This window comes from Janthinobacterium goodfellowi (genome assembly GCF_051380695.1).
Lineage (GTDB): Bacteria > Pseudomonadota > Gammaproteobacteria > Burkholderiales > Burkholderiaceae_D > Janthinobacterium.
In genome coordinates this window covers 350,173-407,843 of record NZ_JBNYXN010000003.1, presented here as the reverse complement: position 1 = coordinate 407,843, position 57,671 = coordinate 350,173, and the positions used below count along the sequence as shown (strand labels likewise).

The window sequence follows — 57,671 nt, the reverse complement described above, 5'->3', positions numbered from 1 at the left end:
TGCTGGTGTTGCGCGGGCGCCACGAGGCGCACGGCGTCGTCCACCGACAGGGCTTTCGGCAAGGTCTTGGCCCGCTTGGGGGCGCGGATGCCGTCGACGGGATTGGCGTCGAGCGCCGTTTCACCGCTGAGCCAGTTGAAAAAACCGCGCCACGACGACAGCTTGCGGGCGATCGAACGCGGGTCCAGGCCGCCGGCATGCAGCTTGCCCGTGTAGCGGCGTACTTCGTTGTGCGCCAGCGCCGTCCACGGCGTATTGCCGCTCAGTTCCAGCAAGGCGCGCAAGTCGCGCCCGTAGGCGTCCAGGGTATGCGGCGACAGCTTGCGCTGCGTGGCCAGCTGCGCCAGGTAGGCGTCGAGCCACTCGGCCTTGCCGCGCGCCGCATGCATGGCTGATTCAGGCCGGCGCGCCGGCGCGCAGCGCGGCCAGGGCGGCACTGGCCGTGGCGCCGATATGCACGAGGAAATCGGTGCCCATGCTCGAGGTAAAGCGTTCGCTGTCGGGCGAGCCCAACACCAGCAAGCCGAAGGTGCCCGTGGTGTTCGGCGCGCGCAGGGCGATCATGACGGTCGATTCGATCTTGTCCGCCTGCAGCCAGTGCACGGCTTCGAAATCGCGATTGCTGCCGCAGTACGGCGTTTGCAGGCTGTTGGCGAACATGCGCACGTCGGCCGTCACATCTTCGGTGAACCAGCCGTCGGCGTGTTCCGGCAGCACTTGCCACAGGCGCAGGCTGACGTAGGGCACGTCGAAATTGCTTTGCAAGGCATCGACCAGCACGCGCGGCATGTCCGCATCGTTGCGCACTTGCAGCATGGCCTGGTTCCAGCCGTGGAACTTGCTGGCGATATCGCCATTTTCCTCGGCCACGCGGCTCAGCTTGGACATGCGCAACTCGAGCGCCTTGTACTTGTCGCGCATCACTTCCATCTGCCGCTCCTGCAGCGAGATGGTGCGTCCCGTCAGCGGGCTGCTCAGTTTGACCTCGCCGAGCAGCGCGGTATGCTCTTCGAAGAACGTCGGATGCTCGCTCAGGTACTGGGCGACGGTGCTGGAATCGAGTGTGGCGGTCATTGAGAATATCTGTCAGTGAAAGTTGAACGCTTCATTCTAACCGAGAGTGCGGCGGCATAGGCGCAAAGGGCGCGGTGCCCGTGCATTTTCCGCGCGCCCATGAAAAAAGCGGCATGGTTGCCCATGCCGCCTTGTTTTCCTTGCTCAGCAATCACCCGCGGAGGGTGACGTGCGGGGCATTAGAAGTTGTGATGTACGCCTACGCCGATGTAGTTGACCGAGGTGGTGTTGTTGTAGTTGGTGACGCTGGCCGATTTCTTGTTCGAAATATCTGCGTACAGGTAAGTACGCTTCGACAGATTGTAGTCGTAGCCCAGCGATGCTTGCTTGGTCTTGGCGACGCCATCCGGCGTTTTTTGACCGTAGCCAGCGCGGATCTTGCCTGGGCCGACGTCATAGTTGGCGCCCAGCACCCACGATTTGGTGTCGGTGTTGATGATTTTGAAATTGCCGTCATCCTGGTGCTGGTACGTTGCCATCAGTTTCAATTCTGGAAGCGGATTGAACGATGCGCCGACCGACCACAGCTTGGCTTGCACGCCATTGCGCTCGTAGGCTGCCATGGCGGCAAATTGCGCGTAGTTGTAGGTCAGCGAGACCGAGTACGGGCTCGACGCTGGTGCCACGTTGGCTGGCAGCGCGTAGTTGCCGGTGGCATTCGTCGTCAGGTTAGGCACGGTGGCGGCGACGGCGGCGTTGTTGTTCGCTTCCTTGGCGGCCACGGTGGCGTTGAACTGGAAGCCGCTGATGACTGGCGAGTTGTAGAACACGGCATTCGAGAAACGGTTACGCGAGTTGCCTGGCGCGCTCAGCGGATCGCTGGTGTAGCCGGCCACGGTCAGGTCGGTCTGGAAACCGGCTGGCGTAGGCATGCCCGACCATGGTTCGAAACCGGTGCTCGTTTCCTGGAACGCGGTCAGGCCACGGCCCAGGCGCACGGTACCGAAGTCGCCTTGCAGGCCGACGCGGCTTTGGCCCTGGAACAGCGGACGCGAATTGGCGCCCGACGTGTTTTCTACGGTGCCGGTGTCGGATTCATAGCGAATTTCCAGTTGGAAAATAGCTTTCAAGCCATTGCCCAGATCTTCCGTGCCCTTGAAACCCAGTTTGTTGTTGTCGCGCTTGGTGACGGCGGTGGTCGAACCAGTCGCTTTGCCCAGGCCTGCATCGATCGTGCCGTAGATTTGGACGGACGACTGCGCTTGTGCGGTTGCGGCAAAGGCGCCGAAGAGTGCGAGGGCAACGAGTGATTTTTTCATGTCTTATTCCCTATTAAAAGTGAGTTCCGTCCGAGATCCGAGCAGATTGAAATGCGCTAACTGTCGCGTTTCGATGAATGAACCTTAATTCGTCGGCGCGCAAGACGTGCGGGATTGGTCAAATGTGCGTGAAAAGATTGGTGAAAAGCGGCATAAATGCATGCCCCTGTTGTATTTTTGTAACGCGCAGTTTTTGCCAGCCCTGCGCCGATGGCACGCGTTCTCCCATCGCTACCGTAGCGGCGCATTGCGATATTGGCATGTTCTGACCAGGACATTGTTGCGTTGAATCAAGTTCTTGAGGGCGCTTTGGCGGATTTGTGACACAAGGACGTTACACTAAGGGCGGGCTTGCATGGATGGGCCTGGAGACGGCTTACTAATTAGACTCATTGACTCAATATCGAGAATCGATGGCAAATCGCGAAACATTAGGATTGATCAAGGGCGCACGGGCTGGCGATGTCGCTTGCCAGCTGGCGTTGGGACGCTTGTATCTGTTTGGACAGGGTGTGCCGCAGAGTCTGCCGACTGCCTTGCACTGGCTGGCGCGGGCGGCCCAGGAGGATAGTCAGGAAGCGTGCATGCTGATCGGCACGCACGTGCCGTTCGAAGTGGCGCAACCGGCAGCCAAGGCGCTGATCCCGTATTACGCGCAGGCGTTCGATGCGGGCCTGGTGCAGGCGGGCCTGGTGCTGGCGCAACTGGTGCTGGGCAATGCCGCCAGCAGCAGTGAAGCCTTGCGGGCCAAGGCGCGCGTGGCGCTGGACGCCGCCGTGCGCGCCGGCTTGCCCGATGCGCAATGGTTGTTGTCCCTGCAAGAACGATCCTCCGCAGCGCCCGGACCGGACACCGGCCTCGCCGGCGAGCACGCCCCCGATGGCGACGCGCCGCTGCACGCCTGGCTGGAGCAGGCATGGAGCCAGGGCAACCATGCCGGCTTCCTGTCGCAAGGCTTGCCGCTGGCGCGCGAGCTGCTGCAGCGCCAGGCGGTGGCCGGTGCGCGCACGATCGCCCTCGACGCGCAGCAGGTGCTGTTGCTGTCGCGTTGCGCGCAGGCATTGGCGCCTGGCGGCGACGCCGAGGGCTGGCAGTGCTGCGAGCTGGCCGCGCATGGCGGCGACCGCACGGCGCAGCTGGAGCTGGGACTCGGTTATGCGCGCATGGATGCGCATGGCCAGCGGCTGGCAACGCGCACTGGCGCGGCCAATTTCAAGCGCGCTGTGCGCTGGCTGACGCAGGCGGGCGAGCAGGGGCTGGCCGTAGCCTGGTTCGTGCTGTCGCGCATCTATACCAAACCGGAATTTTCCCAGCGTAATGTGATCGAAGCGCATTTCTGCCTGGAGCGTGCCGCCGACCTGGGGCATGGCCCGGCCCAGCTCGAATGCGGCATGCATGCCTGGCGTAATCGCCGCGACGGCGTCAACAACGATGTGCGTGCCGCGTATTGGCTGCTGCAGGCGCAGGCGCAAGGCAGCAGTGAAGCGGAGGCGGCGCTGGCGCGCATCGCGCCGCGTGGCGAGCCCGGCGACTGGGGCCAGTGCGCCGCCCTGCATGCCGATGAGCGGCTGCGCCAGCTGGGCCAGAGCCATCCCCTGCTGACGGCGCGCCTGGAACTGGCGCGCTGCTTTCACCTGTCGCGTGCAGAGGCGCTGCTGCTCGACATCCATGCGGCCGACCAGGGACATTGTCTGTTGATCGATATCAGCGCCACGCACGGCCGCGGCAAGCGGCGCCTGGTGCTGGTCCGCACGGCGCAGGAGCGCCAGCTGCTCGATCAGGTGGTGCGCCTGTTCGAGCGCGTCGATTGCGGCGTGACGGGGCCGGAAGGCAATTACCGGCAACGGCTGTACCGCCTGAAGTGCTACCTGGCCGAGCTCGGTGTCGCGCAGGAACAGCAGTGCCTGGCGGCCTGACTCATTCCTTACAGCTCGATCGTGCCTTCGAAGACGGTCACGGCCGGGCCCGTCATCAGGACGGGGTGGCCGGGGCCTTGCCAGGCGATCGACAGTTCGCCGCCGCGCGCGCTGATGCGCACGGGGGAATCGAGCCGGCCGCGCAGGATGCCGGCCACGGCGGCGGCGCAGGCGCCCGTGCCGCAAGCGAGGGTTTCGCCCGCGCCCCGCTCGAACACGCGCAGTTTCACGTGCTGGCGGTTGACGATCTGCATGTAGCCGGCGTTGACCCGGCGGGGAAAGCGCGGGTGGTGCTCGATGCGCGGGCCCGATTGCTCCAGATCTTGCGCATCGACATCGTCGACCACTTGCACGGCATGCGGGTTGCCCATCGAAACGACGGACACCAGCACGGGCGCCGTCTGGCCCGGCAACGCCAGGTCCAGCGGCCACAGGGTGTCGCTGCCTTCCGCCACGCCGGCGAGGTCGGCGGCGTCGAACGGCACCAGCGCGGGTTCGAGCACGGGCGCGCCCATGTCGACCGTGATGCTGCCATCGGGTTCCAGGCGCGGGGCAATCACGCCGGCCATGGTTTCCACGCGGATGCTGGACTGGTTCGACAAGCCTTTTTCGCTGACGAACTTGACGAAGGCGCGCGCGCCGTTGCCGCACTGTTCCACTTCGCCGCCATCGTTGTTATAGATGCGGTAGCGGAAGTCGCAGCCGGGCAGGCGCGGCTTTTCCACCACGAGAATCTGGTCGGCGCCGATGCCGAAACGGCGGTCGGCCAGGCGCTGCCACTGGGCCGGCGTGAAGTCGATTTGCTGGTTGATGGCGTCGATGACGATGAAGTCGTTGCCCGCGCCATGCATCTTGGTAAAGTGGAGTTTCATGTTCTGCCGTATCACTTGTGCTGGTTATAGAACGAGGCTTCGCCTTCCGGACGCGTCTTGAAGCGTTTATGCGTCCAGAAATACTCGGCCGGCGCTTCGCGCACGCGCTCTTCGATGAATTCGTTCATGCGGCGCGTGGCGGCCGTGATGTCGTCGCCCGGATAATCGTCCCAGGCCGGGTAATAGGTCACTTTCCAGCCCTGGTAATCGGGCAGGAAGGTGGCGATGACGGGAATCACCTGCGCCTTGGCGGCCAGCGCCAGGCGCGCCGTGGCCGTCAGGGTGGCGGCCGGCACGCCGAAGAAGGGCACGAATTCCGCATCCTTCTCGCCGAAATCCATGTCCGGCAGCATAAAGTAGGGCAAGCCGTCGCGCAGCGCGCGCAGAATCGTCTTGATGCCATCCTGGCGCGTAAACAGCTTGGGCGGCTTGAAGCGCGAACGGCCGTTGCGCAAGGCCTGGTCGAAGGCGGCATTCTTTTGCTGCACGTACATCGACGAAGCGGAAATTTCCATGGCCGTGGCGGCGCCCGCCACGTCGAGGCAGACGAAGTGCGGGCACAGCAGGATGGTCGGCTTGGCCGCGATCTGCTGGCCCGGGAAGGCGGGCACTTTCCTGATCAGGCGGTTCAGGCGCTCTTCCGACGACCACCACAGGATGCTGCGTTCCCACACGCTGCGCGAATAGGCCTGGAAATGCTGGCGTGCCAGGGCCACGCGCTGGGCTTCCGACAATTCCGGCATGCACAGGCGCAGATTCGTCAGGGCGATCCTGCGCCGCGTGGGCATGGCGATGAACAGCAGGCTGCCGACGGCCACGCCGAAGCGGCCGAGGATGGGCAAGGGCAGCCAGTGCAGCAGCCACATGAAGGCGATCAGCAGTCTCATGCCTGCTCCCCGGCGGCATCGGGCGTGGCGGGCGTGGGCGGCGGCGCGCCGCGCGGCACCTTGTAGCGGTTATAGCTCCACAGGTATTGTGCCGGACTGCGCGCGATCAATTGTTCCATGGCCGCATTGATGGTGCGCGCCTGCTCGGCCGAGGTGCTGTCGAGCGACTCGGTGAAAGGCACGAAGTGCACGACGTAGCCGCGTCCGCCCGGCAGGCGTTCCGCGTAGGTGATGATGACTTCGGCGCCGCCCATCTGCGCCAGCTTGGCGGGCAGGGTCATGGTGTAGGCGGGACGGCCGAAGAAATCGGCCCACACGCCTTCGCCCTCCTGCGGCACCTGGTCGGGCAGCAGGCCGATCGGTTGTCCCTTTTTCAGGCATTTGGCAAAGATGCGCACGCCCGACATGTTCGCCGGCGCCAGCATCAGGTTTTCGCGTGCGCGCGCGCCTTCGATCAGCGGTTTCAGGGCGGCGCGCTTGGGCGGGCGGTACATCACGGTGAGCGGCGTGCGCAGCGCGATCTGCTGGGCGACGATTTCAAAGCAGCCCAGGTGCGGTGTCAGGAAGACGATGCCGCGGCCGTGCTGCAGCGCTTTTTCCACCAGTTCCCAGTTCTCCACCGTCGCATGGCGCGCCACGCGCGCGGCCGGTGCGCACCAGATGAAGGGCAGTTCCAGCACGCTCTTGCCCGCTTCGGCCACGGCCGTGTGCAAGTGTTGCGAAAACCCCGCACCTTGCATGTTCTCGCGCATGCGGCGACGGTAGGACGGGGAAATGGCGTAAATCACCCAGCCGAGCACAGCGCCAATGCCATGCAGGACGGGCAGGGGAAAGATGGACAGGAAGCGGAAAATTGGGACTAACATGTATAAGCTGTTTCCAGGAATGGCGTGTTGCCGTGCCAAAATTTTTTAAGAAGCGTAAAATACCACGTATGCAGTAACCGCTGAGTTAATAGACAACTTGCGATGCGGAATATAAATCTCGCTAAAGCGTCGCAGGCAAAATCCTCTTTACTGCGACAGAACATTCACATAGTAAACAGGAGCTTGCAATGTCAAACGACTATCTCTTCACTTCCGAATCCGTTTCGGAAGGCCATCCCGACAAGGTTGCCGATCAAATTTCCGACGCCATCCTTGACGCCATCCTGACCCAGGATCCGAGCGCCCGCGTGGCTGCCGAAACCTTGTGCAACACGGGTCTGGTGGTGCTGGCTGGCGAGATTACCACGCACGCCAATGTGGATTATATTCAAGTTGCGCGCGAAACCATCAAACGCATCGGCTACGACAATACGGAATACGGCATCGACTACAAGGGTTGCGCCGTGCTGGTGGCCTACGACAAGCAGTCGCCGGACATCGCGCAAGGCGTCGATGAAGGCGCGGGCATTGACCTGGATCAAGGCGCTGGCGATCAGGGCCTGATGTTCGGCTATGCCTGCGATGAAACGGCCGAGCTGATGCCCGCCGCCATCCACTATGCGCACCGCCTGGTCGAGCGCCAGTCGCAGCTGCGCAAGGATGGCCGTCTGCCATGGCTGCGTCCGGATGCGAAATCGCAAGTGACCCTGCGCTACGTCGATGGCCGTCCCGTCGGCGTGCACACGGTGGTGCTGTCGACCCAGCATGCGCCGGAAATCTCGCACAAGCAGATCGAAGAAGCCGTCATCGAAGAAATCATCAAGCCCATCCTGCCGCGCGAGTGGCTGACGGAAACCAAATTCCTCGTCAACCCGACGGGCCGTTTCGTCATCGGCGGTCCGCAAGGCGATTGCGGCTTGACCGGGCGTAAGATCATCGTCGACACCTACGGTGGCGCGGCCCCGCACGGCGGCGGCGCGTTCTCGGGCAAGGACCCGTCGAAAGTCGACCGTTCGGCAGCCTACGCGGCCCGCTACGTGGCGAAGAACATCGTCGCCGCCGGCCTGGCGCGCCAATGCCAGGTGCAGGTCAGCTACGCCATCGGCGTGGCCAAGCCGATCAACATCACCGTCTACACGGAAGGCACGGGCGTGATTCCCGACACGGAAATCGCCAAGCTGGTGCTGGCGCACTTTGATTTGCGTCCAAAAGGCATCGTGCAAATGCTCGACCTGCTGCGCCCGATCTACCAGAAGAGCGCCGCCTACGGCCATTTCGGCCGCGAAGAGCCGGAATTCACGTGGGAGCGCACGGACAAGGTCGCCCTGCTGCGCGACGCTGCCGGCTTGAAGTAATCTAGTCAGCTTTACAAGAAAAGCGCCCCGGCCTTCTGGCCGCGGGCGCTTTTTTTTATGTGTTGTTGCGTGGCAATGCAGCGCAAACAAGCTGGCGCGGCGGCCTTGACAATGTTAAAATCCCCCGTCCGAGGAGCGTTGCGACGAAGAAATTCGCCAGGCTCGGAATATCCTGCAACCGCGCTCACGTACCTTTTTCAACAACTGAAAGGAGGGCGTGATGAACGCCGTACTCAAATCGCAACACGACTACACCATCGCCGATATCACCTTGGCCGCATGGGGCGACAAAGAAATCAAGATTGCTGAAACGGAAATGCCTGGCCTGATGGCCATCCGCGAAGAATTCGCGGCAGCGCAGCCTTTGAAGGGCGCGCGCATCACCGGTTCCATCCACATGACCATCCAGACCGCCGTGCTGATCCAGACCCTGGAAGCACTGGGCGCGCAAGTGCGTTGGGCATCGTGCAACATTTACTCGACGCAAGACCACGCCGCCGCCGCCATCGCCGCCGCCGGCACGCCCGTGTTCGCCGTCAAGGGCGAGTCGCTGGATGATTACTGGGAATACACGCACCGCATCTTCGAATGGCCGAACGTGGACGGCAAGGCTGTCTACTCGAACATGATCCTCGACGATGGCGGCGATGCGACCCTGCTGCTGCACCTGGGCGTGCGCGCGGAAACCGACCTGTCGGTGCTGGCCAACCCCGGTTCGGACGAAGAAATCTGCCTGTTCAACTCGATCAAGAAGCACTTGCTGGCCGACCCGACCTGGTATTCGAAGCGCCTGCCGGAAATCCTCGGCGTGACGGAAGAAACGACGACCGGCGTGCACCGCCTGTACCAGATGCACAAGGAAGGCAAGCTGGCTTTCCCTGCGATTAACGTCAACGATTCCGTCACGAAATCGAAATTCGACAACCTGTATGGCTGCCGCGAATCGCTGGTCGACGGCATCAAGCGCGCCACCGATGTGATGATCGCCGGCAAAGTGGCCGTCATCGCCGGTTACGGTGACGTCGGCAAGGGTTCGGCGCAAGCCATGCGCGCCCTGTCGGCGCAAGTGTGGGTGACGGAAGTCGACCCGATCTGCGCGCTGCAGGCGGCGATGGAAGGCTACCGCGTGGTCACGATGGATTACGCCTGCGAACACGGCGACATCTTCGTCACTTGCACGGGCAACTATCACATCCTGACGCACGACCACCTGACGCGCATGAAAGACCAGGCCATCGTCTGCAACATTGGTCACTTCGACAATGAAATCGACGTCGCTTCGTTGAAACAATACGAGTGGGAAAACATCAAGCCGCAGGTCGACCACATCATCTTCCCGTCGGGCCGCCGCATCATCTTGCTGGCCGAAGGCCGTCTGGTCAACCTCGGTTGCGGCACGGGCCACCCGTCGTACGTGATGAGCTCGTCGTTCGCCAACCAGACGATCGCCCAGATCGAGCTGTACGCGAACACGGCCAACTACCCGGTCGGCGTGTACACCTTGCCAAAACACCTCGATGAAAAAGTCGCCCGCCTGCAACTCAAAAAGTTGAACGCGCAGCTGACGGAACTGACGCAAGAGCAAGCCGACTACATCGGCGTGCGCACGGAAGGTCCCTACAAGCCAGAGCACTACCGCTATTAATTTGGCTGGTTGCTCCGCGAGCCTACTGCGCGACGCGGGGCGAGGCCGGCGATGCTCGCTGTACATAAAGTACAGCTGCGCTTCTCGGCCACGCCGCACGTCTGCTCGCTACGGCTCCCGAAGCAACGATACTTCGCGGACTACTTGAAAGCCGGCTGCGGCCGGCTTGCCCCTCTTTTTTGACAGGCTAGAGAAATGCGCTTGCTACTGATTTGGTTTATCAATGCGGCGGCCCTGTTTGCCGTCCCTTATTTGATGCACTCGGTGACGATGAGCAGCGGCTGGACCGCGCTGCTGGCCGCCGCCGTGCTGGGACTGGTCAATGCGCTGATCCGTCCTTTGCTGATCCTGCTGACCCTGCCCGTGACGTTCCTGTCGCTGGGCCTGTTCATTTTGATCATCAATGGCTTCCTGTTCTGGCTGGTGGCGCAGGTGATCGATGGTTTCCATGTCGCCAGTTTCTGGTCTGCCGTGGGCGGTGCCATTCTGTACAGCATCATTTCCTGGGCCTTGTCGACCTTACTTTTGAGTAACGACGATGGAAAAGCATAATTTCAGTATTGAGTTTTTCCCGCCGAAAACCCCGGAAGGGGCGGAAAAGCTGCGCGCCACGCGCGCCAAGTTGTCCGAATTGCATCCGAAGTATTTCTCGGTGACGTTCGGCGCCGGCGGCACCACGCAGCAGGGCACCCTGGACACCGTGCGCGAAATCCTGGCGGCCGGCGAACAGGCCGCACCGCACCTGTCTTGCGTCGGCGGTTCGCGCGAATCGATCCGCGCCGTGCTGGCCGACTTCAAGGCGGCGGGCGTGAACCGTATCGTCGCCTTGCGCGGCGACTTGCCCAGCGGCTACGGCGCCTCGGGCGAGTTCCGTTACGCCAACGAGCTGGTGGAATTCATCCGCGCCGAGACGGGCGACCATTTCCATATCGAAGTGGCCGCCTATCCGGAAGTGCATCCGCAAGCCCGTTCGCCGCAGGACGACCTGAACGCGTTCGCGCGCAAGGTGCAGGCCGGCGCCAATGCCGCCATCACCCAGTACTTCTACAATGCCGACGCGTATTTCCAGTTTGTCGAGCAGACGCAGAAGATGGGCATCAACGTGCCGATCGTGGCCGGCATCATGCCGATCACGAACTACACGCAGTTGATGCGCTTTTCGGACATGTGCGGCGCGGAAATTCCACGCTGGGTGCGTCTGAAGCTGGCCAGCTTCGGCGACGACAGCGCGTCCATCAAGGCTTTTGGCCTGGACGTGGTGACGGGCTTGTGCGAACGTTTGCTGGAAGGCGGCGCGCCAGGCTTGCATTTCTATAGCATGAACCAGGCGGCCGCCACGACGGCCTTGTGGCAGCGCCTGGTGAAATAAACCGTTCTGATGCGTTAGAGCAGATCGCCCTCGGTCACGATGTGATCGAGGGCGATGTCGTATTCGCCGTTGGGAAAGCTGGCCGCCAGGCAGGCATAGGCGATACCGAGGGTGCGCGGGCGGGGCGTGGCCGCCAGGGTGCGGTCATAGTAGCCGCCGCCATAGCCGAGGCGAAAGCGTTCCTCGTTAAACCCCAGGCAGGGTACGAGCAGGGTGGCCGGCGCCGGACGCAGGCGCAACCGGGCCGGCACGGCCACGCCCATGCCATCCTTGACCATGGGCTCGCCCGGCGTCCAGTCGGAAAATGCCAGCGGCGCATGTTTTTCCAGCACCACCGGCAAGCTTAATTGCACGCCGCGCGCGGCCAGCTCCGTATATGCCTCGTGCAAGTCCGGCTCGCCGTGCAGGGGCCAGTACACGCCCAGTTCCCTGACGTTTTCTTGCGCGCACCAGTCCAGCAGGCGCTGCGCGATGGCCGCATCCCACCTTACTCGCGTGGCGTCGGGCAGGGCGCGCCGGGCCGCCAGCAGGGCTTTGCGCAAGCCGGCTTTTTCCTGTGGCGCAATGGGTGGCCGTGTAGCCGGATCGCATGTTATTCTAGGGTCGCTATTCATATCACCATCAAGTTAAGATTGAGAGTCGTACATTGATTTCCCCACTGAAATGGATTGCCGGCACGATGCTGTGTGTTGCATCGGCCTTGTCTCCCCTGGCCGCCCTGGCCCAGGTATCCACCGCCGTCTCCCCAGCCGCCCCCGACACGCGCAGCGAGGACGATGCCTTCCTGCTGCTGCGCGACGCCGCGCGCAAGGATGACGTCGAAAAAGCCGACTTTTATGCGGGGCGCCTGACGAATTACCAGATTCCCTCGTATGTTGACTATTATCGGCTGAAACCGCGCATCAAACTGCTGACCGAGGCGCAATTTCGCGATTACCTGAACCGCTACAAGGGCAGCGCCATCGCCGACCGTTTCCGCAACGACTGGCTGCTGGAGCTCGGCCGCAAGCGCGACTGGGTCGTGTTCGATGAACAATATCCGCAATTCGCCCTCGACGACGATACCCAGCTCAAGTGCTATGCGCTGATGTCGCGCGCCGCCAAGGGCCAGAACGTGGCGTCCGAGGCGCGTAACCTGCTCGTCTCGCCACCGGGCTATGGCGAAGCGTGCGGCAGCCTGATCGCGGCATTGGCGCAAAACGGCCAGTTTGACGCGAATGACCTGTGGGCGCAGATCCGCCTGGCGGGCCAGACCAACGCCACAGGCCCGGCGCGCCGCATTGCGCTGCTGCTGGGCGCGTCCGACGCGAAGATGGCGCAAGCGATCGACTTGCCCGCGCTGGTGCTGGCCAAGGGCCCCGGTCCAAGTCGCGCCGACCACGAGATGTATCTGGTGGCCGTGGGCCGCATGGCGAAAAGCACCTTGAAACTGGGTGTGGTGGCCCTGCAAAAGGCCAGTGCGCAGCTGACGCCGCAGGAACAGGCCATCGGCTGGGCCAGCCTGGCCCTGCAGGCGTCGTATTCGCTGGCGCCGGAAGCATTCGAATATTGGCAAAAAACCAATGGCGCACCGTTGACCCAGGAGCAGATGCAATGGAAGGCGCGTATCGCCTTGCGTGAAGGAAACTGGCCCCAGGTGAAGGCAGCGATCCAGGCCATGCCGGCCTCCCTGCGCACGGACCCGACCTGGGTGTACTGGCTGGCGCGCGCGCAGCAGGCGGAAACGCCGGGCCGCCCGAATGCGCAGGCCGATGCCCTGTACCGCACGATCAGCGATCAATCGAATTTCTACGGCTTGCTGGCCAATGAGGAGCTGGGCAACCACCTGGTCTTGCCGCCGCCGGGCCAGCCCGTCACGCCGGCGGAAATCGCCGCCATGGCCGCCAATCCCGGTTTGCAGCGCGCCTTGAAATTTTTCAACATGCGCTTGCGCTTCGAGGGCACGCGCGAGTGGAACTGGGAATTGCGTTCGATGACGGACCGGCAACATCTGGCCGCCGCGGAGTTTGCGCGCCAGAACAATGTGCTCGACCGCATGGTCAACACCTCGGACCGCACGCGCCTGGAAGTGGACTATACGCAACGCTATCCGACGCCGCACGACGACGTCATGCATCCGGCTACGCAAACCCTGGGCCTGGACAAGGCCTGGGTGTATGGCTTGATCCGCCAGGAATCGCGCTTCATCATGGATGCCCAGTCGCACGTGGGCGCCTCCGGTTTGATGCAGGTCATGCCATCGACGGCCCGTTATGTCGCCAAGAAGATCGGCCTGACCGATTTCGTCACGGAAACCTTGAGCGATGTGCGCACCAACGTCTTGCTGGGCACGAATTACCTGAACATGGTGCTTGGCGGCCTGGACGGTTCGCAAGTGCTGGCCAGCGCGGCCTACAACGCGGGGCCGGGACGCTTGCGCATCTGGCGCGCCACCATGACGCGTCCGCTGGAAGGCGCCATCTTCGCCGAAACGATCCCGTACACGGAAACGCGCGGCTACGTGAAAAACGTGATGGCCAACGCCACGTATTATGCGGCCCTGTTCGAGAAGAGTCCGCAGTCGCTGAAGGCGCGCCTGGGCACCGTAGGACCGAAGAATAGCGCCGTTTCCGCCGATTTGCCATCATCCAACTAAAGTTAGCCGAGCATGCAAACGACCATCCTTGACCCCAGCCTGACGCAAACCCTGGCCGCCGCGCGCGAGCCGGGCCTGACCCTCATCATCGGCAACAAGAATTACTCGTCGTGGTCGATGCGCCCGTGGGTGGCCATGACGGCCTTTGGCATCCCGTTCCAGGAAGTGCGCGTGCTGCTCGACCAGAGCGACACGGCGACGAAAATCGCCGAATATTCGGCCTGCGGCCGGGTTCCCGTGCTGCTGGCGGGCGAGATCACGATCTGGGACAGCCTGGCCATCTGCGAATACCTGGCCGAGCAGTTTCCTGACAAACACATGTGGCCGCAGGACGTGGCCGCGCGCGCCATGGCGCGTTGTGTTTGCGCGGAAATGCATTCGGGCTTCACCGGCTTGCGCACGGACATGTCGATGAATATCAAGGCGAAGTTGCCGGGGCGGGGCCGCACGGCCGCCGCGCAGGCGGACATCGGCCGCATCAGCGAAATCTGGGAAGAGTGCCTGTCGCGCTTTGGCCATCACCAGTTCCTGTTTGGCGAGTTTTCCATCGCCGATGCGTACTTTGCCCCCGTCGTCATGCGTTTCCGCACGTATGGCGTGTCGCTGGCGCCGGCCCTGAACGCCTACTGCGAGCGCGTGCAGGCGCACCCGGCCGTGGCCCGCTGGATCGCGGAAGCGCTGGCGGAAACGGAAACGGCGCCCAAGCACGACGCGGAACTCCCCGATTAAGAAAAGAGTGTTATGAAGATATACACGGTCGGTGGCGCGGTGCGCGATCAACTGCTGGGCTTGCCCGTGAAAGACCGCGATTACGTGGTGGTCGGCGCCACGCCGGAAGACATGCTGCGCCAGGGCTTCCGCCCCGTCGGCAAGGATTTCCCCGTCTTCCTGCACCCGAAGACGCAGGAAGAATACGCGCTGGCCCGCACGGAACGCAAGACGGCGCCCGGCTACCGGGGTTTCGTTTTCCACACGGCGCCCGACGTCACGCTGGAAGACGACCTGGTGCGGCGCGATCTGACCATCAACGCCATCGCGCAAGCCGAGGACGGTACATTGACCGATCCGTTCGGCGGCGTCGCCGATATCGAGCGCAGGGTGTTCCGCCACGTCTCCGACGCGTTCGGCGAAGACCCCGTGCGCATCCTGCGCCTGGCCCGCTTTGCCGCCCGTTTCGACGCTTTCACGGTGGCGCCCGCCACCATGGCGCTGATGCGCCAGATGGTGGCGGATGGCGAAGTCGATGCCCTGGTGGCCGAGCGCGTGTGGCAGGAAGTGGCCAAGGGGCTGATGGAAAGCCATCCTTCGCGCATGCTGACGGTGCTGCACGAGTGCGGCGCCCTGGAACGCATCATGGGGGAAATCACGCTGAGCGAGCGCCTGCTGCAGGTTGTCGACCATGCCGCCGCACAAGGTCATGACTTGCCCGTGCGCTTCGCCGCCTTGATGCTGCATGTGAGCAAGAATGCCATCGAGCGATTGAGCGAGCGCCTGCGCGTGCCCAACGAGTGCCGCGAACTGGCCGTCATGGCGGCGCGCGAGCTGGACAATATCAACGGCGCGCTGGCGTTGAGCGCCGAAGCCGTGGTGAGCTTGTGCGAGCGCTGCGACGGCTTGCGCAAGCCGCAGCGCTTCGCGCAGATGCTGCAAGCGGTGGCCTGCGACGGGCTGGTCGCCGGCGACTTTCCCCAGGCGGCGCGGCTGCAAGGCGGGCTCGACGCGGCGCGCGGCGTGAATGCGGGTGCGCTGGCGCAAGGCTGTACGGAGCCGAAACGCATTCCCGAAGTCATCCATGCGGCGCGGGTGGCGGCCGTGGCGGCCTTCCTGGCCCAGGCTTGAACGGCGGGAATAGGCTACAATACGGCAGATGCTGCACTGCACAATAATGGCCTGACGTGCCGCAGCACCGCTTCCAGGAGTCGACGTGACCTTACCCAAGCTGTTTCAAAACCCGTTTCGCCGCTGGCTCAGCCGTAGCGGCGGCGGGCGCCCGACCGTGCTCGTCAAGCAATTACATGAGCGCGACCGGCGCCGCATGATGAAGCATTTCCTGTCGCTCGAGAAAAGCGACCGCCTGCTGCGCTTCGGCAGCGCCTTGCCCGATGAACTTGTCGCGCAGTACGTGCAGAAGATGGATTTCTCGCGCGATATGATTTACGGCGTCTACAACAGCCTGTTCAAACTGGTGGGCGTGGGCCATCTGGCGTTCGCACCGAAGGACCAGTCGCCGGCGAAAAGCGTCGTGACGGACAAGGAGCAGGTGGCGGAATTCGGCGTGTCCGTATCGAAATCGATGCGCGGCATGGGCGTCGGTTCGAAACTGTTCGAGCGGGCAGCGATTCACTGCCGCAACAACGATGTCGATACCCTCTACATGCATTGTTTGTCGTCGAACAAGACGATGATGCATATCGCCAAGAAGGCGGGCATGGAAATCCAGCGCGACTATGGCGAAGCTGATGCTTATTTGAAACTGTTGCCGCCCAATCCCTCCAGCATGCTGCAGGAAGCCGTGCAGGAGCAGTTCGCCATGTTCGACTATACGTTCAAGGCGAATGCGCGCGCCGCCAGCAAACTGTTCGAGCGCTTGCCGGGGCGCAAGAAGCAGCCCGGGCCGCCATCACAATAAGGGCAGGGCCGTCGTATCCTTGATGCGCTGCAAGGCGAAGCTCGATTTGACGTCCAGCACGGCCGGGTGGCGCAGCAGCGTGGCCATCATGAAGCGCGAAAAGTGCTCCATGTCTTCCACATGCACGCGCAACAGATAATCCATCTCCCCCGTCATCGCATAGCAGGCCACCACTTCCGGCCATTGCGCCACGGCCACGGCGAAGTCCGCGCGCGGCGAGGTGTTCGTCACCAGATTCGGCGCCAGCACGCGCGCCGTGCTGTGGGCCGTGGCGTCGCTGTGCTTTTCCAGCCGCACGTTCACGTAGGCCAGCAAGCCCAGGCCGATCTTTTCCGGGTCCAGCAGGGCCACGTACTGGCGGATGACGCCCGCTTCTTCCAGCCGTTTGACGCGGCGCAAGCATGGCGACGGGGACAGGCTGACCTGCTCGGCCACGTCCTGATTCGACAGGCGGCCATCGGCCTGCAGGACGGAGAGGATCTTGCGATCCGTTTTATCCAGCGTAATTTTGCTCATGCTTCCTCCGGTGGTTCGTGTTTCACGCAATATTATTGCGCAAATCATGATTGTTCGGGAGATCTTTGGCATTTAATGCCCGTGACCCACGCCTATACTGTGCGCTACTTCTTGGAGGAGACATCATGCAATTTCAGCCTTGGGATAACCCGATGGGTACCGATGGTTTCGAGTTCGTCGAGTATGCAGCACCAGACCCAAAAGCATTGGGCAAGCTGTTCGAGAACATGGGCTTCACGGCCATCGCGCGCCACCGCCACAAGGATGTCACCCTGTACCGTCAGGGCGACATCAATTTCATCATCAATGCCGAACAAGATTCGTTCGCGCAGCGTTTTGCCCGCCATCACGGCCCATCCGTGTGCGCCATCGCCATCCGCGTCGACGACGCGGCCTTCGTGTACCGCCGCGCGCTGGAACTGGGCGCCTGGGGTTTCGACAATAAAACGGGTCCGATGGAGCTGAATATCCCCGCCATCAAGGGCGTGGGCGATTCCCTGCTGTATTTCGTCGACCGCTGGCGCGGCAAGGGCGCGGACAAGCCGGACGCGGCCGCACCGGGCGGCATCGGCGACATCAGCATCTATGACGTCGACTTCGTCGCCATTCCCGGCGCCGTCGCCAACCCGGTCGGCCATGGCCTGACCTACATCGACCACCTGACGCACAATGTGCACCGCGGCCGCATGAAGGAATGGGCAAGCTTCTATGAAAATCTGTTCAACTTCCGCGAAGTGCGCTATTTCGACATCGAAGGCAAGCTGACGGGCCTCAAATCGAAGGCCATGACCTCGCCCTGCGGCAAGATCCGCATTCCGATCAACGAATCGTCGGACGACAAGTCGCAGATCGCCGAATACCTGGACCAGTACCATGGCGAAGGCATCCAGCACATCGCCCTGGGCACGGACAATATCTACGCCTCCGTGCAAGGCATGCGCGATACGGGTATCGATTTCCAGGACACGATTGAAACGTACTATGAGCTGGTCAACCGCCGCCTGCCGAACCACGGCGAGCAGCTGGAAGAATTGCGCCGTTTGCGCATCCTGATCGACGGCCACAGCACGGAAAACGAACGCGAACTGCTGTTGCAGATCTTCACGCAGACGGTGATCGGCCCGATCTTCTTCGAGATCATCCAGCGCAAGGGCGACCAGGGCTTCGGCGAAGGCAACTTCCGCGCCCTGTTCGAATCGATCGAGCTGGACCAGATCAAGCGCGGCGTGCTGAAAGATACGAACGCGGCGTAAGCTGGGGCGGCTGTTTGTCGGCTTACGCCGTTCCGGCTAAGCCGACCTACACGAATGGCCCGGTAGGCCGGATGAGCGGGGCCGCCGAGGCGCAGCGTCATCCGACATGCCTAAAAAGCAGCAAAAAGGTAAGAACACGGGAGTGCAGCGCAGCAAAGAACTGCGCGCCTTCCTGTGGTAGTCTACGACAAACAAGTCATTTTTCCGCACCGGCATTGCCCATAAGGCACAGCTGGTACGTGTGAGTTCAACCGACCTGCACGCGTAGCACAGAGAATAATGGAGACAAGTAATGAATGCACCAATCAAGGGCTCGAGTCTTGAGCCGGGCGCGCACGCGTCCGAGATTTCCCTGAACGACAAATACACGCTCGAGCGTGGCCGCGCCTTCATGACGGGCACGCAAGCGCTGATCCGCCTGCCCATGCTGCAGCGCGAGCGCGACCTCAAGGCTGGCCTGAACACGGCCGGCTACATCACCGGCTACCGCGGTTCGCCTGTGACGTCCGTCGACATGACGGCGATCAAGGCCAAAAAATACCTCGATGAACACCACGTCAAATTCCATCCGGGCCTGAACGAAGACCTGGCCGCCACGGCTGTCTGGGGCACGCAGCAAACGAATCTGTTCGAAGACGCGAAATACGACGGCGTGTTCGGCATGTGGTACGGCAAGGGCCCCGGCGTCGACCGCTGCGGCGACGTCTTCAAGCACGCGAATAACGCCGGTTCCGCCAAGCACGGCGGCGTGCTGGTGCTGGCCGGCGACGACCATGCGGCGAAATCCTCGTCCACGGCGCACCAGTCCGACCATATCCTGAACGCCTGCGGCATTCCCGTGCTGTACCCGTCGTCGGTGCAGGAATACATCGACTACGGCTTGCATGCGTGGGCCATGAGCCGCTACACGGGCCTGTGGGTCTCGATGAAATGCGTGACCGATATCATCGAGTCGGGCGCCGCCGTCGATTTCGACCCGGACCGCGTGCAGATCACCCTGCCGACGGACTTCGAGATGCCGGCCGGCGGCTTGAACATCCGCTGGCCCGACACGGTGCTGGAACAAGAAGTGCGCATGAACAGCTACAAATGGTATGCGGCGCTGGCGTATGCGCGTGCCAACAAGCTCAACAAGATCATCTGGGACAGCCCGAAGGCGCGCATCGGCATCATCACGGCCGGCAAATCCTACCTCGATACGCGCCAGGCGCTGGCCGATCTCGGCATCGACGAGCAGACGGCGTCCGACATCGGCATCCGCCTGTACAAGATCGGCATGACCTGGCCGCTGGAAGCGGACGGCGTGCATGAATTCGCCAAGGGCCTCGACGAGATCCTCGTGGTGGAAGAAAAGCGGCAAATCCTCGAATACGCGCTGAAGGAAGAACTCTACAACCTCAAAGACGGCGAGCGTCCGCGCGTGGTCGGCAAGTTCGACGACACGGGCGAATGGAGCAACCAGAAGGGCACGGGACACGGCGACTGGCTGCTGCCGGCCACGTATGAACTGAACCCGGCCATGATCGCCCGCGCGATCGCTAGCCGCATTTCGCGCTACTACGCGGGCCATCCCGTCGAGCAGCGCGTGAAGGAACGCATCGCCTACCTGGAAGCGAAGGAAAACGTCCTCAAGGCCATCAGCGCGAAACCCGATCCGCAAAAGGACCGCACGCCGTTCTTCTGTTCCGGCTGCCCGCACAACACGTCGACCAAGGTGCCGGAAGGCTCGCGCGCGCTGGCCGGCATCGGCTGCCACTACATGGTGCTGTGGATGGACAGGGAGACGTCGACGTTTACCCACATGGGCGCCGAAGGCGTCACTTGGGTGGGGCAGGCGCCGTTCACGAATGAAAAGCACGTGTTTACCAATCTCGGGGACGGCACGTATTTCCACTCGGGCATCCTGGCCATCCGCGCGGCCGTCTCGGCCAAGGTGAACATCACCTACAAGATTCTGTTCAACGATGCGGTGGCGATGACGGGCGGCCAGGAATTCGACGGGCCTTTGTCTCCGGCCATCATCTCGCGCCAGATCGCCGCCGAAGGCGTGGGCCCGATCATCGTCGTCACCGATGAGCCGGAAAAATACCCGGACGATTACGCCTGGGCCGAAGGCGTCACCGTGCGCCACCGTTCCGAACTGATGGACGTGCAGCGCGAACTGCGCGACATGCCCGGCGTGTCGGCCATGATCTACGACCAGACCTGCGCCTCGGAAAAACGCCGCCGCCGGAAACGCAATGAATACCCGGACCCGGCCAAGCGCGCCGTCATCAACGAAGCCGTCTGCGAAGGCTGCGGCGACTGCTCCGTGCAATCGAACTGCCTGTCGGTGGAACCGCTGGAAACGGAACTGGGGCGCAAGCGCCAGATCAACCAGTCGTCCTGCAACAAGGATTTCTCGTGCACGACCGGTTTCTGCCCCAGTTTCGTCACGGTGGAAGGCGGCGGCCTGAAAAAGCCGAAAAAGGCGGCTGCCGCCGACAAGGATGCGCCAGCCGCACCGGCCTTGCCGACGCCGGCCATTCCTTCGACGGCCGAGCCGTTCGGCATCCTGGTGACCGGCATCGGCGGCACGGGCGTCGTCACCGTCGGCCAGATCCTGGCCATGGCCGCCCACGTGGAAGGCAAGGGCTGTTCCGTGCTGGACATGAGCGGCCTGGCGCAAAAGGGCGGCCCCGTGATGTCGCACGTGCGCCTGGCGGACCGCCAGGAAGATATCCACTCGACGCGCGTCGGCACCGGTGCGGCTGACCTGGTGATCGGCTGCGATTTGATCGTCACGGCCAGCCGCGACGCCCTGTCGCGCATGGGAGAAGGACGCAGCTGGGCCATGATCAACTCGACCAGCTCGTCGACAGCCGCCTTCGTGAAGAATCCGGACTGGCAATTCCCCGGCGCTTCCGCGCGCATGGAAATCGAAAAGGCCTGCGGCAGCGACCACGTGGACTTCATCGACGCGGGCCAGATCGCCACGGCGCTGATGGGCGACTCCATCGCCACGAACATGTTCATGCTGGGCTACGCCTGGCAAAAGGGCAAGGTGCCGCTGTCGGAAGCTGCCATCATGAAGGCCATCGACTTGAACAACGTCTCGGTGGCGTTCAACAAGGCCGCCTTCAACTGGGGCCGCGCCGGTGCCCACGATGCGGCCAGCCTGGTACGCATGACAACGCCAGCCAAGGTGGTGGAATTCAAGCGCATCGATACGCTCGACGACATCATCGAAAAGCGGGTCGCCCTGCTGACGGCTTACCAGGACCGCGCGTATGCGCAGCAGTACCTGGACTTCGTCGGCCAGGTGCGCGCCGCCGAAAGCGCCTTGAACGGCCCGCACTTGCGCCTGACGGAAGCCGTGGCACGCTACTTCTACAAGCTGATGGCCTACAAGGACGAGTACGAAGTGGCGCGCCTGTACACGGACGGCGCCTTCCAGGCGAAGATCGCGTCCATGTTCGAAGGCGACATCAAGCTCAAGTTCCACCTGGCGCCGCCGATCATGGCGAAAACGGATGCCCAGGGCCACTTGATCAAGAAGGAATTCGGCCCGTGGATGATGAAGGCCTTCGGCGTGCTGGCCAAGTTCAAGGGCTTGCGCGGCACGGCCTTCGACGTGTTCGGCCATACGGCCGAGCGCAAGATGGAGCGTGCGCTGATCGCGGAATACCGCGCGACAGTGGGCGGCTTGCTGCCGAAGCTGACGACGGCCAAGCTGGCGCAAGCCGTGGCCATTGCCAGCATTCCGGAAGATATCCGCGGTTATGGCCACGTGAAGGAGCGTCATCTGAAGGCGGCGAAAGAGAAGGAAGCCAGCCTGCTGATCGCCTTCAACGCGCCGACGCCGCTGCCGCCCGTCGTGGCTGCGCCCGTGGCGGCCACCGTGTGATGGGGTGAGTTCCTCGCCGTAGAAATGGCGCCTGCGGGCGCCATTTCTTTTGTGTCAAAGAAAACAACGCTTGCTGGCAAAACGCATTATAATTTTTCGATAATTTCTTTATGGAAAGTTTCTCATGCGTTCCCTGCGCTTTTCTACTCTGGCGGTTCCCTTTGCCCTTCCCTTGATCTTGCTGTTGAGTGCCTGCGGCGGAGGCGGCGGTAGCAGCAGCGACAGCGCGGCTGTCGCCCCGCCCGTGACGCCGACGGGGCCGACGGCGCTGGTCGCTTCCTCCACGGTGGCGAACCGTTGCGAGGCGCCGCGCAGCGGCAGCGGCATCGACAAGCCGGGTACCTTGCTCGATGAACTGACGTGGGTGCGCAGCTGGATCGATGAAACGTATCTGTGGTACCGCGAAGTGCCGACCACCTACCTGCCGCAAAGCTTTGCCACGCCGAAAGCATATTTCGATGTGCTGAAAACAACGGCCACGACGGCGTCCGGCAAGCCCAAGGACCAGTTCCATTTCACGTATACGACGGCCGAATGGGAAGCCTCGCTCAATGGCGTGGAGCTCGGTTACGGCATGCTGCTGGCGCTGACGCGCACCACGCCGCCGCGCAAGGCCGTGATCTCGATCGTCGAGCCAGGTTCGCCGGCCGACGTGGCGGGTTTGCGGCGCGGCGATGAACTGCAAACCGTCGATGGCACCGATTTCGTCAATGCCCCCGACGCGGCCAGCGTGAAGATCATTAACGCCGGCCTGTTCCCTGCAGCGCAAGGCAGGCACACGCTGGCGTTCAGCCGCAATGGCGCGCCCATCTCCGCGAACCTGCAGGCGGTGGAAGTGAGCACCAGCGCCGTGCAAAACGAGCGCATCATCGACACGCCCACGGGCAAGGTGGGCTACCTGACCTTCAATACGCACAACAACGTGGCCGAACGCCAGCTGGTCGAGACCATGCGCCGCTTCCAGGCGGCCGGCATCAGCGACCTGGTGCTCGATGTGCGCTACAACGGCGGCGGCTACCTCGATGTCGCCAGCGAACTCGCCTACATGATTGCCGGCCCGCAAGTCACCACCGGCAAGACCTTCGAGCAGGTGCTGGCCAATGACAAGACGCGGCCCGAAGCGCCCGTGCCATTCCACACGCAAAGCCAGGGCTTCGGCGGCCCGAATCCGCTGCCCAAGGGCACGTCCTTGCCTTCGCTGGGCCTCAAGCGGGTGACCTTGCTGACGACGGGCAGTACCTGCTCGGCCAGCGAAGCCATCATCAACGGCTTGCGCGGCGTGGACGTGCAGGTCAACCTGATCGGCGGCACGACGTGCGGCAAGCCCTACGGTTTCTATCCCACGCCGAATTGCGGCACCACGTATTTCGCCGTGCAGTTCCAGGGCGTCAACGCCAAGGGCTTTGGCGACTTCGCCGACGGCATGGCGCCCACCTGCGAGGTGACGGACGATTACCAGCATCCGCTGGGCGACGCGGCCGAAGGCATGCTGGCGGCGGCGCTGCGCTACCGCAGCAGCGGCAGCTGTATTCCGGTCACGGGCGCGACCAGGCTGTTGAGTTCGATGGAGAGTCCGGCCGACACGGCCACGCGCCTGCTGCGCCCAGCCTACAAGGAAATTGCTGTACTGAAACGATAAAGCGGACGTTTTCTCCCCTTTCCGGGCAGGGAGGGGGCAGCTTTCTGCTCATAAATATTTCTATATAACAATTATGATATATAGAAAGATGAATCCATTCGTTCAGTAATGCCTGCCGTTTTGCTATCTTCCCGTTTTTCTCCCACCTTGAGAAGCGCAACGATGTCGAAACAGTTCAAGTTAACACCGCTCAGCCTTGGCGTACTGGCCATCCTGGGCGGCACCGCATGGCAAGCGCACGCGCAAACGCAAGCGCCCGCAGCGGATCAGCAGCCAGCGGCCACCCCGCCGGCCGTCGTGGTCACCGGTTCGCGCATTCCCCGCGCCAGCCTGGAAGGCCCGTCTTCCGTCACCATCCTGACCGGCGATGAAATCACCAAGCAAGGCTACAAGAACGTCTTCGACGCGCTGACCAACCAGGTGCAGAACAGCGGTTTTACGCAGGGTGAGGATTACGGCAATACCTTCACGCCATCGGCCAACACCATCAGCCTGCGCGGCCTGGGGCCGAACCATACGCTGATCCTGCTGAATGGCCGCCGCCTGGCCGATTTCCCCATCGCCTATGACGGTGCCGTCAACTTCACCAACCTGGCGAACATCCCGTCGAGCATTGTCGACCGCATCGAAATCCTCAACGGCGGCGCCTCGGCCATCTACGGTTCGGACGCGATCGCCGGCGTGGTCAACGTGATCCTGAAAAAACAGACGGAAGGCTTCGATATCAACGTCAAGCTGGGCGGCACCTCGCGCGGCGGCGCCGGCAGCCAGCGCGTACAGCTGACGGGCGGCGGCAATTTCGACAAGCTGCATACCCTGTTCAGCGTGGAACTGAGCGAGCGCGATCCGCTGTGGAGCATGGACCGCGACTTCATGAGCAGCCGTTCCGGCGTGCCGACGACGGTTGCTTCGCGCCGCACGCTGGCTTCCGGCACGTCCGGCCGCTATGTCGACCTGGGCGACACGTGCAGCCAGTTCGGCGACATGTTCGGCGGCAGCGTCAGCAAGTACACGGCGAAAAACGGCAGCTATTGCGCCAGCCCGAAAACCCGTCCCACCTACTGGACCACGCAGACCAAGAACAGCAGCCAGAACGTATTCGGCAGCGCCAACTACGAGCTCGATGCGGAGACCACGCTGTTTGCCGATTTCCTGCTCGGCAAGAACAAGACCGTCAACAATACGCGCGGCCCGTCGTGGACCTCGGCTTCGCTGGGCGGCGGCTCCTTCCTGAACCGCAACAGCGGCGCCTATGAAGAGTGGACGCGCTACATCTCGCCCGAGGAAATCGGCGGCGTGCAGCGCTACAACCGCAGCTGGAACGACCTGGCCACGGCCATCTCGCTGGGCGCCAAGGGCCGCATTCCCGGCACCGCCTGGCAGTATGAGGCAAACTACAACGCCTCGATCTACAAGAGCGAAGGCCATACCCCGCGCCTGCGCTCGAACATCGACAGCTTCTTCCTGGGCCCGAGGCTGGGCACGGATGCGAATGGCGTGGCGATCTATGCGCCGGATCCCGCGCGCCTGTCGCGCCGCCTGACGCCGGAAGAATTCAACGGCATCACCGGCTACACCAACAGCGACGACAAGGCGTGGACGAATACCCTGAGCCTGGCCACGAACGGCGACCTGTTCCAGCTGCCGGCCGGCATGGTGAAGATCGCCACGATCGCCGAACTGGGCAAGCAGGGCTTCCGTAACGCGCCCGATGCGCGCATCAACGAAGGCTACTTCAATATCGCCACCGGTTCGGGCGTCACGGCCGGCACGCGTTCGCGCTCGGCGCTGGGTGCGGAAGTCAATCTGCCGCTGCATGAAAAGCTGACGGGCACCCTGGCCGGCCGCTATGACCGCTACAGCTTTGCGGGCCGCAAGGAAGGCAAGTTCACCTACAACGGCGGACTGGAACTGCGCCCGGCGCCGGAGCTGCTGTTCCGCGCCAACTACGCCACCAGCTTCCGCGCACCGGACATGAACTATATCTACCAGGCGCGCGGCACCGGCTATTATTCGAGCACCACCGATTACTACCGTTGCGGCGCCGCCGGACAAGCCATCGAAAACTGCGAGTACGCCAACAAGTCGCCCGGTGCCGATTATGTGCAGAACGGCAGCCGCGACCTGCAGTCGGAAAAAGGCAAGTCGTTCGGCGTGGGCGCCGTCTGGTCGCCGAGTTCCAATTTCGACGTGTCCGTCGACTACTGGAACATCAAGATCGACGACCTGGTGACGAACCTGAGCGACGACAAGCTGCTGCGCGACGAAGCCGATTGCCGCCTGGGCAAGACCGACATCAACTCGCCGACCTGCGTCGATACCCTGGGCCGCATCGAGCGTTACGCGGCCAATGCCTTGAACAAGGCGGGCGAGATCAAGACCATCACCGTCAATCCGATCAACGCGGCCAAGCAAAGCAGCAGCGGCATCGATATCAGCCTGAAGTATTTGCTGCGCACGGCAAACTATGGCCGCTTCGCCTTCAAGGCCAATTACGCCAAGGTGCTGAGCAAGAAATCGCAGCAATTCGCTGGCGACGAAGAGATCGACGAAACCAAATCGCTGACCAACATGGATTGGCCGGACAAGCTGAACCTGAGCGTCAACTGGGGCGCGGGCGACTGGTCGAACACCTTGTTGGTCAGCCGTTACGGCAAGGTGCCGAACGGCGCCGGCACGGGCTACCTGACGCCGACGGCGCTGGCCAATATCAGCACCGTGTACCGCATCAACGACCGCGCCACCGTTTCGCTGATCGTCAACAATGTGTTCGACAAGATCAAGCGCGACAACAGCGGCGGCTGGCCGTACTACCCGATCGGCAACTACAGCCCGCAAGGCCGCCAGGGATGGGTCGAATTTAATTATCATTTCGGTTCATGATTCACGCTTGCCAGAGTAAGGCCGGAGCAGCTGACGCTGTTCCGGCTTTTTTATTTTCCGGCGCGTTTTTATCCGGGCGCCACTCTATAATTGCCCGCTAGTCCTCTCTCGATGGAGTTTGACCCATGCTACGCCACGCCCTGCTGTCCACCGCCTTGTTGTCCCTGTTTTCCGCCCCTGTCCATGCCGCCGCCCCGGCCCTGACGACGGTGGCCGAGCGCTCGGGCTTTTTGACTACGGGCCGCTACGCGGAAGTGGAAGTCTTGTGCCGCCAGTTCCAGGCGCGCTATCCGAAGCAGGTGCGCTGCATCGAATTTGGCCGCACGCCGGAAAACCGCCCCATGCTGGCGCTGGCCGTCTCCAACACGGGCGCCCTGACGCCGGCCGAGGCGGCGCGCCGCAAGCTGCCCGTGCTGCTGGTGCAGGGCGGCATCCATGCGGGCGAGATCGATGGCAAGGATGCGGGCTTCCTGGCCTTGCGCGAAGTATTGGAGGGCAAGGCGGCGCCCGGCGCGCTGGATAAACAGGTGCTGCTGTTCGTGCCCGTCTTCAATGTCGACGGCCATGAGCGCTTCGGCCAGTGGAACCGTCCGAACCAGCGCGGCCCTGTGGAAATGGGCTGGCGCAGCACGGCGCAAAACTACAATCTGAACCGCGAATACATGAAGGCCGATACGCCCGAGATGCAGCACATGCTGGCGCTGGTGAACGCCTGGGATCCGCTGGCCTATGTCGACCTGCACGTCACCGACGGCGCCCAGTTCGAACCCGATATCTCGATCCAGGTGGAACCCGTGCATGCGGGCGACGCGGCCCTGCGCGTGGCTGGCACGGCCTTGCGCGATCAGGTCCTGGCCGACCTGGCGAAGCAGGGCTCGGACCCGAAACCGTTCTATATTTCGTTTGCCGAGAACGACAATCCGCAATCGGGCTTTGTCGATTCGGCGCCGAACCCGCGCTTCTCGCATGGCTATTTCCAGCTGCGCAACCGCTTCGGCATGCTGGTGGAAACCCATTCGTGGAAAGACTATCCGACCCGCGTGCGCATCACGCGCAACACCATCGTCTCGCTGCTGTCGCAAGTGGCGCAGCATGGCGCGCAGTGGCGGCAAACGGCGCTCGAGGCGGACGCGCGCGCCGCGCAGCTGGCAGGCAGCACCTTGCCGCTCACGTATAAAACGACGGACAAGAGCCGCATGATCGCCTTTCGCGGCTACGCCTACACGCGCACGCCATCCGAGGTGTCGGGCGCCCTGATGACGCGCTACGATGAAACCACGCCGCAGATCTGGAACGTACCGCTGCGCGACGAGATCGTGCCGGACCTGCAGCTGGCCGCGCCCAAGGCCGGCTACCTCGTGCCTGCCGCGCAGGCGCAGATGGTGGCGGCCAAGCTGCGCCAGCATGGCGTGTCGTACCAGGTGCTGGCCACCGCGCCCGGCAAGCTGCCGGTCGAAACCTTCCGCGCCACGCAGGTAAAATTCGGCGCGCAGTCGTTCGAAGGACGCCAGACGGCGGCCGTGCAGGGCGAATGGCAGAAAGAAGAGCGCTTCGTCGAGGCCGGCGCCCTGTACGTGCCCGTCAACCAGGCCAAGGCGCGCTTGGTCGTGGCCCTGCTCGAGCCGCGCGCGCCCGATTCCCTGCTGGCCTGGGGCAGTTTCAATACGGCCTTCGAGCGCAAGGAGTACATGGAAGAATACGTGGCCGAAGACGTGGCGCGCGCGCAACTGGCGGCCGACCCGGCGCTGGCGGCGCAATTCCAGCAGAAGCTGGCCGACGATCCCGCGTTTGCCAGGAATCCGGCCGCGCGCCTGGAATTCTTCGCCCGCCGCCACGCTTCCTGGGATGAGCGCCTGAATCTGTATCCGGTGCTGCGCACGGATGCCGCGCCGGCACTGAAGTAAGGGAAGCCACGCGATCTTGCTAATTTGAAATGTGCGCGGCGCGGATAATGTTATTGTGCCTGCTTCCCCGATCAGGGCTTTCAGTGGAGCACCAGCGCATGCCGCAGCAAACAGCGAAAAAAATTCTTCTCCTGAGCGTCTCGGCCGGCGCCGGCCACATGCGCGCGGCGCAAGCCATCGAGGCATATGCGGCGCGCGATGGCGGCGCCGGTCCTGCGGCGCAGGCCCTGCATCTCGACGTGATGGATTTCGTCACGCCCGCATTCCGCAAGCTGTACACGGATTTCTATATCAAGCTGGTCAACAAGGCGCCCGCGCTGTGGGGCTATCTGTACCAGGCCACCCATGACGCGTCGCGCGACAGCTCGATGCAGCGTTTGCGCCGCGGTGTCGAGCGCCTCAACACGCGCGCGCTGATGGCGCGGATCGCCGCCTTCCAGCCCGACGCCATCATCTGCACGCATTTCCTGCCGGCCGAACTGCTGTCGCGCGCCCTGCGCCAGCAACAGCTGGCTTGCCCCGTGTGGGTGCAGGTCACCGATTTCGACCTGCACCGCATGTGGGTGCACGAGCAGATGCAGGGTTATTTCGCCGCCACCGACGAAGTGGCGTTCCGCATGCGCCATGAAGGCATTCCCGCCGACCGCATCCACGTGACGGGCATCCCCGTCATGCCTGCGTTTGCGCAGGCGCCCGACCGCGTGCAGTGCGCGCAGGCGCGTGGCCTGGACCCGCGGCGCACGACGATTTTGCTGATGGGCGGCGGGGCTGGCCTCGGCAGCCTTGAAACGGTCGCCGCGCGCCTGCTGGCGTTGCCGGGCGATTTCCAGCTTATCGCGCTGGCGGGGAAAAATGCGGCCGCGCTGGCGGCGCTGCAAGCACTGGCCGGCCAGTATCCGGGCCGCCTGCTGGCGCAAGGCTTTACCGGCGAAGTCGAGCGCCTGATGGCGTGCGCCGACCTGGTGATCACCAAGCCGGGCGGCCTGACCACGTCCGAATGCCTGGCGCTGGGCTTGCCGATGATCGTCAACTCGCCGATTCCCGGGCAGGAAGAGCGCAATGCCGACTATCTGCTGGAGCAGGGCGTGGCCCTGAAGGCATTCGATGCCGTCACCCTGGAATACCGCGTGCGCCTGTTGCTCGATCATCCTGAGCAGTTGCAAGCGATGCGCGCAAAAGCGCTGGCCCTGGGCCGCCCGCGCGCCGCGCTGGACGTGCTGGCGCAGGTGCTGGCCACGGAGCCTGCATGACGGGCGCCGTCGCAAAACCCTGGCAGATCGGCCTGACGCTGGCCTGGGTGGCCCTGCTGGGACTGTTTTTTGCTCAGGTGGAAATCCAGATCGAAGGGGCAGCCGGCTGGGCGGCGAACCTGCCCACGTGGCGCATCGAAAGCCATTGGCTGCTCGATATCTTCTGGGGCGGGCGGCCGATGACCGGCTACCATGCCTGGGTCTTTCCCTTCATCGCCCTGTTCTTCCACTTCCCCATGGTCTTCCTGGCGCAATGGTCGCTGCGCCTCGAGTGCCGGGCCATCGGCTGCATCATGCTGTTCTGGATCATCGAGGATTACCTGTGGTTCGTATTCAATCCCGCCTATGGCGTGGCGCACTTCGATCCGGCCCACATCGCCTGGCACAAGCACTGGCTGTGGTGGGCGCCGACCGATTACTGGGTGTCGCTGCTGCTGGCCGGCGTGCTGCTGTGGTTTTCATACAAGAGGAAGTCATGACCTTGCCGTATCTCCTGATGTTATCGCTGGCCCTGGCGGCCGGTTCCGCCGGCGCGCAGGCGCCCCTGCCGCCCGAGCGCAATGCCGAGTGGGCCACGCCGCTGCCGCAGGTGTCGAACCTGCACCAGGTCACCCCCGTCCTGTACCGTAGCGCAAAGCTGGACAGTGCCGACGTAGCCCAGTTGCAGACGCTGGGCGTGAAGACGGTGATCAGCCTGCGCTCCTTCCACTCCGACACGCAGGTGCTCGATGGCAGCGGCATCCGCGCCGTCCGCATCCCCGTCAATACCTGGGCCATCCGCGACAAGCATGTGATCGAGACCATGCGCAGCATCCGCGCCGCCGAACAGCAGGGACCCGTGCTGCTGCACTGCCTGCACGGCGCCGACCGCACGGGCCTGATGGCCGCCATGTACCGCATGCTGTACCAGGGCTGGCCGCGCGAGAAGGCGATCGACGAGCTGAAAAATGGCGGTTACGGCTATCACGCCGTGTGGAAAAATATCGAAAGCTATCTTAAACGCGTGAATGTCGACCAACTACGCGCGCGCATCGAGGCACCGCCAGCCTGATACCCCGCTGGCGCGCCACTTCAGGCATGATTGCGATTCCAATCACGTTTTTCCGGAATCCGCATGGAACACCACAGCTTTCTCATCAACATACTGTTTTACCTGGTCGCCGCCATCATCATGGTGCCGCTGGCCAAGCGCCTGGGCATGGGCGCCGTGCTGGGCTATCTGGTGGCCGGCGTCGTCATCGGGCCGTGGGGCCTGGGCCTGATCAAGAATGTCGAGGTGATCCTCAGCTTTTCCGAGTTCGGCGTGGTGCTGCTGCTGTTCCTGATCGGCCTGGAGCTCGAACCTAAGCGCTTGTGGCTGCTGCGCCGCCCGATTTTCGGCTGGGGCGGGGCGCAGGTGGGCGTCGTCAGCGCGGGGCTGTGCGCCGTGGCCATGGCCTTCGGCGTGGACTGGCGCACGGCGCTGGTCGGTGCGCTGGGGCTGTCGCTGTCGTCGACGGCCATCGTGCTGGCCACCCTGGGCGAACGCAAGCTGATGAGTACGCCGGCCGGTTCCGCCGGTTTTTCGATTTTGCTGTTCCAGGATATCGCCGCCATCCCCATGATCGCGCTGGTGCCGCTGCTGGGCGGACTCGTCACGCATAGCGGCGAACCGGGCTGGCTGCGCGTGGCCAAGCTGGCCGCCGTGCTGGCTGCCCTGGTGATCGGCGGGCGCTTCCTCGTCAACCCCATCCTGCGCTTCATCGCCAAGACGGACTTGCGCGAAATCTTCACGGCCTTCGCCCTGCTGCTGGTGATTGCCATTTGCGTGCTGATGGAATCGGTGGGCTTGTCGATGGCGCTCGGCACCTTCATGGCGGGCGTGCTGCTGGCCGATTCCGAATACCGCCATGAGCTCATTTCCGACCTGGAGCCGTTCAAGGGGCTGCTGCTGGGCCTGTTCTTCATCGCCGTGGGCATGTCCGTCGATTTCGGCGTGCTGCGCGCCCAGCCGCTGCTGATCCTGGCCCTGGTGGCGGGGCTGCTGGTGGTCAAGATCGGCTTGCTGTATGTATTGTCGAAGTTTTTCGACATTCCCCGCGGCCAGCAGCTGTTCTTTGCGCTGCTGCTGTCGCAGGGCGGCGAATTCGCCTTCGTCGTGTTTGCCGCCGCCGAGGCCGCGCATGTGTTTGCGCCGCAGACGGCGGCGCTGCTGGTCGTGGTGGTGACCCTGTCGATGGTGGCCACGCCCTTGCTGCTGCTGGCGCACGACAAGTTCGTCGCGCCTCGCCTGCAGGGCGAAAAGAAGCGCCGTCCCGACGACCAGATCGAGGCGCAGGACAACCCCATCGTCATCGCCGGCTTCGGCCGCTTCGGCCAGATCATCGGCCGCCTGCTGGCGGCCAACAAGATCGGCGTGACGGTGCTCGACCACGACCCGGACCAGATCGAGCTGCTGCGCAAGTTCGGCTTCAAGGTGTTTTATGGCGACGCCACGCGCGTGGACCTGCTGGTGGCGGCCGGCATCGAGAAGGCGAAGGCGCTGGTGATCGCCATCGACAACGTGGATGACAGCCTGGCCCTGGTCGACGCCGTGCGCCTGCGCCTGCCCGAACTGACGATCCTGGCGCGCGCGCGCAACGTCACGCATTACTATGAATTGATGAAGCGAGGCGTGACCCTGATCGAGCGCGAGACGTTTGCCGCGGCCTTGCTGCTGGGCGAACAGACCTTGCAGCAGGTGGGCTTCAGCGCGGAGCGGGCGCAGCGCGCGGCCGGCATCTTTGGCCGGCATAACCTCAAGACCTTGCTGGAAGTGGCACCGCACTTCCAGGACCAGCAAAAAGTCATGTCGCTCACACGCCAGGCGCGCGAGGAGCTGGAAGACATGTTCGAGAGCGATGCGGCGGCGTTTGCGGCGGCGGAAGCGGAGAACGGTAGGTCGGATTAGCGCAAAGCGCGTAATCCGACATCGTGTTGGCGGTGTCGGCTTACGCGCTGTGCGTTAAGCCGACCTACGTTTGGCCTCAGCTTTATTTGCCCCGTTTGCTCTCAATCGCCTCGATCTGGTCCATGATGCCGTTCATGCGCGCCGCCAGCGCCTGGTACGGTTTCGGCGAGGCCAGGTCGACGCCGGCCGCCTTCACCAGATCGTAGGGGTAGGCCGAGCCGCCCGCACTGAGCATCTTCAGGTAGGCGGCCAGCGCGCCCGGTTCCTTGTCGAGGATGCGCTGCGCGAAATCCTGCGCCGCGGCGATCGAGGTGGCGTACTGGAACACATAGTAGCCGTGATAGAAATGCGGCACATACGCCCATTCCAGCGCGTAGGCGGGATCGATGCTCATGACGCCCTGCGCTTCGCCGTGGTAGCGCTTGAGGATGCCGGCATAGATGGCCGTGATCTCTTCGCCCGTCAACGATTCTCCCTTGTCCACCTTGCCGTGGATGGCCGCCTCGAATTCGGCGAACATGGATTGGCGGAAGAAGGTGCCGCGCAGGTTTTCCAGCGCCGCGCCCAGGTACAGCAGGCGCTCGTCGTCATCCCTGGCCTGCTTCAGGCGCGCGTCGAGCAGCAGCGCCTCGTTCGTCGTCGAGGCGATTTCCGCGACAAAGATGCTGTACGGCGCATAGATCGACGGCTGCGCCTTGTTGGCCAGCACCGAGTGCATGGCGTGGCCCCATTCGTGCGTCAGGGTGCTGACGGCTTCGTAATTGTCTGTGTAGTTGAGCAGCACGAACGGGTGCACGTCGTACGCGTCGCCATTCATGTAGGCGCCCGCCACCTTGCGCGGGCGCGGATATACATCCATCCAGCGCGCGTTCACGGCGGCGGTCAACGTTTTCACATAGTCGGGGCCCAGCGGCGCGACGGAGGCTAGCATCATCTGCTTGCCTTCGGCCAGCGGGAAGGTGCGCTCGCTTTTCAGCAGCGGCGCATACACGTCGTAATACGCCAGGTCCTTCACGCCCAGCATGCGCGCGCGCAGCTTGAAGTAGCGGTGCAGGGTGGGCAGGTTGGCATTGGTTTGCGCGATCAGGGTCTGGTAGACGGCGGGCGGCAAGTTGTCGGCGTCGAGCGCGGCGCTTTGCGAATCGGCGTAATGGCGCACCTTCGCATACGCGGCATCCGTTTTCAGCTGGCCGTACAGGGTTTCGCCGAACGTGCGTTCGTACTCTTTCCACTTGCCGAAGAAGGCGTCGAACACCAGCTTGCGGTCGGCGCGGTTGTCATCGCCCCGGTATTTCGTGTACGCCGCCTGGTCGAGCCGTACTTGCTTGCCGTCCGACAACGTGACGGTCGGCCACGGGATTTCCGCATTGGCCAGGGTACGGTAGACGCTGGCGGCCGACCCTGTTGCCAGGCCGAACTGTGCCACCAGCTGTTCGCCGGCCGCGTCGAGCGTGTGCGGCGCGCTGCGCAGCATGTTGCTCAACTGAAAGCGATACAACTGTAGCCCCTTGTCTTTCGCCAGCATGGCATCGATGCGCGTGCTGCCCAGGGCGAGGATTTCCGGCTGCAGGAAGGTGCTGGCCTGGGTGAAGTCGTTGCCCAGCAGGGCGGCGCGCTGGTTCAGCTGGTTGCCCTTGCTGTCGCCCGTATCCTGGTCGTAATACTGCGCCGCATAGGTGGTGAGCGTGTTGACGCGCTTGCGTGCGTCGGCATACAGGTCCAGGCAGCTTTTCAGGCGCGCCGGCGACGCGCTTAGTTGCCCCTTGCAGGCGCCCAGTTGCTGCAGCTGGGCCGACAGCTTTTTCGCGTCGGCGTCGAACGCGGCATCGTCCTGATACAGCGCCGTCAAATCCCAGCGGTCGGCCTGGCGGTCGGTGGGCGCAGGTGCGGCAGTGGCGGTGGCGAGCCCGAGGGCCAGCAGGGAGAACAGCAGGGGGCGCTTGAGCGCGGATGGCGTCATGGTTCATTCCAGTGAGGTTGTCGGAAGAATGCGTGCTGACCGCCGGGCAGGAATGCGCGCGTGACACATCGCGTACCGGCAGAGTTGACTACGGTACCTCAAATGGACGCAGGGGGAAAGAGGGCGGATGCCGCCACCTGGACGGTGGCGGCGAAAACAACGCGGGCTTACAACAGCGGATTACAGCGGTTGCAGCGGGATCGTGCCGAACGTGGTCGGCGTCGAGCATGGCTCTTCGTCGAAGGCGATGTCGCCCATGGGGTTGGCCATGCCGTCCGCCTTCAAATCCTTGAAACCGAACAGTTTCGGGTCCATCAAATGCGATGGTGCCACGTTCGACAGGGCCGAGAAGATGCTTTCCACGCGGCCGGGGAATTTCTTGTCCCATTCGCGCATCAGGCCCTTGATCTGCTTGCGCTGCAGGTTTTCCTGCGAACCGCACAAATCGCATGGAATGATGGGGAAGCCCTTGACTTCCGTATAGCGCTGCGTGTCCTCTTCCTTCACATACGCCATCGGGCGGATGACGATGTGCTTGCCGTCGTCCGATTGCAGCTTGGCCGGCATGCCTTTCAGTTTACCGCCGAAGAACATATTCAGGAAGAACGTTTCCAGGATGTCATCGCGGTGGTGGCCCAGGGCGATCTTGTTGGCGCCCAGCTCGTCGGCCACGCGGTACAGGATGCCGCGGCGCAGGCGCGAGCACAGCGAGCAGGTCGTCTTGCCTTCCGGGATCAAACGCTTGACGATGCTGTAGGTATCCTGGTTTTCGATATGGAAGGCCACGCCCAGTTCCGTCAGGTAGGCGGGCAGGATTTCTGGCGGGAAGTTCGGCTGCTTCTGGTCCAGGTTGACGGCGACGATATCGAAGTGAATCGGCGCGCGTTCGCGCAAGGTCATCAGGATGTCCAGCAGGGCATAGCTATCCTTGCCGCCCGACAGGCACACCATCACCTTGTCGCCGTCTTCGATCATATTAAAATCGCCGATGGCCTGGCCCACCAGGCGGCACAAGCGCTTGTGCAGCTTGTTGTTTTCCAGGGCGATCTTTTCCGCCTTCTTGCGCGCCAGTTTCTGCGCTTCCACGTTGGCCGGGAATTCCACGGCCGTTGTCGTCGTTTCCAGCACGGCGGTGTTGCTCATGTTGTTCATGCTTCATCCTTGATCTTGAATACTTCCACGCCTACGCCTTCGCAGTCGGGATACACGTCCGGTTTCATGCTCGATACGCGCGCGGCGCGCACGCGCGGGTGCGCCAGCATGGCGGCGAGTACGTCGTCGACCAGGCTTTCCTGCAGCTGCACGTGGCCTTGCGCCATGCGCTTGGCGATGGTTTCGCGCATGAAGTCGTAGTCGACCACTTCTTCCAGCTGGTCATCCTTGGGCGTCGACAGGGCCAGGGGAATGTACAGGTCGACGTTGATGAGGACGCGCTGCTCGCCCTTTTTCTCGAAGTCGTAGACGCCGATGTTGATGAGGACTTCGTAATTGCGCAGGAACAGCCGGCGGCAGTCAAGCAGGCGAGGGTGGGACAGGGCGGACGACATAGTTTTACCTTTTCGGGGATGCTGGAATGCTGGTTGTTTGGCAGGGCTGCTGATTATTTGGTCAAAAACATGACGTCGCGCGGCAAGCCGATCAAATGCTGGCCGCCGTCGACCAGCAAGGTCGTGCCCGTCAGCGCGCGCGCGCCGGCCACGTAACAGACGCTGTCGGCCACGTCCTCGGGCGTGCTGGAGCGTCCCAGCGGCGTGTTTTCATGCGCCTTGGCAAAGTTCGCTTCCGTCTGCTCGCCGGAGACCATGGTGATGCCGGGGGCAATGCCCACCACGCGCACTTTCGGCGCCAGCGCCTGGGCCAGCATGGTGGTCGCCGACAGCAGCGCCGCCTTGGACAGGGTGTACGACAAAAAATCAGGATTGAGATTGTACAGTTTTTGATCCAGCAAGTTGATGACCACGGCTTGCCCGCCTGCCGGGGTGGCCTGGTACAGCGCTTGCGCCAGCAGGATGGGGGCGGCCAGGTTGGCGTGCATGTGGGCGTCCAGGGCGGCGACGGAAAAATTGCCCGCATTGTCGTATTCAAACAACGATGCGTTGTTGACCACGCAAGTGACGGACCCCAGCGCCGCCTGTGCCTGCGGCAGCAATTGGCGCACGTCCTCTTCCTGCGCCAGGTCGCAAGGGAAGGCGTGGGCGCGCCGGCCCAGCGCCGTGATGTCCGCCACCAGGCTGAGCGCTTCCTCGCGCGAGTCGCGGTAATGGACGGCGATATCCCAGCCGTCGCGCGCCAGGCCCAGCGCGATGGCGCGGCCGATGCGGCGCGCCGCGCCCGTGACGAGGGCGACGCGGGGAGTGCTGTCGAATGGCGTTGTCGTTGCTTCAGTCATGTCTTTGTTATGGTTGAGATATTCGGTGGACGCCGCACTGGCGGCATGCGCCGCCGATTCGCTACAATGCGGGTATGTCTCTTCCCGCACCCGATAGCGACGCGCTGGCCGCGTCCCATGCCTTGCAGCACCTGATTGCCGCCGAAATCGCGCGCAATGACGGCGCCATTCCCTTTGTCCGCTTCATGGAGCTGGCGCTGTACGCGCCTGACCTCGGCTATTACAGCGGCGGCGCCGCCAAGCTGGGCAAAGATGGCGATTTTACAACCGCGCCGGAGCTTTCGCCCCTGTTCGGCGCCACGCTGGCCCATGTGGCAGCCGCTATTATGGCGCAAACGGCCCCGCGCATCCTCGAATTCGGCGCCGGCACGGGCAAGTTGGCCGTTGACATCCTGACGGAAGCGGCGAATGCCGGCATCGTTATCGAACAGTATGCGATCGTCGAATTGTCCGGCGAATTGCGCGCGCGCCAGGAGCTGGCGCTGGCCGCCTTCCCGCAAGTGGTGTGGCTCGACGGTTTTCCCGACAGTTTCGAAGGCGCCGTGTTCGGTAATGAAGTGCTCGACGCCATGCCCGTCAACCTGATCAGCAAGACGCCCGCCGGCTGGTGCGAACTCGACGTCAGCATTGCCGACGGCCAGTTCGTGTTTGTCGAACGCCCGGCCGGCGCCGACGTGGCCGCGCAGATCGCCGCCCAGGTGCCGGACGCCGATGACTTGCCCGTCGGCTATGTCACCGAGATCCATGGCGTGGCCTGCGGCTTCATGCGCTCGCTGGCGCGCATGCTGACCAAGGGCCAGGGCGGCGCGGCCGTGCTGTTCGATTACGGTTTTCCTGCGCACGAGTATTACCTGGACTTGCGCGCCACGGGCACCCTGATGTGCCATTACCGCCACCACGCCCACGCGGAACCGTTTTATCTGCCCGGCTTGCAGGACATCACGGCCCACGTCGATTTCACGGCCATGGCGGTGGCGGCGCAGAATGCCGGTCTCGATGTGCTCGCGTACATGAACCAGGCATCCTTCCTGCTGGGCGCGGGCATCGGCGACTTGCTGCTGCGCACCGATCCGGAACAGGTCAAGAGCTACCTGCCGCAGGCCAGCGCCGTGCAAAAGCTGGTCTCGCCGGCAGAGATGGGGGAATTGTTCAAGGTGCTGGTGGTGGGCCACCGCGTGGCGTTGCCGGAAGCGCTGTTGTCCAGCGACCGCAGTCACCGCTTGTAAGCGCTGGCAATATCAAGGCAGGGCAGTACCGCCCTGCAATTTCCTGTCCGCCGGTGGTTATTATCTTGTCATATCGTATATGATGACCGACACAGCACGGTTCCATCCTGCAAGAACCCGTCGCCGCGCACCGATTTCAAGATAGAACGATGGGAAAGATACATACACACTATGACAACCTGAAAGTGGCGCGCCTGGCGCCGCAGGAAGTCATACGTGCCGCGTACAAAGCCCTGAGCCAGAAATACCATCCAGACAAGAATCCGGGCGACGAAAAGGCCGCCCGCATCATGGCCATCCTCAATAGCGCCTATGGCACCTTGTCCGATCCACAACGCCGCAAGGAACACGACGAGTGGATCGCCGCCGAGGAATGGGAAATCGAATGGCTGGAAAGCACCCATCACGAAGAAGGCAAGACCCGCGATGGCCGCGCGAAAGGTCATGCCCAGCCGCATGAGCATGCCTGGGCGCAGGATGTGCCGCCACCCGCGGGCAAGCCGCGGCGCGGTCATGTGCCGATCTGGCGCAACTGGCGCTGGTGGCTGAGCCTGGTGGTTTGTTTGCTGCTGGGCTGGCTGGGCGCCTTGCTGATGCTCGATACTTCCCAGCCGATGCCGTCCGCGCTGGCGTCGGCCTGGAACGGCCTGTCCCGCGATGGCGCCAAGCCGCGCCCGGAACCGGCGGCGCCCGGAGCCGGCGCCTTGCTGCCGCCGTCCAAGGCAGAGGCCGTGGCCATCGATAGCTGGGCGGTGGGCAAGCCGTATGCGGCCGAATCCGCGCAGGCCAAGGCGCCCGAGATCCGCGTGCTGGCCGTCTCCCAGCTGAGCCTGAAAGCCAGCCGGCCCGCCTGCGACGGCGCCAGCCAGGCCGAGTCGGCGGCGCTGGTGGCGCCGAATGGCGAACCTTGGCCGGCGCAGTCCGGTTATGTCGATGGCTTCCCCATCGGTAACAAGGGCGACGAACTGAGTTTGACCATCGACAACAGCGGCAATGCGGCGCCCGTGTTCGTCAAGCTGTATGACCAGGAGCGGCGCTCGAATGTGCGCTACCTGTATATCCTGGCCAAGGACAAGCTGACGGTGGAGCAGCTCAGCGCGGGCAAATACGAAGTGCGCTACCAGGCCGTCGGGCCAGGCCAGGACAATTGCGGCGGCGCCGCGCGCAGCGGTGCGTCGGCATCCACGCCGGCGCCGGCCGCTGGTGAAGGCGGTACGCAGAATCCTGTTGTAAGCAGCATCTAATCTGATTATGCTTGATATGCGTCAACGCAGCGTCCACATCGAACTTATCCCTTAGGAGTATTCATGACCGACCTCAAAGCCGATGCAGATGATAACTGGCTGCTCGACGAAGATGAGCCGGTGGCCAGTCCAGCCGGGCTGGCCGCGCCCGACCAGCGCCTGTGGCGTGTCCTGATCGTCGATGACGACGTCGATGTGCATGCGGTCACGCGGCTGGCGCTGCGCAATGTCAGTTTCAAGGGCCGCGAACTGGAACTGTTTTCCGCCTACAGCGGCCGCGAAGGGTACGAGATCCTGCGCGACACGCCCGATATCGCGCTGGTGCTGCTCGACGTGGTGATGGAAACGGATGATGCCGGCCTGATCCTCGCCAAGCGCATCCGCGCCGACCTGAACAACTCCATCGTGCGCGTCGTGCTGCGCACGGGCCAGCCGGGCCAGGCGCCCGAGCAACGCGTCATCATCGAATACGACATCAACGATTACAAGGCCAAGACGGAGCTGACGACGCAAAAGCTGTTTACCACCGTTATCTCGGCCTTGCGCGCCTACGAGAGCCTGATGATGCTCGAGCGCAGCCGCATCGGCCTGGGCAAGATCCTCGCCGGCGCCACCAATCTGTACCAGATCCATTCCCTGCGCGAATTCGCTTCCGGCGTGCTCAACCAGGTTAGCGCCATCCTCGACGTGGGCGCCGACGGCGTGCTGTGCCTGATGCAGGGCGGCGCGGGGCGGCCCGAGGTGGTCGCCGCCACGGGCACCTACGCCGTGCTGGCCGAGGCCGAAGCCATGCCGGCCGACCACGCGCTCACGCCCACCATCGACAAGGCGTTCGCGGAAAAGCGCAGCCAGTTCGAGCATCCGGCCAACGTGCTGTTCATCCACACGGAAGGCAACCGCGAGCTGGCCATTTCCGTTACGCCGCCGTGGCCGCTGGCGCAGATCCAGCGCGATCTGCTGGAAGTGTTTTGCCAGCGTATCGCCGCCGCCTTCGACAACCTGTATATGTTCGGCCAGCTGCGCAAGGCGCAGGAAGCGACCGTCGTGGCGCTGGCCGACCTGGCCGAGTTCCGCGACAGCGACACGGGCGGCCACGTGCGGCGGGTGCAGCAGTTGTCCGACGCCATCGCCCGGCGCATGCAGCAGCGCGGCGTGTATGCCGACGAGCTCAGCCCGCAGTTGCTCGATATGATCGGCCTGGCCAGCATCCTGCACGACGTGGGCAAGGTGGCCACGCCGGACGCGGTGCTGCTCAAACCGGGCCGGCATACGGACGAGGAACGCACGCAGATGCAGCTGCACGCCAGCGTCGGGCGCACCATCCTCGAACGGGCCGCCAACATGGTCGACGGCGTCAGCTACCTCACGTATGGCGCGCAGATCGCCGGCGGCCACCACGAGCATTTCGACGGCGCCGGCTATCCGAACGGCCTGAAGGGGCGCGACATTCCCTTGGCCGCGCGCATCGTTGCCGTGGTCGACGTCTTCGATGCCTTGCTGCACGAGCGGCCGTACAAGGAACCGTGGCCGTATCCGCAGGTGCGCGAATACATCGAGCAGCGCAGCGGCAGCCAGTTCGATCCGGAAGTGGTGACGGCGCTGCTGGACCTGATCGACAACGAGCCGCAACTGTGGCATCCGGAGCGCGCCAGCGCTTGAGCAGCAACTGCGTTGGCGTTTTTCGGCACGGCCCCATTCCCTTGCGCGTGGCGCCGGCATATACTCGGCAGCCTCATGCTGGCCGGCGCCACGCACCAGTGTGGCGCGCCGCGGAGTTTTCGGACATCACGACATGAAAGAACTCAAGGGCCTCAGCGCACTGATCATCGAGCCGCATCCGGGCATGCGCGCCAGCCTGCACAATATGCTCAACCTGTGCGGCCTGGCGAAGATCGACGACGCGGCCAGCTCGGGCCAGGCGATCCGCATGCTGGGCAGCAAATCGTATGATTTGATCCTGTGCGAATACGACCTCGACGGCGGGCAGGATGGCCAGCAGATGCTGGAAGACTTGCGCCACCATAAATTGATGCACGCGTCGACCATGTTCTTCATGGTGACGGGCGAAGGCAGCTTTGCCAAGGTGGTCAGCGCCGTCGAACTGCTGCCCACCGATTACATCCTCAAGCCTTTTACCGCTGACAACATGCTCGAACGCATAGGCCGCGCGCTGGACAAGCGCAATGCCTTCGTGCCCGTGTACGAGCTGATCGACGTGGGCAATGAGCGCGCGGCGATCGCCGCCTGCACCGAGGGCGCCAGCCTGTACCCCCGCTACGCCACCGATTTCCTGCGCCTGCGCGCGGAACTGCATCTGCTGCTGGGCGAGGCGGCCGACGCCGAGCCGATCTACGCAGCCCTGTATGAAAGCAAGTCCATCGGCTGGGCGCGCCTGGGGCAGGCCAAGACGCAGTTCCTGCTGGGCGAATACGCGGCGGCGCAAGGCATGCTGGAAGGGCTGCTGGAAAACAACAAGCGCTTCCTCGACGCCTATGACTGGCTGGCGCGCACGCATCTGGCGCAAGGCAAGCCGGAACTGGCGCAAGCGGCCCTGAGCGAGGCGGTGGCCCTGTCGCCGCACGCCGTGCGCCGCTTGCGCCGCCTGGGCGAGGCGGCCCTGGCGGCCGATGATATCGACATGGCGGAAAAATCCCTCAAATTGGTGGTTAGCAAGGCCAAATATTCGGAATTCCGCGATCCGGAAGACCATGTGCGCCTAGTGCAGACCCTGGTGCGCAAGGGCGACCCGCTGCAGGCGGGCGCCGTGATCCGCGACCTCGACAAGTCGATGGGCGGGCAAAAGAATGCGGAACTGTGTAGCGCCCTGTGCAGCGCCATGCTGCATGCGCATACGGGCAACGAGGAACGCCTGCAGCAATCGCTCGACGCGGCCCTGGCCGCCAACCGCCACAGCGTGGGCGGTTCGAACATGCTGAAAACGGAACTGGCGCGCCACTGCCTGGCGCATGGACGCGAGGATGGCGCGGCCGAGGTGATGCGCGAAGTCATGCGCAATGCGCCCGACAGCGCGGCCATGACGCGCGCCATGGCCGTCTTCGAACAGGCGGGGCGCGAGGAGCTGGCCAAGGCTCTGGCCCGGCAAAGCCGCCAGGAAGTGGCCGACATGGTGGCGGCCGGCGCGGCGAAGGCGGGCGAGGGCGATTTCCGCGGCGCCGTCGATCTGATGGGCGAAGCCGTCACGCGCCTGCCCGATAATCCGCAAGTGGTCTTCAATGCGGCCGTGGCCGTGCTGAAATGCCTGGAGCACGAGGGCTGGGATGAGCGCATGGGGCAGCAGGCGCTGAGCTTTATCGCCGGCGTGCGCCGCCTGGACCCGCGCAACCCCAAATTGCCCGTGCTGTCGGGCCTGCATCAGCAGCTGTTGCGTAAATATAAGCCCCTGGGCAACTCCTGGATGCATCCGCCTGACGCAAGGTAAAAGGGAAAATGCGGGGCGAATGACGGGAAAATGCGGCTTGCCGGCAGGGGCGATAAAAAAAATGCGAAAAAAGCTGACTTTTTCGCGCCAACCCTTGCACTTTCTCAAATCGGGAGCTTATAATCACGCCCCGAAGCAGCCAACTTCTTCTTTATACGCAAATGCAGCAGTCAGGCATCAGTAAATAAGGTTGACAGTTGTGAGTAGATGCTTCATACTCTGCGGTTCCCGCGGAGGGGTGGCCGAGTGGTTAAAGGCGACAGACTGTAAATCTGTTCTCTATGAGTACGCTGGTTCGAATCCAGCCCCCTCCACCAAGTTTTTGCAAGGAAAACTGGGTAGTAGCAAAAAGCAAGTGAAGATAATGTGAACGATACCTCGCGGGTGTAGCTCAATGGTAGAGCAGAAGCCTTCCAAGCTTACGACGAGGGTTCGATTCCCTTCACCCGCTCCAGTTTCCGTTCAGATGCTTGATGCATCGCATGCAACAAATTACAGCCCTTGTAGCTCAGTGGTAGAGCACTCCCTTGGTAAGGGAGAGGCCACGTGTTCGATCCACGTCAAGGGCACCAGAATTCGCAGCAGGCAGCACAGAAGCAATTCAAACCAGACCGTCGGGCGTGTGCCTGAGCAATCTAATCAAATCATTAGGAGTTCAAAATGGCAAAAGGTAAATTCGAACGGACCAAGCCGCACGTCAACGTCGGCACCATCGGCCACGTCGACCACGGTAAAACCACGCTGACCGCTGCAATCGCAACGGTTCTGTCGAAGAAATTCGGCGGCGAAGCCAAAGCATACGACCAGATCGATGCGGCTCCAGAAGAAAAAGCGCGCGGTATCACGATTAACACCGCCCACGTCGAGTACGAAACGGAAACGCGTCACTACGCGCACGTTGACTGCCCAGGCCACGCCGATTACATCAAAAACATGATTACCGGTGCAGCCCAGATGGACGGCGCGATCCTGGTGTGCTCCGCAGCTGACGGCCCAATGCCACAGACCCGCGAACACATCTTGCTGGCCCGCCAAGTTGGCGTTCCATACATCATCGTGTTCCTGAACAAGTGCGACCTGGTCGACGACGCAGAGCTGCTGGAACTGGTTGAAATGGAAGTGCGCGAGCTGTTGTCGAAGTACGAATTCCCAGGCGACGACCTGCCAATCATCAAGGGTTCGGCACGTATGGCGCTGGAAGGCAAAGAAGGCGAAATGGGCGTGGACGCAGTGCTGCGTCTGGCCGATGCGCTGGATGCCTACATCCCAACGCCAGAGCGCGCTGTTGACGGCGCCTTCCTGATGCCAGTGGAAGACGTGTTCTCGATCTCGGGTCGCGGTACCGTGGTCACCGGTCGTATCGAGCGCGGCATTGTCAAAGTCGGCGAAGAGATCGAAATCGTCGGCATCACCGATACCGTCAAAACGACTTGCACCGGCGTGGAAATGTTCCGCAAGCTGCTGGACCAAGGTCAAGCTGGCGACAACGTTGGTCTGCTGCTGCGCGGCACCAAGCGTGAAGACGTGCAACGTGGTCAAGTTCTGGCCAAGCCAGGCTCGATCAAGCCGCATGCGCACTTCACCGGCGAGATCTATGTGTTGTCGAAAGACGAAGGCGGCCGTCATACGCCATTCTTCAACAACTATCGTCCACAGTTCTACTTCCGTACGACGGACGTGACCGGTTCGATCGAGTTGCCAGCAGACAAAGAAATGGTCATGCCAGGCGATAACGTGTCGATCACCGTCAAGCTGATCAACCCGATCGCGATGGAAGAAGGTCTGCGCTTCGCTATCCGCGAAGGCGGCCGTACCGTCGGCGCCGGCGTGGTTGCAAAAATCATCGCATAAGGAAATGTTATGCTTCCACCCGGGGCGTCCTGGGTGGTAGAATAGCACTCCTCGAAAGTTTTACGTAGGGACGTAGCTCAATTGGCAGAGCGTCGGTCTCCAAAACCGAAGGTTGGGGGTTCGATGCCCTCCGTCCCTGCCACCGTCAAGGTGCAGGGCACCGAAAGTAGAAAAATGTCAAATCAATCCGTGCAAACCGTTAGCACGTCGAGTGACAAGATAAAAGTCGCGCTGGCAATAGTAGCTGCGATTGCAGGAGTAGTCGGGTTTTATTACCTGGCAGGCCAACCAGCTCTGGTGCGTGCAAGCGCGCTTGTGGCTGGTTTGGTTATTGCTGTTGCGCTCTTGTATGTCTCGACGACCGGCCGTGAATTTCTCAATTTCGCCAAAGAAGCTGTGCGCGAAACCAAGAAAGTCGTTTGGCCTACCCGCAAAGAAGCCACGCAGATTACTGCGATCGTGTTTGCCTTTGTGCTGGTCATGGCGATTTTCCTGTGGGGCACGGATAAATTGCTCGAGTTTTTGTTGTATGACGTAATTCTGGGTTGGAAAAAATAATGAGCGAAAATGTGCATGATGAAGCGGCGGAAGAGTCCGTTCCGGGCGACGCTCCGGCAGCGGATACTGGTGCAGCGCTGAGCGTGCCAGTGAGCAGCAAGCGCTGGTATGTCGTGCATGCTTATTCCGGCATGGAAAAAAGCGTCATGCGCGCACTGACCGAGCGCATCGAGCGCGCGGGCATGCAAGACCAGTTCGGCCAGATCCTGGTGCCGATCGAAGAAGTTGTCGAAGTCAAGAATGGCGTGAAGTCCGTCACCGAACGTCGTTTCTATCCTGGCTATGTGCTGGTTGAAATGGAAATGACGGACGAGAGCTGGCACTTGGTCAAGAACACCAGCAAGGTTACCGGTTTCATCGGTGGCAAGTCGAACAAGCCGACGCCGATCTCCGCGCGCGAAATCGACGGCATCATGAAACAGATGCAGGAAGGTGTTGAAAAGCCCCGTCCAAAAACCTTGTACGAAGTGGGCGAGCAAGTGCGCATCAAGGATGGTCCGTTCACCGACTTCAACGGCAATGTCGAAGAAGTCAACTACGAGAAATCCAAAGTGCGCGTCTCGGTCACCATCTTCGGCCGCGCTACTCCGGTAGAGCTCGAATTCGGCCAGGTCGAAAAAGTTTAAGCATTAGCAAGCGCCACCAGGAGCGTTGCGGTTATATCAGCAAAATCCGGTCAGAGGAGCCCCGCCAGGGTAGGATCGGCGGGGCGCTACTACTCAATCCAAGATAGGAGCCATCATGGCAAAGAAAATCATTGGTTTTATCAAGCTGCAAGTGCCAGCTGGTAAAGCAAACCCATCCCCACCAATCGGTCCAGCTCTGGGTCAACGCGGTCTGAACATCATGGAATTCTGCAAAGCGTTCAACGCGCAGACCCAAGGTATGGAACCAGGCATGCCGATCCCAGTCGTGATCACCGCGTTCGCTGACAAGTCCTTCACCTTCGTGATGAAGACGCCTCCAGCAACCTACCTGATCAAAAAAGCTGCTGCGATCACCAAAGGTTCGCCGAAGCCACATACCGACAAAGTCGGTACGCTGACCCGCGCACAAGCTGAAGAAATCGCTAAATTGAAAACCCCTGATCTGACCGCTGCCGACATGGATGCTGCTGTACGCACCATCGCTGGTTCCGCTCGTTCGATTGGTATCACGGTGGAAGGTGTTGTATAATGGCTAAGTTATCCAAACGTATCAAGGCTTTGAAAGCCAAAGTCGACCGTACCAAAGTGTACGCTTTCGACAACGCTGTCGCTCTGATCAAAGAGTGCGCAACGGCCAAGTTCAATGAATCGATCGACGTATCGGTACAACTGGGCGTAGATCCTAAGAAATCCGACCAAGTGGTGCGCGGCTCCGTCGTGCTGCCAGCTGGTACCGGCAAAACCGTACGCGTGGCAGTATTCGCGTCGGGCGAAAAAGCGGAAGCTGCTAAAGCAGCTGGCGCCGACATCGTTGGTATGGAAGACCTGGCTGAGCAGATCAAAGCCGGCGACATGCCTTTCGACATCGTTATCGCTTCGCCAGATACCATGCGTATCGTTGGTACCCTGGGTCAGATCCTGGGCCCACGCGGCATGATGCCTAACCCGAAAGTCGGCACTGTTACTCCTGACGTCGCTACCGCCGTGAAAAACGCGAAAGCCGGTCAAGTTCAGTACCGTACCGACAAATCCGGTATCATCCACGCTACCATCGGCCGTAAATCGTTCGCTGACGCAGATCTGAAGTCGAATCTGGTCGCACTGATCGACGCACTGAACAAAGCCAAGCCAGCATCGAGCAAAGGCGTGTACCTGCGCAAAGTTTCGCTGTCGTCGACCATGGGCGCTGGCGTCCGTGTTGACCAGGCTAGCCTGGCAGCTTAAGTAACAGAATCAAGTCCTGTAGCGCCTTCGGGCGCTGCGGGCGCATCTTTGGGCTGTCTGCCCGGTGTTCGCACCAGGCAGGCAGACAATCAAAGACCGTTGGGCCGACTGCGATCGCACATGCAGAAGGTTAATAGGCTTGCCGGCAACGGCAAGTGCCCAACGCAGATGGTGTACCCGAACAAGTTTTGTAGTCCTCATGCTGCGTGAATCCATCCGCTCAGTTTAGTACTTCTTGACTTCGGACGCCGTGTTCGAACCGATGCAAGGCGCTCAACCACTCGGTTGTGATTGCCGAACATCATTTAAGGAGGTTGACCGTGAGTCTCAATCTGAATGACAAAAAGGCCGTCGTCGCCGAAGTTTCCGCACAAGTAGCAAATGCGCAAACGATCGTCGTGGCCGAATATCGTGGCATCCAGGTTGGTCACTTGACGCAACTGCGTGCTAAAGCGCGTGCCCAAGGCGTGTACCTGCGTGTGTTGAAAAACACTCTGGCTCGTCGCTCCGTTGAAGGTACCGCATTCGCCAGCCTGGCAGATGCCATGACCGGCCCGTTGATCTACTCGATCTCGGCCGATGCCGTTGCAGCAGCTAAAGTCATCGCTGACTTCGCTAAAACCAACGACAAACTGGTCATCAAAGCAGGTAACTACGCAGGCAAGCCGCTGGATACAGCTGCTGTCACCGCGTTGGCGAGCATTCCTAGCCGTGAAGTCCTCATTTCGCAGTTGTTGGGCGTTATGCTGGCTCCGGTTTCGGGCTTTGCACGTGGTCTGGCTGCCCTGGCAGCGAAAAAAGGCGAAGGCGCCGAAGCTCCTGCAGAAGCAGCAGCAGAAGAAGCCCCAGCAGCCGCTTAATTGCGCGCGCTTTTTTCTCTCAGTACCAATCTGATGTAACTAACGTAATAAATTTAGGAGTTTCAAAATGGCAATTAGCAAAGACGATATCCTGGAAGCAGTTAGCGCCATGTCCGTAATGGACCTGAACGACCTGGTTAAAGCATTCGAAGAAAAATTCGGCGTGTCCGCAGCAGCGATGGCTTCGGCCGGTCCTGCAGCAGGCCCAGCAGCAGCTGCTGAAGAGCAAACCGAGTTCAACGTTGTTCTGGACACCTTCGGCGCAAACAAAGTTGGCGTCATTAAAGCAGTTCGCGAAATCACCGGCCTGGGCTTGAAAGAAGCTAAAGACCTGGTCGATGGCGCACCAAAAACTGTGAAAGAAGCAGTGTCGAAAGCTGACGCTGAAGCTGCAGTGAAGAAACTGGTTGAAGCCGGCGCAACCGCTTCGATGAAGTAATATCTGTACTGGCGTCAGTTAGCGCCCGAGTCAAAGTCTGAGGTTTCCCCTCGCAAGGGGGGAAATCCGACTTTGGCTCCTTTGTCGTCTGCATCGTATTTGTCATGTAGTTGTAGCAGCAGTTTTTATTCGATTCAAGCCGGAAAGCAGAGCCTTGAGGTTTCGTCTGTGTCACACGCAGCGGTGCAAACGAACACTTGCAAAACCTGAATTTTCTATCCTTTCTGTCACTCACGGAGTGTCCATGCACTACTCATTTACTGAGAAGAAACGCATTCGCAAATCATTCGCGAAGCGCGCCAACGTTCACCACGTTCCGTTCCTGCTGGCGACCCAGCTCGAGTCTTATCATAGCTTCTTGCAAGAGGACATAGCACCGTCCGGCCGCAAGAATGATGGCCTGCAGTCGGCTTTCACCTCGATTTTCCCTATCGTGTCGCACAATGGTTTTGCGCGACTCGAATTCTTGTCGTACGTTCTGGGCGATCCTGCCTTTGACGTCAAAGAATGTCAACAACGTGGCCTGACGTTCGCGTCGCCGCTGCGCGCGAAAGTGCGCCTGGTGATCCTGGACAAGGAATCGCCAACCAAGCCCGTCGTCAAAGAGATGAAGGAACAGGAAGTCTACATGGGCGAATTGCCGCTCATGACGACCACCGGTTCGTTCGTGATCAACGGCACGGAGCGGGTTATCGTTTCCCAGCTGCACCGTTCGCCTGGCGTGTTCTTCGAGCACGATCGCGGCAAGACCCACTCGTCCGGTAAGCTGCTGTTCTCCGCGCGTATCATTCCTTACCGCGGTTCGTGGCTGGACTTCGAGTTCGACCCGAAAGACATCCTGTTCTTCCGCGTCGACCGCCGCCGCAAGATGCCAGTGACGATCCTGCTCAAAGCCATCGGCATGTCGCACGAGCAAATCCTGGCCAATTTCTTTGTCTTCGACAATTTCAACCTGCGCTCCGAAGGCGCCGAGATGGAATTCGTCTCCGAGCGTCTGCGCGGCGAAGTGGCGCGTTTCGACATCGTCGACAAGTCGGGCAAGACCCTGGTGCTGAAAGACAAGCGTATCAACGCCAAGCACGTGCGTGATATCGAAGCTGCCGGCATCAAGCACATTTCCGTACCGGAAGACTACCTGCTGGGCCGCGTATTGGCGAAGAATATCGTCGATGCCGACACCGGTGAAGTCGTCGCTTCCGCGAACGATGAGCTGACCGAAGACCTGTTGGGCCGCCTGCGCGATGCCAACATCTCTGAAATCCAGACGTTGTATACCAACGACCTGGATCAGGGCGCCTACATCTCGCAAACCCTGCGTATCGACGACACCGCCGACCAGATGGCTGCGAAAGTGGCGATCTACCGCATGATGCGTCCAGGCGAACCGCCAACGGAAGATTCCGTTGAAGCGCTGTTCAATGGCCTGTTCTACAACTCGGACCGCTACGACCTGTCGGCCGTGGGCCGCATGAAGTTCAACCGCCGCATTGGCCGCGATGAACTGACGGGCGCCATGACGCTGTCGAACGAAGACGTGCTGGCCGTGATCAAGATCCTGGTGGAACTGCGCAATGGCCGCGGCGAAGTCGACGATATCGATCACCTGGGTAACCGTCGCGTACGTTGCGTGGGCGAACTGGCCGAGAATCAATTCCGCGCCGGCCTGGTGCGTGTTGAGCGCGCCGTCAAGGAACGCCTCGGCCAAGCCGAAGCGGACAACCTGATGCCGCACGACCTGATCAACTCGAAGCCGATTTCGGCTGCGATTCGCGAGTTCTTCGGTTCGTCCCAGCTGTCGCAGTTTATGGACCAAACCAATCCTCTGTCGGAAATTACCCACAAGCGCCGCGTATCGGCTCTGGGACCCGGCGGTCTGACACGCGAACGCGCCGGCTTTGAAGTGCGCGACGTGCATCCGACCCACTACGGCCGCGTCTGCCCGATCGAGACACCGGAAGGTCCGAACATTGGTCTGATCAACTCGCTGGCTCTGTATGCCCGCCTGAATGAATACGGCTTCCTGGAAACCCCGTACCGCAAGGTCGAAGGCTCCAAGATTACCGATCAGATCGACTACCTGTCCGCCATCGAAGAAGGCCGCTACATCATCGCTCAGGCGAATGCGACCATCAACGACGAAGGCATGCTGTCCGATGAACTGGTCTCGGCCCGTGAAGCCGGCGAAACCATCCTGGTATCGCCAGAGCGCATCCAGTACATGGACGTGGCGCCAGGCCAGATCGTTTCCGTCGCTGCCTCGCTGATTCCGTTCCTCGAACACGATGATGCGAACCGTGCATTGATGGGCGCCAACATGCAACGCCAGGCCGTGCCTTGCTTGCGTCCGGAAAAAGCGCTGGTCGGTACCGGTATCGAACGCACCGTTGCGGTCGACTCGGGCACCACCGTGCAAGCCTTGCGTGGCGGTATCGTCGATTACATCGATGCGGGCCGTGTCGTGATTCGCGTCAACGATGACGAAGCGCAAGCTGGTGAAGTGGGCGTCGACATCTACAACCTGATCAAGTACACCCGTTCGAACCAGAACACCAACATCAACCAGCGTCCTATCGTGCAAGTGGGCGACCGCGTCGCCAAGCGCGACGTGATCGCCGACGGCGCATCGACCGACCTGGGTGAATTGGCGCTGGGCCAGAACATGACCGTGGCGTTCATGCCATGGAATGGTCTGAACTTCGAAGATTCGATCCTGATCTCGGAAAACGTCGTCAAGGACGACCGCTACACCTCGATTCACATCGAAGAGTTGTCGGTGGTGGCCCGTGACACGAAACTGGGCGCGGAAGAAATTACGCGCGACATCTCGAACCTGGCTGAAAACCAGCTGGCTCGTCTGGATGAGTCCGGTATCGTCTACATCGGCGCGGAAGTGCAAGCAGGCGACACCCTGGTCGGTAAAGTGACGCCAAAAGGCGAAACCCAGCTGACCCCGGAAGAGAAGCTGCTGCGCGCAATCTTCGGCGAAAAAGCGTCGGACGTGAAAGATACGTCGCTGCGCGTGCCTTCGGGCATGATCGGTACCGTGATCGACGTGCAAGTCTTCACCCGTGAAGGCATCGTGCGCGACAAGCGTGCCCAGCAAATTATCGATGACGAACTGAAACGCTTCCGTCTGGACTTGAACGACCAGATGCGTATCGTGGAAGGCGATGCCTTCCAGCGTCTGGAAAAAATGCTGATCGGCAAAGTTGTCAACGGCGGCCCGAAAAAGCTGGCCAAAGGCGCCAAGATCACCAAGGAATACCTGGCCGATCTGGACAAATACCACTGGTTCGACATCCGCCCTGCGGACGACGACGCAGCGGTAGCGCTGGAAGCGATCAAGGAATCGATCAACGAGAAGCGTCACCAGTTCGATCTGGCCTTCGAAGAGAAGCGCAAGAAACTGACGCAAGGCGATGAGCTGCAACCAGGCGTGCAAAAAATGGTCAAGGTGTACCTGGCCGTGAAACGCCGCCTGCAGTCGGGCGACAAGATGGCAGGTCGCCACGGTAACAAGGGTGTGGTTTCCCGTATTGTTCCTGTGGAAGACATGCCATACATGGCCGACGGCACGCCAGCCGACGTTGTGTTGAACCCGCTGGGCGTTCCTTCGCGGATGAACGTTGGTCAGATTCTCGAGACTCACTTGGGCTGGGCTGCCAAGGGTCTGGGTATCCGCATCGGCGAAATGCTGAAGGCGCAAACCAAGGTCGAGCAAGTGCGCAAGTACCTGACGACGATCTACAACGACAATGGCCGTGCGGAAGAGCTGGACAACTTCGACGACGAAGAAATCATGAAGCTGGCGGAAAACCTGAAAAAAGGTGTTCCGTTCGCCACGCCAGTGTTTGACGGCGCGAATGAAGAAGAGATCCGCCGCATGCTGGACCTGGCGTATCCGGACGACATCGCCAAGAACCTGGGCATGACCGCGTCGAAAAACCAGGTGACCATGTATGACGGTCGCACCGGTGAAGCGTTCGAGCGCAAGGTCACTGTCGGCGTCATGCACATGCTGAAACTGCATCACTTGGTCGATGACAAGATGCATGCGCGTTCGACCGGTCCTTACTCGCTGGTGACGCAACAGCCACTGGGCGGTAAAGCCCAGTTCGGTGGTCAGCGTTTCGGTGAGATGGAAGTCTGGGCACTGGAAGCGTATGGCGCGTCGTATGTCTTGCAAGAGATGTTGACCGTCAAGTCCGATGACGTGAATGGCCGTACCAAAGTGTACGAGAACCTCGTCAAGGGCGACCACGTGATCGACGCCGGCATGCCGGAATCGTTCAACGTGCTGGTCAAGGAAATCCGTTCGCTGGGTATCGATATCGACCTCGAACGCAACTAAACGACAGCACCCTGTCATTTGGTTTGGGAAACACAAAGCCCGGCTGGGAAACCACGCCGGGCAATGTAGTCTCAGGAATATAGAAATTTAATCACCTCTGGAGTGATACATGAAAGCACTGCTCGATCTATTCAAGCAAGTACAGACCAACGAGACCTTCGATGCAATCAAGATCGGTCTCGCTTCGCCTGAGAAAATCCGTTCGTGGTCCTACGGCGAAGTCAAGAAGCCGGAAACCATCAACTACCGTACCTTCAAGCCTGAGCGCGACGGCCTGTTCTGCGCCAAGATCTTTGGCCCGATCAAGGATTACGAATGCCTGTGCGGCAAGTACAAGCGCCTGAAACACCGCGGCGTGATCTGCGAAAAGTGCGGCGTCGAAGTCACGCTGGCCAAGGTGCGCCGCGAGCGCATGGGCCACATCGAGCTGGCCTCGCCGACCGCGCACATCTGGTTCCTGAAATCGCTGCCGTCGCGTCTGGGCATGGTCCTGGACATGACCCTGCGGGACATCGAACGCGTGCTGTACTTTGAAGCATACGTCGTGACCGATCCAGGCATGACCCCGCTGAAGAAGTGCCAGATCATGTCGGAAGACGACTACGCCGCCAAGTACGAAGAGTACGGCGACGACTTCACCGCCTTCATGGGCGCCGAAGGTATCCGTGAACTGCTGCGTTCGATCGACATCCACCGCGATGCCGAAACCCTGCGCGTGGAACTGAAGGAGTCGAAATCCGAAGCCAAGATCAAGAAATACGCGAAGCGCCTGAAGGTGCTGGAAGCGTTCCAACGTTCGGGCATCAAGCCTGACTGGATGATCATGGAAGTGCTGCCAGTGCTGCCGCCGGAACTGCGTCCGCTGGTACCGCTGGATGGCGGCCGTTTCGCGACCTCGGATCTGAACGATCTGTATCGCCGCGTCATCAACCGTAACAACCGTCTGAAACGCCTGATGGAGCTGCGCGCTCCAGAGATCATCACGCGCAACGAAAAGCGCATGCTGCAAGAAGCGGTCGATTCGCTGCTGGACAACGGCCGTCGCGGCAAAGCGATGACCGGCGCCAACAAGCGTCCGCTGAAATCGCTGGCAGAGATGATCAAGGGCAAGGGCGGCCGTTTCCGTCAAAACTTGCTGGGCAAACGCGTCGATTACTCCGGTCGTTCGGTCATCGTCGTGGGCCCGCAATTGAAACTGCATCAGTGCGGCTTGCCGAAACTGATGGCGCTGGAACTGTTCAAGCCATTCATTTTCAATAAACTGGAACTGATGGGTCTGGCGACCACGATCAAGGCGGCGAAAAAGCTGGTCGAGATTCAAGAGCCGGTCGTATGGGACATCCTGGAAGACGTGATCCGTGAACATCCGATCATGTTGAACCGCGCACCAACCTTGCACCGTCTGGGTATCCAGGCGTTCGAGCCAGTCCTGATTGAAGGCAAGGCCATCCAGCTGCACCCGCTCGTCTGCGCCGCATTCAACGCCGACTTTGACGGTGACCAAATGGCGGTCCACGTTCCTCTGTCGATCGAAGCGCAGATGGAAGCACGCACCCTGATGCTGGCATCGAACAACATCCTGTTCCCATCGAACGGCGAACCGTCGATCGTGCCTTCCCAGGATATCGTGCTGGGTCTGTACTACGCGACCCGCGAAGCGATCAATGCGAAGAACGAAGGGATGATGTTCCCTGACGTATCGGAAGTGATCCGCGCCTACGACAACAAGGAAGTCGAACTGACGACCCGCGTCACCGTGCGTATTACCGAATACCCGAAAAACGCCGAAACGGGCGAATTCGAGAAAACGGTCACACGTTATGAAACGACGATCGGCCGTGCGATCCTGTCGGAAATTCTGCCGAAAGGCCTGCCGTTCTCCGTCCTGAACCGCGCGCTGAAAAAGAAAGAAATTTCCAAGCTGATCAACACGTCGTTCCGCAAGTGCGGCCTGCGCGCCACCGTGGTGTTCGCAGACAAACTGATGCAATCGGGTTTCCGCCTGGCGACACGCGCCGGTATCTCGATCTGCGTCGACGACATGCTGGTACCGCCTCAAAAAGTTACCCTGATCGCGACGGCCGAGTCGGAAGTCAAGCAGATCGAACAGCAATACGCCTCGGGTCTCGTGACCGCCGGCGAGCGTTACAACAAGGTAGTCGATATCTGGGGCAAGACCTCGGATGAAGTCGGCAAGGCCATGATGGACCAGCTCAAAGTCGAAGACGTGATCCGCCGCGACGGCACCAAGTCGACGCAAGAATCGTTCAACGCCATTTACATGATGGCCGACTCCGGCGCGCGCGGTTCCGCAGCCCAGATTCGCCAGTTGGCCGGTATGCGTGGTCTGATGGCCAAACCGGATGGCTCGATTATCGAAACGCCGATTACCGCGAACTTCCGCGAAGGTCTGAACGTTTTGCAGTACTTCATTTCGACCCACGGTGCGCGTAAAGGTCTGGCCGATACGGCGCTGAAAACGGCGAACTCCGGTTACCTGACGCGTCGTCTGGTTGACGTGACGCAAGACTTGGTGGTGATCGAGGACGATTGCGGCACCATGAACGGCGCCGTCATGAAGGCACTGGTCGAAGGTGGTGAAGTCATCGAACCGTTGCGTGACCGTATCCTCGGCCGCGTGGTGGTGCATGACGTCGTCAATCCTGAAACCCAGGAAACGCTGTACGAAGCCGGCACCCTGATGGACGAAGACATGGTCGAAGAGATCGAGCGTCTGTCCATCGATGAAGTCAAGGTCCGCACGCCACTGACTTGCGACACGCGCTTCGGCCTGTGCGCCAAGTGCTATGGCCGCGATCTGGGCCGCGGCATGCTGGTCAACGCCGGTGAAGCCGTCGGTGTGGTGGCAGCGCAGTCGATTGGTGAACCTGGTACCCAGCTGACCATGCGTACGTTCCACATTGGTGGTGCGGCATCGCGTGCGGCAGTGGCATCGTCGGTGGAAGCCAAGTCGAACGGTACCATCCGCTTCACGGCAACCATGCGTTACGTGACGAACGGCAAGGGCGCGCAAATCGTCATTTCCCGTTCCGGCGAAGTGCTGATCACCGACGACCATGGCCGTGAGCGTGAGCGTCATAAAGTACCGTACGGTGCGACCCTGATCGTCAAGGACGGCATGGTCATCAAGGCCGGTACGGCTCTGGCAACGTGGGATCCGCTGACCCGTCCGATCATTACCGAATACGCCGGTCAAGTGCGTTTCGAGAACGTCGAAGAAGGCGTCACCGTCGCCCGTCAGGTCGACGAAGTGACCGGTCTGTCCACCCTGGTGGCGATCGATGCGAAACGTCGCGGTTCGCTGACCAAGACCCTGCGTCCGCAAGTCAAGCTGATCAACGACGCGAACGAAGAAGTCAAGATCGCCGGCACCGAACACTCGGTGGCGATCGGCTTCCAGGTCGGCGCGCTGATCATGGTCAAGGACGGTCAACAGGTATCGGTGGGTGAAGTGCTGGCACGTATCCCGACCGAATCGCAAAAAACGCGCGATATTACCGGTGGTCTGCCACGCGTTGCGGAACTGTTCGAAGCACGCTCGCCGAAAGATGCCGGTATGCTGGCGGAAGTCACGGGTACGGTTGCGTTCGGTAAAGAAACCAAGGGCAAGCAGCGTCTGGAAATCACGGACATGGACGGCAACAAGCATGAGTTCTTGATCACCAAGGACAAGCAAGTGCTGGTGCATGACGGCCAAGTCGTGAACAAGGGCGAGATGATCGTGGACGGCCCGGCCGATCCGCAAGACATCCTGCGCCTGCTGGGTATCGAAGCGCTGGCACGTTACATCGTTGACGAAGTGCAGGACGTGTACCGTCTGCAAGGCGTGAAGATCAATGACAAGCACATCGAAGTGATCGTGCGTCAGATGCTGCGCCGCGTACAGATCGTCAATGCCGGCGACACCAACTACATCGTTGGCGAGCAGGTAGAGCGTTCGGAACTGCTGGACGAGAACGATCGCATGGCCGTTGAGAACAAGATTCCAGCGACCTACGAAAACGTCTTGTTGGGTATTACCAAGGCATCGCTGTCGACCGATTCGTTCATCTCGGCCGCATCGTTCCAGGAAACCACCCGCGTGCTGACCGAAGCGGCGATCATGGGCAAGCGCGATGGTCTGCGCGGCCTGAAAGAGAACGTCATCGTCGGCCGCCTGATTCCTGGCGGTACGGGCCTGGCCTTCCACCGCGCACGCAAAGAGAAAGAAGCGTGGGAAGTGGAAGAGCGTCAAGCGCTGCTGCTGGCCGAGAAAGCCTCGATGGCTGGCGAAGCTGCCGAAGCGTTGCAGGATATCGAGACCCAGCAACACCACGGCGACGAAGCGTAATCTGCGCTGCTAGCTGACAAGAACGGCACCTTCGGGTGCCGTTTTTTATGCGCGTGTTGGGAGTTTCACGGCGCCCGAAAAGAAGCGTGGGAAGCGGCAAAGCGTCAAACCCCGTTGCTGGCCGATAAAACCACGCTGGCCGGTGCAGCCACCGAAGATCTGCTAGAAAATCGAGACCCAGCAACACCACGGCGACGAAGCGTAATCTGCGCTGCTAGCTGACAAGAACGGCACCTTCGGGTGCCGTTTTTTTTATGCGCGTGTTGGGAGTTTCACGGCGCCCGAAAAGAAGCGTGGGAAGCGGCAAAGCGTCAAACCCCGTTGCTGGCCGATAAAACCACGCTGGCCGGTGCAGCCACCGAAGA

43 protein-coding genes, 4 tRNA genes and 1 riboswitch (1 of these 48 running past the window's edge) are annotated in these 57,671 nt (G+C 61.7%); of the genes, 35 read left to right on the top strand and 12 right to left on the bottom strand.

Annotation, left to right across the window (positions count from 1 at the left end):
* From ACQ4WQ_RS14200 to ACQ4WQ_RS14190, 3 genes are all read right to left on the bottom strand, one after another.
* On the bottom strand, positions 1–389 hold the 5' portion of the coding sequence (locus tag ACQ4WQ_RS14200; RefSeq protein ID WP_436497893.1) for a tyrosine recombinase XerC. Its footprint begins 559 nt before the window's first position; only the first 389 of its 948 coding nucleotides appear in the window; it begins with the start codon at positions 387–389; its stop codon lies beyond the left edge, outside the window.
* 7 nt (positions 390–396) lie between these two features.
* Entirely contained in the window at positions 397–1,074 is a 678-nt protein-coding gene (locus ACQ4WQ_RS14195) for a DUF484 family protein (protein WP_326457717.1), read from the bottom strand.
* A gap of 179 nt (positions 1,075–1,253) precedes the next feature.
* On the bottom strand, positions 1,254–2,333 hold the full coding sequence (locus ACQ4WQ_RS14190) for a porin (RefSeq protein WP_326457716.1): 1,080 nt from the start codon (positions 2,331–2,333) through the stop codon (positions 1,254–1,256).
* Positions 2,334–2,746: 413 nt separating this feature from the next.
* Between ACQ4WQ_RS14190 and ACQ4WQ_RS14185 the strand changes: the two genes are divergently transcribed.
* The gene (locus tag ACQ4WQ_RS14185; RefSeq protein ID WP_436497890.1) at positions 2,747–4,249 is read left to right on the top strand and encodes a tetratricopeptide repeat protein; all 1,503 of its coding nucleotides are present in this window, start codon (positions 2,747–2,749) and stop codon (positions 4,247–4,249) included.
* Between the two features lie 8 nt (positions 4,250–4,257).
* Here the strand turns inward: ACQ4WQ_RS14185 and dapF are convergent, their stop codons facing one another.
* Genes dapF through ACQ4WQ_RS14170 form a run of 3 tightly spaced genes read right to left on the bottom strand, consistent with a single transcriptional unit; the run spans position 4,258 to position 6,874 of the window.
* A complete protein-coding gene (dapF, locus tag ACQ4WQ_RS14180; protein WP_436497888.1) occupies positions 4,258–5,121 on the bottom strand; it encodes a diaminopimelate epimerase in 864 nt (287 codons plus the stop codon).
* An 11-nt stretch (positions 5,122–5,132) separates the two neighbouring features.
* Positions 5,133–6,008, bottom strand: a complete 876-nt coding sequence (locus tag ACQ4WQ_RS14175; RefSeq protein ID WP_436497886.1) for an LpxL/LpxP family acyltransferase — start codon at positions 6,006–6,008, stop codon at positions 5,133–5,135.
* Positions 6,005–6,874 (bottom strand): lysophospholipid acyltransferase family protein, encoded by an 870-nt coding sequence (locus ACQ4WQ_RS14170; protein ID WP_436497884.1) that lies wholly within the window; start codon positions 6,872–6,874, stop codon positions 6,005–6,007. Before ACQ4WQ_RS14170 ends, ACQ4WQ_RS14175 begins: the two co-directional genes overlap by 4 nt.
* A gap of 188 nt (positions 6,875–7,062) precedes the next feature.
* Here ACQ4WQ_RS14170 and metK point away from each other — a divergent pair, with 188 nt between their 5' ends.
* The 4 genes from metK to metF all read left to right on the top strand — a co-directional run bounded on the left by metK (position 7,063) and on the right by metF (position 11,243).
* Positions 7,063–8,229: a methionine adenosyltransferase gene (metK, locus tag ACQ4WQ_RS14165; protein WP_436497882.1), complete on the top strand. Its 1,167-nt coding sequence runs from the start codon at positions 7,063–7,065 to the stop codon at positions 8,227–8,229.
* A 124-nt stretch (positions 8,230–8,353) separates the two neighbouring features.
* Positions 8,354–8,422: riboswitch (S-adenosyl-L-homocysteine riboswitch) on the top strand.
* Positions 8,423–8,449: 27 nt separating this feature from the next.
* Positions 8,450–9,874, top strand: a complete 1,425-nt coding sequence (gene ahcY, locus ACQ4WQ_RS14160) for an adenosylhomocysteinase (protein WP_092713571.1) — start codon at positions 8,450–8,452, stop codon at positions 9,872–9,874.
* A gap of 195 nt (positions 9,875–10,069) precedes the next feature.
* Positions 10,070–10,426 (top strand): phage holin family protein, encoded by a 357-nt coding sequence (locus ACQ4WQ_RS14155; RefSeq protein ID WP_034783534.1) that lies wholly within the window; start codon positions 10,070–10,072, stop codon positions 10,424–10,426.
* The gene (gene metF / locus ACQ4WQ_RS14150) at positions 10,413–11,243 is read left to right on the top strand and encodes a methylenetetrahydrofolate reductase [NAD(P)H] (RefSeq protein WP_326457710.1); all 831 of its coding nucleotides are present in this window, start codon (positions 10,413–10,415) and stop codon (positions 11,241–11,243) included. Before ACQ4WQ_RS14155 ends, metF begins: the two co-directional genes overlap by 14 nt.
* A 14-nt stretch (positions 11,244–11,257) precedes the next feature.
* Here metF and ACQ4WQ_RS14145 read toward each other — a convergent pair whose 3' ends face one another.
* Positions 11,258–11,857 (bottom strand): 5-formyltetrahydrofolate cyclo-ligase, encoded by a 600-nt coding sequence (locus ACQ4WQ_RS14145; protein ID WP_495542708.1) that lies wholly within the window; start codon positions 11,855–11,857, stop codon positions 11,258–11,260.
* A 32-nt stretch (positions 11,858–11,889) separates the two neighbouring features.
* Between ACQ4WQ_RS14145 and ACQ4WQ_RS14140 the strand changes: the two genes are divergently transcribed.
* The 4 genes from ACQ4WQ_RS14140 (at position 11,890) to ACQ4WQ_RS14125 (ending at position 16,507) form a co-directional block, all read left to right on the top strand.
* Positions 11,890–13,878 (top strand): lytic transglycosylase domain-containing protein, encoded by a 1,989-nt coding sequence (locus ACQ4WQ_RS14140; RefSeq protein WP_436497878.1) that lies wholly within the window; start codon positions 11,890–11,892, stop codon positions 13,876–13,878.
* Positions 13,879–13,890: 12 nt separating this feature from the next.
* Positions 13,891–14,607: a glutathione S-transferase family protein gene (locus ACQ4WQ_RS14135; protein ID WP_436497876.1), complete on the top strand. Its 717-nt coding sequence runs from the start codon at positions 13,891–13,893 to the stop codon at positions 14,605–14,607.
* A 12-nt stretch (positions 14,608–14,619) separates the two neighbouring features.
* Positions 14,620–15,717, top strand: coding sequence for a tRNA nucleotidyltransferase/poly(A) polymerase-related protein (locus ACQ4WQ_RS14130; protein ID WP_436497874.1), 1,098 nt, complete (start codon positions 14,620–14,622; stop codon positions 15,715–15,717).
* 85 nt (positions 15,718–15,802) lie between these two features.
* Positions 15,803–16,507, top strand: coding sequence for a GNAT family N-acetyltransferase (locus ACQ4WQ_RS14125; RefSeq protein WP_070313027.1), 705 nt, complete (start codon positions 15,803–15,805; stop codon positions 16,505–16,507).
* Here ACQ4WQ_RS14125 and ACQ4WQ_RS14120 read toward each other — a convergent pair.
* Positions 16,499–17,023 carry an Lrp/AsnC family transcriptional regulator gene (locus ACQ4WQ_RS14120; protein WP_034783525.1) on the bottom strand — a complete coding sequence of 175 codons (525 nt, stop codon included), beginning with the start codon at positions 17,021–17,023 and terminating at the stop codon, positions 16,499–16,501. The genes ACQ4WQ_RS14125 and ACQ4WQ_RS14120 overlap by 9 nt on opposite strands.
* Positions 17,024–17,148: 125 nt before the next feature.
* Between ACQ4WQ_RS14120 and hppD the strand changes: the two genes are divergently transcribed.
* The 9 genes from hppD to kefC all read left to right on the top strand — a co-directional run bounded on the left by hppD (position 17,149) and on the right by kefC (position 32,767).
* Positions 17,149–18,276, top strand: coding sequence for a 4-hydroxyphenylpyruvate dioxygenase (gene hppD / locus ACQ4WQ_RS14115; protein WP_070313026.1), 1,128 nt, complete (start codon positions 17,149–17,151; stop codon positions 18,274–18,276).
* A 292-nt stretch (positions 18,277–18,568) separates the two neighbouring features.
* Positions 18,569–22,162: an indolepyruvate ferredoxin oxidoreductase family protein gene (locus ACQ4WQ_RS14110; protein WP_436497871.1), complete on the top strand. Its 3,594-nt coding sequence runs from the start codon at positions 18,569–18,571 to the stop codon at positions 22,160–22,162.
* 124 nt (positions 22,163–22,286) lie between these two features.
* Complete coding sequence (locus ACQ4WQ_RS14105) at positions 22,287–23,801, top strand: S41 family peptidase (protein WP_436497869.1); 1,515 nt, start codon at positions 22,287–22,289, stop codon at positions 23,799–23,801.
* Positions 23,802–23,963: 162 nt separating this feature from the next.
* Complete coding sequence (locus ACQ4WQ_RS14100; RefSeq protein ID WP_436497867.1) at positions 23,964–26,684, top strand: TonB-dependent receptor plug domain-containing protein; 2,721 nt, start codon at positions 23,964–23,966, stop codon at positions 26,682–26,684.
* A gap of 125 nt (positions 26,685–26,809) precedes the next feature.
* On the top strand, positions 26,810–28,588 hold the full coding sequence (locus ACQ4WQ_RS14095; RefSeq protein WP_436497865.1) for a M14 family metallopeptidase: 1,779 nt from the start codon (positions 26,810–26,812) through the stop codon (positions 28,586–28,588).
* A 98-nt stretch (positions 28,589–28,686) separates the two neighbouring features.
* Positions 28,687–29,838, top strand: coding sequence for an MGDG synthase family glycosyltransferase (locus tag ACQ4WQ_RS14090; RefSeq protein WP_436497863.1), 1,152 nt, complete (start codon positions 28,687–28,689; stop codon positions 29,836–29,838).
* Positions 29,835–30,317, top strand: coding sequence for a hypothetical protein (locus tag ACQ4WQ_RS14085; RefSeq protein ID WP_436497861.1), 483 nt, complete (start codon positions 29,835–29,837; stop codon positions 30,315–30,317). Before ACQ4WQ_RS14090 ends, ACQ4WQ_RS14085 begins: the two co-directional genes overlap by 4 nt.
* Positions 30,314–30,889: a dual specificity protein phosphatase family protein gene (locus ACQ4WQ_RS14080; RefSeq protein ID WP_436497859.1), complete on the top strand. Its 576-nt coding sequence runs from the start codon at positions 30,314–30,316 to the stop codon at positions 30,887–30,889. Before ACQ4WQ_RS14085 ends, ACQ4WQ_RS14080 begins: the two co-directional genes overlap by 4 nt.
* 63 nt (positions 30,890–30,952) lie before the next feature.
* Positions 30,953–32,767 (top strand): glutathione-regulated potassium-efflux system protein KefC, encoded by a 1,815-nt coding sequence (gene kefC / locus ACQ4WQ_RS14075; RefSeq protein WP_436497857.1) that lies wholly within the window; start codon positions 30,953–30,955, stop codon positions 32,765–32,767.
* A gap of 82 nt (positions 32,768–32,849) precedes the next feature.
* On the opposite strand, the gene pepF is transcribed toward kefC, so the two are convergent.
* The 4 genes from pepF to ACQ4WQ_RS14055 form a co-directional block, all read right to left on the bottom strand.
* Positions 32,850–34,727 (bottom strand): oligoendopeptidase F, encoded by a 1,878-nt coding sequence (pepF, locus tag ACQ4WQ_RS14070; RefSeq protein WP_436497855.1) that lies wholly within the window; start codon positions 34,725–34,727, stop codon positions 32,850–32,852.
* A gap of 180 nt (positions 34,728–34,907) precedes the next feature.
* Entirely contained in the window at positions 34,908–35,870 is a 963-nt protein-coding gene (ttcA, locus tag ACQ4WQ_RS14065) for a tRNA 2-thiocytidine(32) synthetase TtcA (protein WP_436498334.1), read from the bottom strand.
* Between the two features lie 5 nt (positions 35,871–35,875).
* Positions 35,876–36,274 (bottom strand): dihydroneopterin aldolase, encoded by a 399-nt coding sequence (locus tag ACQ4WQ_RS14060; RefSeq protein ID WP_086140320.1) that lies wholly within the window; start codon positions 36,272–36,274, stop codon positions 35,876–35,878.
* Between the two features lie 53 nt (positions 36,275–36,327).
* Positions 36,328–37,116, bottom strand: coding sequence for an SDR family oxidoreductase (locus ACQ4WQ_RS14055; RefSeq protein ID WP_436497853.1), 789 nt, complete (start codon positions 37,114–37,116; stop codon positions 36,328–36,330).
* 74 nt (positions 37,117–37,190) lie between these two features.
* Between ACQ4WQ_RS14055 and ACQ4WQ_RS14050 the strand changes: the two genes are divergently transcribed.
* From ACQ4WQ_RS14050 to rpoC, 17 genes are all read left to right on the top strand, one after another.
* On the top strand, positions 37,191–38,342 hold the full coding sequence (locus ACQ4WQ_RS14050; RefSeq protein WP_436497851.1) for a class I SAM-dependent methyltransferase: 1,152 nt from the start codon (positions 37,191–37,193) through the stop codon (positions 38,340–38,342).
* Between the two features lie 149 nt (positions 38,343–38,491).
* Positions 38,492–39,586, top strand: a complete 1,095-nt coding sequence (locus ACQ4WQ_RS14045; protein WP_436497849.1) for a J domain-containing protein — start codon at positions 38,492–38,494, stop codon at positions 39,584–39,586.
* A 63-nt stretch (positions 39,587–39,649) separates the two neighbouring features.
* Entirely contained in the window at positions 39,650–41,245 is a 1,596-nt protein-coding gene (locus tag ACQ4WQ_RS14040; RefSeq protein WP_436497847.1) for a DUF3369 domain-containing protein, read from the top strand.
* Between the two features lie 133 nt (positions 41,246–41,378).
* Positions 41,379–43,025 carry a response regulator gene (locus ACQ4WQ_RS14035; protein ID WP_436497845.1) on the top strand — a complete coding sequence of 549 codons (1,647 nt, stop codon included), beginning with the start codon at positions 41,379–41,381 and terminating at the stop codon, positions 43,023–43,025.
* Positions 43,026–43,257: 232 nt separating this feature from the next.
* A tRNA-Tyr gene (locus ACQ4WQ_RS14030) sits at positions 43,258–43,342 on the top strand.
* A gap of 63 nt (positions 43,343–43,405) precedes the next feature.
* A tRNA-Gly gene (locus ACQ4WQ_RS14025) sits at positions 43,406–43,479 on the top strand.
* A 43-nt stretch (positions 43,480–43,522) separates the two neighbouring features.
* A tRNA-Thr gene (locus ACQ4WQ_RS14020) sits at positions 43,523–43,597 on the top strand.
* Between the two features lie 88 nt (positions 43,598–43,685).
* Positions 43,686–44,876: an elongation factor Tu gene (gene tuf / locus ACQ4WQ_RS14015; RefSeq protein ID WP_077398776.1), complete on the top strand. Its 1,191-nt coding sequence runs from the start codon at positions 43,686–43,688 to the stop codon at positions 44,874–44,876.
* 66 nt (positions 44,877–44,942) lie between these two features.
* Positions 44,943–45,018, top strand: a tRNA-Trp gene (locus ACQ4WQ_RS14010).
* Between the two features lie 32 nt (positions 45,019–45,050).
* On the top strand, positions 45,051–45,434 hold the full coding sequence (gene secE, locus ACQ4WQ_RS14005) for a preprotein translocase subunit SecE (protein WP_010394308.1): 384 nt from the start codon (positions 45,051–45,053) through the stop codon (positions 45,432–45,434).
* Positions 45,434–46,060, top strand: a complete 627-nt coding sequence (gene nusG, locus ACQ4WQ_RS14000) for a transcription termination/antitermination protein NusG (protein WP_070223388.1) — start codon at positions 45,434–45,436, stop codon at positions 46,058–46,060. The genes secE and nusG overlap by 1 nt, the downstream gene beginning before the upstream one ends.
* A gap of 115 nt (positions 46,061–46,175) precedes the next feature.
* A complete protein-coding gene (gene rplK / locus ACQ4WQ_RS13995) occupies positions 46,176–46,610 on the top strand; it encodes a 50S ribosomal protein L11 (protein ID WP_034783246.1) in 435 nt (144 codons plus the stop codon).
* The gene (gene rplA / locus ACQ4WQ_RS13990; RefSeq protein ID WP_034753134.1) at positions 46,610–47,305 is read left to right on the top strand and encodes a 50S ribosomal protein L1; all 696 of its coding nucleotides are present in this window, start codon (positions 46,610–46,612) and stop codon (positions 47,303–47,305) included. Before rplK ends, rplA begins: the two co-directional genes overlap by 1 nt.
* Before the next feature lie 320 nt (positions 47,306–47,625).
* Complete coding sequence (gene rplJ / locus ACQ4WQ_RS13985; RefSeq protein WP_034753621.1) at positions 47,626–48,165, top strand: 50S ribosomal protein L10; 540 nt, start codon at positions 47,626–47,628, stop codon at positions 48,163–48,165.
* A 67-nt stretch (positions 48,166–48,232) separates the two neighbouring features.
* Positions 48,233–48,604, top strand: a complete 372-nt coding sequence (gene rplL, locus ACQ4WQ_RS13980) for a 50S ribosomal protein L7/L12 (RefSeq protein ID WP_070223390.1) — start codon at positions 48,233–48,235, stop codon at positions 48,602–48,604.
* Between the two features lie 244 nt (positions 48,605–48,848).
* Complete coding sequence (gene rpoB / locus ACQ4WQ_RS13975) at positions 48,849–52,955, top strand: DNA-directed RNA polymerase subunit beta (RefSeq protein ID WP_436497842.1); 4,107 nt, start codon at positions 48,849–48,851, stop codon at positions 52,953–52,955.
* Between the two features lie 109 nt (positions 52,956–53,064).
* Entirely contained in the window at positions 53,065–57,306 is a 4,242-nt protein-coding gene (gene rpoC, locus ACQ4WQ_RS13970) for a DNA-directed RNA polymerase subunit beta' (RefSeq protein ID WP_034753138.1), read from the top strand.
* The last annotated feature ends 365 nt before the right edge of the window (positions 57,307–57,671 follow it).

Coding starts and splice junctions, on each gene's coding strand:
- ACQ4WQ_RS14120 (WP_034783525.1), bottom strand. CDS start 17,023: ATGAGCAAAATTACGCTGGATAAAACGGATCGCAAGATCCTCTCCGTC.
- ACQ4WQ_RS14175 (WP_436497886.1), bottom strand. CDS start 6,008: ATGAGACTGCTGATCGCCTTCATGTGGCTGCTGCACTGGCTGCCCTTG.
- ACQ4WQ_RS14145 (WP_495542708.1), bottom strand. CDS start 11,857: ATGAATAGCGACCCTAGAATAACATGCGATCCGGCTACACGGCCACCC.
- metF (WP_326457710.1), top strand. CDS start 10,413: ATGGAAAAGCATAATTTCAGTATTGAGTTTTTCCCGCCGAAAACCCCG.
- ACQ4WQ_RS14135 (WP_436497876.1), top strand. CDS start 13,891: ATGCAAACGACCATCCTTGACCCCAGCCTGACGCAAACCCTGGCCGCC.
- tuf (WP_077398776.1), top strand. CDS start 43,686: ATGGCAAAAGGTAAATTCGAACGGACCAAGCCGCACGTCAACGTCGGC.
- ACQ4WQ_RS14105 (WP_436497869.1), top strand. CDS start 22,287: ATGCGTTCCCTGCGCTTTTCTACTCTGGCGGTTCCCTTTGCCCTTCCC.
- kefC (WP_436497857.1), top strand. CDS start 30,953: ATGGAACACCACAGCTTTCTCATCAACATACTGTTTTACCTGGTCGCC.
- metK (WP_436497882.1), top strand. CDS start 7,063: ATGTCAAACGACTATCTCTTCACTTCCGAATCCGTTTCGGAAGGCCAT.
- ACQ4WQ_RS14185 (WP_436497890.1), top strand. CDS start 2,747: ATGGCAAATCGCGAAACATTAGGATTGATCAAGGGCGCACGGGCTGGC.
- ACQ4WQ_RS14055 (WP_436497853.1), bottom strand. CDS start 37,116: ATGACTGAAGCAACGACAACGCCATTCGACAGCACTCCCCGCGTCGCC.
- ACQ4WQ_RS14100 (WP_436497867.1), top strand. CDS start 23,964: ATGTCGAAACAGTTCAAGTTAACACCGCTCAGCCTTGGCGTACTGGCC.
- rplK (WP_034783246.1), top strand. CDS start 46,176: ATGGCAAAGAAAATCATTGGTTTTATCAAGCTGCAAGTGCCAGCTGGT.
- ACQ4WQ_RS14090 (WP_436497863.1), top strand. CDS start 28,687: ATGCCGCAGCAAACAGCGAAAAAAATTCTTCTCCTGAGCGTCTCGGCC.
- rpoB (WP_436497842.1), top strand. CDS start 48,849: ATGCACTACTCATTTACTGAGAAGAAACGCATTCGCAAATCATTCGCG.
- secE (WP_010394308.1), top strand. CDS start 45,051: ATGTCAAATCAATCCGTGCAAACCGTTAGCACGTCGAGTGACAAGATA.
- ahcY (WP_092713571.1), top strand. CDS start 8,450: ATGAACGCCGTACTCAAATCGCAACACGACTACACCATCGCCGATATC.
- nusG (WP_070223388.1), top strand. CDS start 45,434: ATGAGCGAAAATGTGCATGATGAAGCGGCGGAAGAGTCCGTTCCGGGC.
- dapF (WP_436497888.1), bottom strand. CDS start 5,121: ATGAAACTCCACTTTACCAAGATGCATGGCGCGGGCAACGACTTCATC.
- ACQ4WQ_RS14130 (WP_436497874.1), top strand. CDS start 14,620: ATGAAGATATACACGGTCGGTGGCGCGGTGCGCGATCAACTGCTGGGC.
- ACQ4WQ_RS14040 (WP_436497847.1), top strand. CDS start 39,650: ATGACCGACCTCAAAGCCGATGCAGATGATAACTGGCTGCTCGACGAA.
- ACQ4WQ_RS14080 (WP_436497859.1), top strand. CDS start 30,314: ATGACCTTGCCGTATCTCCTGATGTTATCGCTGGCCCTGGCGGCCGGT.
- ttcA (WP_436498334.1), bottom strand. CDS start 35,870: ATGAGCAACACCGCCGTGCTGGAAACGACGACAACGGCCGTGGAATTC.
- ACQ4WQ_RS14095 (WP_436497865.1), top strand. CDS start 26,810: ATGCTACGCCACGCCCTGCTGTCCACCGCCTTGTTGTCCCTGTTTTCC.
- ACQ4WQ_RS14110 (WP_436497871.1), top strand. CDS start 18,569: ATGAATGCACCAATCAAGGGCTCGAGTCTTGAGCCGGGCGCGCACGCG.
- ACQ4WQ_RS14085 (WP_436497861.1), top strand. CDS start 29,835: ATGACGGGCGCCGTCGCAAAACCCTGGCAGATCGGCCTGACGCTGGCC.
- rplL (WP_070223390.1), top strand. CDS start 48,233: ATGGCAATTAGCAAAGACGATATCCTGGAAGCAGTTAGCGCCATGTCC.
- ACQ4WQ_RS14045 (WP_436497849.1), top strand. CDS start 38,492: ATGGGAAAGATACATACACACTATGACAACCTGAAAGTGGCGCGCCTG.
- ACQ4WQ_RS14035 (WP_436497845.1), top strand. CDS start 41,379: ATGAAAGAACTCAAGGGCCTCAGCGCACTGATCATCGAGCCGCATCCG.
- ACQ4WQ_RS14050 (WP_436497851.1), top strand. CDS start 37,191: ATGTCTCTTCCCGCACCCGATAGCGACGCGCTGGCCGCGTCCCATGCC.
- ACQ4WQ_RS14195 (WP_326457717.1), bottom strand. CDS start 1,074: ATGACCGCCACACTCGATTCCAGCACCGTCGCCCAGTACCTGAGCGAG.
- ACQ4WQ_RS14170 (WP_436497884.1), bottom strand. CDS start 6,874: ATGTTAGTCCCAATTTTCCGCTTCCTGTCCATCTTTCCCCTGCCCGTC.
- pepF (WP_436497855.1), bottom strand. CDS start 34,727: ATGACGCCATCCGCGCTCAAGCGCCCCCTGCTGTTCTCCCTGCTGGCC.
- ACQ4WQ_RS14190 (WP_326457716.1), bottom strand. CDS start 2,333: ATGAAAAAATCACTCGTTGCCCTCGCACTCTTCGGCGCCTTTGCCGCA.
- hppD (WP_070313026.1), top strand. CDS start 17,149: ATGCAATTTCAGCCTTGGGATAACCCGATGGGTACCGATGGTTTCGAG.
- ACQ4WQ_RS14155 (WP_034783534.1), top strand. CDS start 10,070: ATGCGCTTGCTACTGATTTGGTTTATCAATGCGGCGGCCCTGTTTGCC.
- rplA (WP_034753134.1), top strand. CDS start 46,610: ATGGCTAAGTTATCCAAACGTATCAAGGCTTTGAAAGCCAAAGTCGAC.
- rpoC (WP_034753138.1), top strand. CDS start 53,065: ATGAAAGCACTGCTCGATCTATTCAAGCAAGTACAGACCAACGAGACC.
- ACQ4WQ_RS14060 (WP_086140320.1), bottom strand. CDS start 36,274: ATGTCGTCCGCCCTGTCCCACCCTCGCCTGCTTGACTGCCGCCGGCTG.